Genomic DNA, 57347 nt, shown 5'->3' on the forward strand with positions numbered 1-57347 from the left:
GACTCGCAGCGCCGATGGTACTGCAAGGGAGACCTTGTGGGAGAGTAGGACACCGCCGGACTCCTTCTAGAAACACCAGGAAAGCCCAACAACCCCCACAAACGGTTGCTGGGCTTTCCTGCATTTAGGGGCCTGGGCTTCCCTCACCCGCGGCTTGAACCGGCCTTGCATCATTCGGGGGAGCTGCCCGACACCCTCTGTATCCCTCAGAAATGATGGGGTTTCACCACAAATGAAACCACCTCGGGGGTACAGCAGAATGAAAGAAAATGACACCTCGGCGGTCGAGAAAGACACGCTTGTCAATCGCCGCTCACTTGTCAAAGCAGCGGCATGGTCTGTTCCCGTTATCTCGCTGGCGATTGCATCACCGGCTATGGCTGCCTCGGGCAACACCGAAGTGGGCGCCTTCCACCTCGACGGCACTTGTGGCGTGTTGGGAGTGCTCGGCCCTGGTTTTACCTTGACCGCGGGCTCCGCGCCCCTGCCGATCGGCACTGTCGTCACGATCACCGGTTCAGGTATCGCCAATATCGGTGTCTTCACGCCTGCGCCGGTCATCGCCAGCGTCGCCGTCTTGAGCGGCACCAGTCGACAGATCACGCTGACCGCCGCCCTGCCGGCCGGTGCTACGCTTGCGCTTCGCACGACGCTCTCGATCTCGGTCGCGTTCGCTCTGAATGCCAGTGCCGCGCTTCCTTCGGGCTACATCGGAACCGGGTCGAAGACCGGCGCTTCTGTCAGTTCGACGCTGATCTTCTGCAGCGGTACCTGACGCGTTGCCACTGAGAAGAAGCCCAGTCCCGGGATGGGGCTGGGCTTCTTCTCAGTGCAGTGCGGTGCTGCGTAGCGCAGTTCTGAGCGGCTAGACGAGGCCGGTGTAGCTGTCCCAGGCGGCGGGCGCGGCAGGAAGCTCGTCGCGCAGCACGCTGACCTGGATGAGGCCGTACGGCCGGTCATCCGCGTTGAAGACCTCGTTGTTGTTCTCGACACCGAAGGGTTCGAGGTTGTAGACGAAGTGATGTTTGTTCGGTGCAACGAAGCGAATCTCGGCGAGGGAGTCGTAGGCTTCGAGCGCGGCCTTACCCATTTCGAACAGGGTCTGCTGCAGAGCGAGCGAGTGAAGTGTGGCGAACTTCTCGATGAGGATTGTCTTTATGCCTTCGTAGGCGGCGTTCCAGTCGACGTCGGTGCCGACGTAGCGCCACTGCGCCACCAGCGATGTGGCCATCACGCGGTCGTTGGTCGGCTCAAGCAGCGTGTAGCCGTCTTCGTAGAACCCGGCGAACTCCGAGCCGGTCGACTTCAAGATGGTGAGGTCTTTGAAGCCGGCGATGACGGTGGCGCTCTGATCGTCGCCGTGCCCCTCAATCGTGACGGCGGCTGTGCGAACCTCCTGGCCCGAGCGCACCCAGGTGTGGTCGTGTTCGATCCCGCCCGCGCTGACGCGCTGCCAGAGAAACTCTTCGACCTCGATGCGGGCAGAGTCGACGTACTCAACCGTGTCGGCGAAGTGGCGGCCGAGCTCGAGGGCGTATGCCTCGATGGTGACCAGCCCCTTCTCCTTGGCGAATGAGTATGCGGTCTGCTTCTGGCTGTCTGTCGGCAGCACCTGCGATTGATCGCCGAAAAGGTGAGCGCCGGCGAACGCTCCGCGAAGGGCCGTCGAAACATTGATGTCGCGAATCTCGTGGCGGGCCTGGTCGCGGTAGATGCGCACGACCCGGTTTTCTGCTTTGCCGTAACGGTTTGGACCAAGAACGATGGGCACGATCGGGTCTCCTTTCGGATGGGTGGATGTTCGGTGGTCTGTGTGGGGCGGCGAATCAGTGCGTCGCTGTCAGGAGTCGGCCTCGAAGGCGCACTTGATCGTTCGGCGCGCCGAGCACGAAGACGGGTTCGCCGCCGAGCCAGGTGGTGTGCACGACCCCGTGCAGCTCGGAGCCGTCGAATGCCGTGACCTTGTTCTTGTGCTGGAGGTGTTCCGCGATAACGGTGAACGTCTCATCGGGGGCGAAGGCGACGAAGTCGGCGTCGGTGCCTACGGCCAGCGACCCCTTGGCGGGGAGACCCGCGAGGCGGGAGGTGGAGCCGGTCATCCACTCGACCACCTGCTCGAGAGTGATACCGAACTCACGCGCAGCCGACCACACTGCGGGAAGGCTCACCTCGAGACCAGAGATGCCTCCCCAGGCCAGGCCGAAGTCACCGCCGTGCCCGAGCTTCAGCTCGCGGGTGCTGGGGGAGTGGTCGGAAGCGATGAGATCGATGTCGCCCGCGATGAGTGCCTGCCAGAGCTCTCGGCGATTGCTTTCATCGCGAATGGGAGGGCAGCACTTGTACTGGGTAGCGCCGTCGGGTATTCCCTCGGAGGCGAAGCTCAGATAGTGCGGGCACGTCTCGACGGTGAGGTGCAGCCCCTCGGCTTTGGCTGCCCGAATGGTGGGCAGGGCGCTGGCAGAGGAGAGGTGCAGAATATGGGCGCGTGCACCGGTGCGGCGCAGGCCCTCGATGACGTGCTCGATGGCCGTCTTCTCGGCGCTGTCGGGTCGACTCGCCACGAAGTCGTCATAACCCACGCCGCCGGTGTTCTCGTGGGCTTCGAGCACTCCGGGATCTTCGGCGTGCACGATGAGCAGCCCATCGAAGGCGGCGAGCTCGGCCAGGGCGGCGTGCAGTTGTTCGGAGCTGAGGTGCGGGAACTCGTCGACACCCGAAGGGGAGAGAAACGCTTTGAAGCCGAAGACACCAGCCCTGTGCAGCGGCTCGAGGTGGCCGAGACTCGACGGGATGGCTCCGCCCCAGAACCCGATGTCGATGGTGGCCTGGGCGGCGGCAGCTTCGCGTTTCTGCCGCAGGGCATCCACTGTCGTCGTCGGCGGAATGCTGTTGAGCGGCATGTCGATGATGGTCGTGACCCCGCCGGCAGCAGCCGCCCGGGTTGCGCTGGCGAAGCCCTCCCAGTCTGTGCGGCCGGGTTCGTTCACGTGCACATGGGTGTCGACGATTCCCGGGATCAGTACCTGGCCCGCGGGCAGGGCGACCTCCGTCGTCGCCGTGAACTCGGCATCGTGGTCGCCGATCGCGACAATCGTGCCGTTCGTTACGGCGAGGGTCGCCGGGCGGAAGGCTCCGTCGATGAGCGCAGAGTGTGCTCGTACGATGAGATCGTAGTGGTCGACCATTGGTGCCTCCGTGCGCGTGCGAGTGGTGCGAGTCGTGCGGTGGTTCGGGCTTCCAGCGTAACTTTTCTGAGGGGGCCGCACTCAGCGCTTCTGAAATGTGCCCGACACACGCTGCCACCTGATCGAAATATGGCCGGGCAACAGACCACAGCGAATGTGTGGTTTCATCGTTCAACGGAAGAACTGTCGACAGCCCTCGCCGCCAAAGGGAAGGAGTGACCGGATGCTCGAACTTGCCAGCGCACTGCTGCCCCTGCTCGACGCGGGGCATCACATCGCGGTGGCTACCGTGACCCGCATCGACGGCAGCGCCCCTCGCACGCTGGCGACCTCGATGGCACTGGTCGACAGCGGCGCCGTGATCGGCAGTATCTCGGGGGGCTGTGTCGAGGGTGCGGTGTACGAGGCCTGCGCCGAAGTGCTGGAGACGGGCCGGGCTTCGGTGCAGCAGTTCGGCTACTCCGACGACGATGCGTTTGCCGTGGGCCTGGCGTGCGGGGGGCGCATCGAGGTGATCGTTCAACGCATCGGGGGTGCGGTTGACGAACGCGATGACGCGCTGCAGCGTGAGTTCGCAGCCGCTGCTGAAGGGCGCCCGGCCGGCATTGCCATGATCGTGGAGGGCGACGCGCTCGGCGCCGTGCTGGTGGGCGGTCACGAACCGTCGGAGTTCGTCGGTGTGCCGGTCGACAGCGCGAACCGCCTGCGTGCCGAGCTGGCCGCTCGTATCTCGGCCGGGCAGAGCGGGTTGGCCGTGGTGGAGTGTGATGACGCGCCGATCAAAGCCCTGTTCGTCGTGGCGGCGACAGCCCCACGCATGATCATCTTCGGCGCGGTCGACTTCTCGGCGGCACTTGCGCAGGCGGCTGTGCTGCTGGGCTACCGCGTGACCATCTGCGATGCGAGGCCCGTTTTCGCGACCGCCGAGCGGTTTCCGGCGGCACACGACGTCGTTGTCGAATGGCCTTCCGACTATTTGGCACGTACAGAGGTGGATGCCCGAACTGTGGTGTGCGTTCTGACCCACGACGACAAGTTCGACATTCCGCTGCTCGAGGTGGCCCTCGGCCTTCCGATCGCCTACGTCGGAGCGATGGGGTCGAGGCGTACGCACGAGAGACGCCTCGAGGCGCTCTGCCAGACGGTCGACAGCGACGCACTCGAGCGACTGCACTCGCCCATCGGTCTCGACATCGGGGCCAGTACTCCCGAAGAGACGGCGCTCTCGATTCTGGCCGAGGTCGTGGCTACCCGCACGGCTGCATCAGGGGGGTCGCTGAGGTACCTCGCAGGCCCTATTCATGGCGCGGCCGCGAAACATTCCTGAATCGGAATATAGCGCAGCCCGTCGGCTGTGTCAGCTGGCGGTGTCAGCGTTCAGCAGACGCCAGAGACGGTCGCGAGAGAACGGCAGTTCGCGGGGGCGGCGACCGGTGGCGTTCCGTACGGCATTGGCGAGGGCAGGGGCGACGGGGTTGAACGGCGCCTCGCTCATCGATTTGGCGCCGAAGGGCCCGAGCCCGTCGGCGGTGTCGGCGAAATAGACCTCGGTGGTGGGAGTGTCGGCGAACTGGGCGAGGTGGTAGTTGCGCAGCACGCTCGTGGTCACGGTGCCCTCGGCATCGAGGATGAGTTCTTCGTAGAGCGAGGTGCTGATGCCTTGAGCGACTCCGCCCTCGATCTGGCCCCGGCACTGCTCGGGGTTGATGACGAAGCCCGCGTCGGCGGCCTGGATCGACTGAAGGATACGCAGTTCGCCGGTACGGCTGTTGACGGCGACCCGCATGGCGTGCACGTTGAACGCGAGCGAACGGCGGTGCCCGGCGTGGGTACCGAGGGCCGTGATCCCGCGCGCGGCGGGGGCTGCGTTCGCGACCCCGCCGTCGATGCGAACGGTGGTGACGGCGGGGGCCGCCTCGGTGCCGGCCGCTGCGAGTTCGGTGAGGGTGAGCATCCGGTCGCCCGAAGAGAGACCCTCGGAGTTCAGCTGCCAGGCCGTGGCCGGGATGCCCGTGAGAGCCTCCGCGACCTCGCCGAGTTTCACCGCGAGGGCGGTCGCTGCGGCGAGCACGGCTTTGCCGGCCACGACGGTTCCGGCCGAGCCGAAGGCCCCCGTGTCGTACGGCACCACGTCGGTGTCGGACTGCCGGATGCCGATGAGTGACGCACTCGTGTTGAGCGCTGTTGCGGCGAGCTGAGTGTGCACGGTGGTGGTTCCGTTGCCGAACTCTGCCGTGCCGGCGTTGATGGTGTACCGGCCGTCGAGGCCGAGGGTGATGGAAGCCTCGGCGAAGTGGCCGCGCGGCGGGATGGTGGCGATCATGGCGGCGGCCATTCCCTCACCCACCGACCACTCTGGCCCGTCGGGTGCTGGCAGGCTGCGACCCGATTCGGGTCCTGTGGCGAGAGCGTTCTGGGCGAGGTCGAGGCACTGGTCGAGGCCGTAGCTGCCTCCGAAGACAAGGTCGTCGCCTTCGACATGGGTGACGACGAGCGGGTCGGTGGGGCTGACGGCGTTGAGGCGCCGCAGCTCGAAGGGGTTCATGTCGAGGGCGATGGCGAGGTCATCCATCGCCGACTCGATGCCGAACACGACCTGGCCGAGACCGTAGCCGCGAAAGGCGCCAGAGGGCATGTTGTTCGTGTAGACGGCTTCGGCATCGACGCGCTTGTTGGGCGAGTTGTAGACGCTGATCGACTCTGAGCAGCTGTGGTACATGACGCCGGGGCCGTGGTTTCCGTAGGCGCCGGTGTCACTGAGCACGTCGACCTTCATGGCCGTGAGCAGGCCGGCCGCGGTGGCGCCGAGGCTGACGCTCACCCGCATGGGGTGGCGGCACGGCACGACGGTGAGTTCGTCGGTGCGGCTCATCTCGTACTGCACCGGGCGACCGGTTTTCAGAACGGCGAGGCTGACGATGTCTTCGGTCTGGATCTCCTGCTTGCTGCCGAAACCGCCGCCCACGCGGGCAGTGAAGACGCGGATGGTGTCGAGGCTCCGGTCGAAGAGCCGGGCCAGCTCCTTCTGAACGAGAAAAGGCACCTGCGAGCTGGTGCGCAGCACGAGCCGGCCGTCGTCGTCGAGCCAGCCGATGCTGGCGTGGGTCTCGAGGGCGGTGGCGGCGATGCGGTGCGACTGCCAGGTTCCGCTCACGGTCACGTCGGCGTCGGCGAAGCCCTGGGCGATGTCGCCGTATTCGCCGTGCAGGGCTGCGACGAGGTTCGTCTCGGGGTCGGCGATGCGCGAGTCGTTGGGGTTTTTGCCGCTGTGCAGCAGTGGGATGCCCGGCTGCCGCGCCTTCGCCGGGTCGAAGTTGGCCGGTAGAACGTCGTACTCGACCTCGATGAGCCGGCTCGCGGCCTCTGCTATGCCAACGGTTTCGGCGACGACGACGGCGACGCGCTGGCCCCTGAACCGGATGACCGGGTCGAGCACGAGCGTGTCGTCGGGGTCGTCGGTGCGGTTCTCGTGGCGGGCGGTGGAGAAGAGGGTGCTCGGGGAGTCGCGGTGGGTCAGCACGGCGGCGACGCCCTCGAGGGCCTCGGCGGCGGAGGTGTCGAGGCGGGTGATGCGGGCGTGGGCGTGCGGGCTCCGCAGTACGACGAGGTGCAGGAGGCCAGGGATGGCGACGTCGAGCGTGTACTCCTCGCGCCCGGTCACGATGCGGGCGCCGGCGGGGGCGCGCTCCGAGGTGCCGACGGAGCGCGGGGCGGGAGTGGTTGCGGCGGGCGGCGCGGTGGTGGGAGCCGCGGCATGCGAGCGGGCGGCGGTCGGGCATCCGGAGCCGGGGTTGGCAGAGGCGGCGTGGGCGGCGCACGCTGCAGGGTCGACCGGGCCGGAGGACGAGGCGGCGCAAGGGCGCGGGGTCACGTTGGTGATGCCGGCGAAGGCGTCTCTGATCGAGCGGTAGCCGGTGCAGCGGCAGAGGTTGCCTTTGAGCAGGCGCGGCAGATCGGCCGGGTCTGCCTCGGTGAGGGTGGAGGCCGTGACGACCATGCCCGCGGTGCAGAACCCGCACTGGAACCCGGCGGCGTCGACGAAGCTCTGCTGAACGGGGCTGAGAGCGTCAGGGGTGCCGAGGCCGGCCACGGTGGTGACGTCGTGGCCCTCGATGCGGTGAGCCGGGTAGACGCAGGAGTGCACGGGCTCGCCGTCGACGAGAACCGAGCACGCGCCGCAGTCGCCCGTGTCGCAACCCTTCTTGACCTCGAAGTGCTCGGTGTCGCGCAGCAGGGTGCGAAGGGCCTGGCCGGCGCGCGGGGTGGCCTCGGTGGGCTCGCCGTTGACGGTGAACTTCATGCCAGCTCCTCGCGGATCTCGTCGGCCAAGACGCAACTCACGGCGCGTCGCCAGTCGGCGGCGCCATGAGCATCAGTGAACCATTCGTCGAGGCGTTCGACGTCGGCGCGCAGAGTGTCGGCGTCGGGCAGGGCGTCGTAGCTCAGCTGAACAGGCTTTACGGTGGCGGCGGTGACGGTCAGAACGAAGGCGCCAGAGCGTTCGAGGCGGCCGAGCAGTACGGCCCCCGATCGTCCGAGCGGGGACAGGGCGATCTTGCGGTAGCCCACCCTCGCCTCGAGCGCTCGAAGCGGCAGGTGAATCGAACGCAGAACCTCGCCAGGGGTCAGGATGTTCGTGGTGTTTCCGGTGATGAACGAGGTCACGGGCATCCGGCGCTCGCTGCCGTCGGGGCTCCAGATGAGCACTTCACCGTCGAGCGCAGCCGTGAGGGAGGTCATGGGGCCGGCCGGAAGCGAGGCGCAGAGGTTGCCGCCGACGGTGGCGACGTTCCAGACCTTGAACGAGCCGAACAGGGCTGTGCAGCACTGGAAGAACGCGGGGTGCGCGAGCCAGCCGGGTTGGGCGGGGAAGCGCGAGAGCTCGGCGATGGTGCAGGTGGCGGCGATGTCGAGACCGTCGGGGGTGACGGTGAGGGCAGGCCACTCGAGGGTCATCAGGTCGACGAAGCCCTCGAGGTGGTTCTGGGGCTCGCCGAAGAGCGCGGAACCGCCGGCGAGGGGTACGACCGTGGTGCAGAGCGCCACCAGGTCGGCGCGGCTACGGGCCAGCCGAACATCGGTGATGGTGTTCAGATCCATGATGCAGGTGCCCTTTCTGTGGGCCCGACGGCGGCCCAGCCCGCGAGAAAGCGGGATCTGATCAGTGAACACCACAAAAATGTCGGGCATGTAACGGGGAGTGGGCGGTGCGGGCGGGGTGCGGTTTCGAGAGGGGGTGTCGGATGCCCGTGCCGCGTGCGGGGTGGTGTTCGTGTCAGGCGGCGCCGACCCACTCGGTGGTGCCGTCGGTGAAGACCTGCTCCTTCCAGATGGGAACACGTTCTTTTACCGCATCGATGAGTTCGGCGCAGGCGGCGAAAGCTGCGGCCCGGTGCGCTGACGCCACGGCGCAGGCGAGGGCGATGTCACCGACGACCAGGTCGCCGATGCGGTGCGCGACGGCGATGCGGGTGCCGGGGTGCCGGGCGGCGACGTCTTCGGCGACGCGGCGCATGACCTCGTCGGCCGACGGATGCGCGCTGTAGGTCAACCGTTCGACCGACTGCCCGTGGTCGTGGTTGCGCACGACTCCGCTGAACGTGACGACCGCGCCGGCCTCGTCGGAGCTGACGTTGTCGACGCACCACTCGACGGTGATGCCGGCGTCACTCACGAAGGCGAAGGCGATGCTGCCGGGGGCGCTGCGGTCGTCGCTGTCGTAGGTCAGGTTGTCAGCGCTCATGGTCGCCGCCTCTCAGCTGGTCGACCATGTGGTCGAGAACGTCGTCGAGCAGGCCGAGGCCGTCTTTCACGCCGCCGGTCGAGCCCGGAAGGTTCAGCACAATGGTCGACCCGGCGACGCCGGCCACGCCGCGAGAGAGCAGGGCGCTCGCGACCTTCAGCGAGCCGCGGCGGCGGAGCTCCTCTGCGAAGCCCGGAATCTCGTAGTCGAGTAGCGCGCGCGTCTGGTCGGGGGTGCGGTCGCCGGGATGGATGCCCGTTCCTCCGCTGGTCACGACGAGGGTGGGCGAACCGGCGATGATCTGGGCCAGCGCGGTGCCGACCCCGGGGCCGTCGGCGACGACGAGGGGGTCGCCCACCGACCATCCACGGCCCGTCAGCCACTCGGCGATCAGAGGGCCCGTTCGGTCGGTGTACACGCCCGTCGCGGCCCTCGTCGATGCGATGAGTACTACCGCGGTGTTCACGCGTCGCCCCGCACCCAGTCGCCGCTCTTGCCGCCGGTCTTCGAGACGACCTCGATACCGGTGATGCTGGCGTGCTTGTCGACGGCTTTGATCATGTCGTAGAGGGTGAGGGCGGCGATGGATGCGGCAGTGAGGGCTTCCATTTCGACGCCGGTGACGCCGGTGGTCTTCACCATGGTCTCGATGAGCACGCGGTCGTCTGACGCGGTGAAGTCGATGGTCGCGCCTGACAGTGGCAGTGGGTGGCAGAGCGGAATGAGGCTCGACGTCTGTTTGGCGCCCATGATGCCGGCAATGCGGGCCGTGGCGAGGGCTTCGCCTTTGGGGAGTTCGCCGGCCATGAGCATGGCGATCACGTCGGGCCGGGTGATGAGGGTGGCGCGGGCGTGCGCGACGCGCTTGGTGACGGGTTTGTCGGTGACGTCGACCATGAGAACGGCGCCGTCGGGGCGCACATGGGTGAGGGCGGGTGCGGTTGCGTGGTCGCCCGCCGCCGCTGCGCCCCTGTGGCGTCCTGCATGGTCACTCATCGATCCTCCACACCATCACGGGGTCGCCGGCGTCGAGGTGTTCGACGTCGGCCGGAATGTGCACGAGGGCGTTCGAGGAGGCATACGAGTGCAGCAGGTGCGAGCTCGGCCCTCCGACGAGTTCGACGGTGCCGTCGTCGTGCACGAACCCCCGCCGAACCTGATAGACCCCGGGCGGGGAGTCGGTGGCGCCGATGATCATCGCTACCTCGCGCATCCGGTCGGCCGGCTCGCTCTGGGCAAGTCGGCGAAGAGCTGGCCGCACGAACATCTCGAACGACACCAGCGCGCTCACCGGGTTGCCTGGCAGGCTGAGCACCGGCCGCACCACGTCGTCGAGGGTCGCTCGACCGAATCCCTGGGGGCCGCCGGGCTGCATGGCCACCGTGCCGAATTCGACGCCGAGCGGGCCGAGGGCGTCGCGCACCACTTCGCGGGCGCCCGCACTCACCCCGCCCACGGTGATGATGAGGTCGTGTGCGCTGGCGTGGGCGGCGAGGATGCCCAGCAGATCTACCGCGTCATCAGAGCGGCACGGAACCGCCGTCACCTCGCACCCGGCTTCGATCAGCGCCACGCTGAGCGACACGCTGTTCGCGTCGAAGATCTGCCCGGCGCCGAGCGTTGTGCCGGGCTCGCGGATCTCGTGCCCGGTCGACACCAGCAGCACCCGGATGCGCCGCACCACGTCGATGACGGTCAGGCCGGTGCCGGCGATGACGCCGAGCTGGGCCGGGCCGAGCGGGCTGCCGGCGGGCAGCAGCACGGCTCCGGCGCGCACGTCGCTGCCGGTGCGGCGGATGAACGTGCCAGGGGTGACGGGTTCGATGAAGCTGACCGTGGCGGGCGCGCTGGCCGCGACAGGGGTATCGCTGGTCGCGCCAGACGCTTCGGGCGTCTCCTCGGCGGTCTCACTCGACGCAATCGCAGCGAACCGCGGCGGAATCGCCTGCTCGATCGGCACGATCGCGTCGGCCCCGGGAGGCACCGGCGCCCCCGTCATGATGGGTGCCGCCGTGCCCGAAGCCAGGGGTTCCGCTCCGTCGCCGGCCGCGATCTGCGCCGCCACGAGCAGCTCGACCGGGTTCTCGGGCGACGCCGTCACGAGGTCGAACCACGAGACCGCGTAGCCGTCCATTTGTGAATTGTCGAAGTTCGGCAGATCGGTGGGCGAGAGCAGGTCGCTGGCCAGAACCCGCGCGCGAAACTCTCCCGAGTGCTCGGCGAGTCGCTGAGGAGACACCTCGAGCAGCTCGCTCACCCGGTTCTCGAAGAGCGGCGCGAGCAGCGCGTCGACGGCTGCCCGGTGTTCTTCAGTGCTGCGACGGTTCACACGACCATCCTGCCCCACACTGCCCTCACTGCGGCACCCTGTTGTCAATCTGTGCGCGAAGTCAGAAAGCGGGCCGCAAAACTCTTACTCTTGATGAATGACTGTGATGCTCGGTGTTCCCCAGGTGCGTCTCGGCTCGCCGGGCGGAGCGGGGGCGTCGCAGCTCGCGCAGTACGGCGCCCGCCCGAGTTCGGCGAGTGCGCCCGGGCTGGTCGACAGCTTCGGCCGCTCGGCCACCGACCTGCGCATCTCGCTCACAGACAAGTGCAACCTGCGCTGCACGTACTGCATGCCGGCCGAGGGTCTTCCGTTTTTGCCGACACCGAAGCTGATGCAGCGCGACGAGATCGTGCGTCTCGCCCGCCTGGCCACCGAGCGCCTGGGGGTTCGCCAGGTGCGCTTCACGGGTGGCGAGCCCCTGCTTCGCAAAGACCTGGTCGAGATCATCCGGGGCGTAGCAGCTCTGGATGCCCGCCCAGAGATCTCGCTGACGACCAACGCCATCGGGCTGGCCGGCCGCGCTGTCGCCCTCGCTGATGCAGGGCTTGACCGTGTGAACGTTTCGCTCGACTCGATCTGCGCCGAGACGTTCGCCATCATCACTCGTCGGCCGTTTCTCGACAAGGTGCTGAAAGGTATCGATTCGCTCGGCGCTGCGGGCATCGGGCATACCAAGATCAACGCCGTGCTCATTCCCGGCGTCAACGACACCGAGGGGCCCGACCTGCTCGCGTGGGCGCTGGCGGGCGGGCATCAGCTGCGCTTCATCGAGCAGATGCCGCTTGACGCCGACCACATCTGGGACCGCGACATCATGATCACCGCGGCCGAGATGCGTCGCCGCCTCTCCGAACGCTTTCAGCTGACGCCCGACAGCGAGCCTCGCGACGGTTCGCCCGCCGAGCTCTACCAGGTGCGCGCCCGCGGTGCGTCGCTCGACGACCCCTCGCTCGGAACGGTGGGCATCATCGCTTCGGTCACCGAAGCCTTCTGCGAAGACTGCCGCCGCACCCGCCTCACCGCTGAGGGCGGGGTGCGCAGCTGCCTCTTCTCGCACACTGAGACCGACCTGCTCGGCCCGATGCGTGCCGGGGCCGGCGACGACGAGGTGGCCGACCTCTGGCGGGCCGCCATGTGGGCGAAACCGTCGGGGCACGGAATGAACGCGGCCGGGTTCGTGCAGCCTGAGCGGCCGATGAGTGCCATCGGTGGTTGAGGTGGCGGGCGCTGGTCGCGGCGCGGCGGCAGGTGAGGGCGCGGCTGATCTTGATGGCGGCACTGCGGCGGGTGCCGGCTTGATTCGGGTGCGCGTGCGGGTGCGGTATTTCGCTGCGGCGAAGGCGGCGGCGGGTGTGGCAGAAGAGTTGCGTGACGTCGACTCCGGATGCACGGTCGATGACCTGCTCGTGACCGCGGGCCTCGCGTCGCTGCCGGTCTTCGGTCGCAGCACCTTCCTCGTCAACGGGGTCGCCGCCGCGCGAACCCAACCGTTGTACGACGGAGACACCCTCGACGTGCTGCCCCCCTTCGCCGGCGGCTGATCCCCGCCGCCCAGCCCCACCTCACCCGGTCATCCAGTCGGCGAAGTTTGTGGGTGTGGCGCGGTAGCACCCGCAAACTTCGCCGAGTCGATGGGATCCGGTGGCGGCCGGGGGTGGCGAGGCGGGGTGGTGAGGGTCAGTACCGCGGCAGGGTCGGGTCGATGAGGGCGGCCCAGGCATCGATGCCGCCCTCGACGAAGGTGACGTCGGAGTAGCCCGACTGGAGGAGCACGTCGCGTGCGTAGCGCGAGCGTCCGTCGTGGTGGCAGTGCACGAGCACCTCGGCGGTCTGCGGGATGAGCGCGCGTGCCGCATCCGAAAGCAGCGAGTCGAGGGGAACGAGTTCGGCACCCTCGATCGCGACGGCGTCGTGCTCCCACTCCTCGCGCACGTCGACGAGCACGAAGTCGTCGGTGCCCGCGGCCCGTGCGGCCAGGCGCTCGGCGAGCATGTCGACGGTGACAGAGGGCGAGCGACGCGGCACTGAGCTGGCGGCGGGTGCGGTTGCGGGTGCGGCGGTGGCGCGCGCGGTATCTGGGGTCATCGGACTGCTCCCATCGGAGGTGGCGGTGCTGTCGGTTGTCGGGCGGCTCTCAGCGGTGTCGGAGAGCGGGGGATTGCTTTCGGCGGCGGCCCTGAACGGCACGATCGTGAACGTCGAATCGAGGGCGTCGACCACCAGGATGCGCCCGAACAGCGGCTCGCCGAACCCGACGATGAGCTTCAGCGCCTCGGCCGCCATGGCTGATCCCACGACGCCGCAGAGCGGCCCGAGCACGCCGGCCACCGCGCACGATTCAGCTTCGTCGTCGGCGGGAGGGGTGGGGAAGAGGTGGCGGAGGTCTACTGCTCCGCCCGGCGCGAGCGGCCAGAACGTCGACACCTGCCCGTCGAACCTCAGCACCGAACCCCAGATGTAGGGCATCCGGAGCAGGGCTGCCGTGTCGTTTGCGAGGTAGCGGGCGGCGAAGTTGTCGGTTGCGTCGACGACGAGGTCGTAGCCCGAGAGAATGCGAGCGGCAGTGCGCCCGGTGAGGCGTTCGTCGTGCAGCTGAACCGTGACGTGCGGGTTCAGGCTCCGGATGCCCGCTTCTGCCGACCGCGTCTTCAACTCACCGACCGCCGCCACTGTGTGAATGGTCTGCCGCTGCAGGTTCGACACGTCGACCGTGTCGAAATCGACAATGCCGAGCGTGCCGACCCCGGCCGCCGCCAGGTAGGTCAGAACCGGCGACCCGAGCCCGCCCGCGCCGATCACCAGCACCCGCGCAGCCTTCAGCCGGCGCTGACCCTCGACGCCGATCTGCGGCAGCCTGATCTGGCGCGAATACCGCCGTCGTTCGGCGTCGTCGAGCTCTGAACCCGGTGCGACGAGGGGTGTGCGTGCCATGGCCCCCAGTTTACCGGCGCACGTGTCACGGCACCCCGTGATGCCCGGCCCCTGTACCGTAGACGCAAGCCTCACTCGAAAGGTCGCCCGGTGTACCTGAAAAGCCTGACCCTCAAGGGGTTCAAGTCTTTCGCGCAGCCCACGACGTTCGCGTTCGAGACCGGAGTGACCTGCGTGGTCGGCCCGAACGGCTCGGGCAAGAGCAATGTGGTCGACGCGCTGGCCTGGGTGATGGGCGAGCAGGGTGTGAAGACGCTTCGCGGCGGCAAGATGGAAGACGTCATCTTCGCGGGCACGGCCACTCGCGGCCCGCTCGGCCGGGCCGAGGTCATTCTGACCATCGACAACTCCGACGGCGCTCTGCCGATCGACTACTCCGAAGTGACCATCAGCCGCACGCTGTTCCGCAACGGCGGCAGCGAGTACGCCATCAACGGCGACGCGTGCCGGCTGCTCGATGTGCAGGAGCTGCTCAGCGACTCCGGCCTCGGGCGGGAGATGCACGTGATCGTGGGCCAGGGCCAGCTCGACGCGGTGCTGCACGCCACACCCGAGGGGCGGCGTGGATTCATTGAGGAGGCCGCGGGCATCCTGAAGCATCGCCGCCGCAAAGAGAAGACCGCTCGAAAGCTCGAAGCCATGCAGGCGAACCTCACGCGGCTGAGCGACTTGGCGGGCGAGATCCGGCGCCAGCTGAAACCTCTGGGTCGCCAGGCCGAGGTGGCGAAAGAGGCCCAGGGCATCGCCTCGATCGTGCGGGATGCCCGTGCCCGCCTGCTGGCCGACGAAGTGGTCACCTTGAGAGCTGCCCTGGACACCCACTCGAAGAGCGAGAACGAGCGGCGCACCGAGCGCATCGTGCTGCAGGAACAGCTCGAACAGAACCAGTTGCGTATCGAACGCATCGAGCGGGCCCAAGTGGGCGACGCCGTCGACCTCGCGCGCCGCACCGCTTTCGGCCTCGAATCGGTGCAGGAGCGCCTGCGCGGCCTCTATACGCTCGCCAATCAGCGCCTGGCGCTGCTCGGCTCTGAGCAGGAGAATTCGGCCGCCGCGCCGGGCGTCTCGCCCACGATGGTCGCCGATTCGAAGATCGAGGCGACGCGCCTCGCCGGGGGAGTCGTGGCTGCCGAGCAGGCGTGGCACGGCGCTCAGGCACTGACCCTCGCCGCGCGGCAGGCGCTCGACGCGGCCGACGAGCAGATCGCCGCGCAGAGTGCGCTGGTCTCGCGGCACGACCTCGAGATCTCGAAGCTCGCCGGCCAGCTCGAGTCGGCCAACTCGCGGCTCGCGGCCGTTCGCGGCGAAGACCTGCGGCAGCAGAACGCGCTCGACGCGGCCCACGACCGCCGCGAACGCCTGCAGATCGAGTTCGTCGCCCTCGAGGCCGAGGCGGCCACCTCCGACGCGGGCGAGACCGACCTCGATGAGGCCTACGAGTTCGCGCAGGCGGCCGTGTTCGAGGCCGAGGCCGAGATCGAGCAGCTTCGGGATGCCCTGCACGCGCACCAACGCGAACGAGATGCCCTGGCAGGCAAGGCCAGCGCGCTGTCGATGGCGCTCTCGCAGAAAGACGGATCGAGCGAACTCGCGGCCTCCGGCCTCGCCGGTGTGCGCGGGCTCGTCGCCGAGAACGTTCAGGTCACGCCGGGGTTCGAGGCAGCCATCGCGGCGGCGCTCGGGTCGCTCGCCGACGGGGTGCTGGCCGAGACGCGCGATGACGCCTTCGCGGCGCTCGAGCACGCGCGGGCGGGCGATATGGGTCGGGTCGAGGTGATTGTGGCGGCGGGGGGTTCTGCGGCTATGGCGGCTGCGAAGAGTGCAGGTGTTGGTGTTGGTGCGCGTTCTCCGAGCTGGAATGCTTCGGTTGCCGAAGCCGGCCTCACACCCGCCGCCGAAGTGGTCGTCGCGCCGGCGGGCGTGAAAGCGCTTCTCTTCGCGACCCTTATCGCGAACGACATCGCGGCGGCACGAGCCGCGTGGAAGGTGCTTGAGAGCGAGGATGGCGACGCCGGGCATCCGGAAACCCTCCCGGTGACGATCATCACGAAGGGCGGCGACGTGCTCACGGAGTACGTGCTGCGCGGCGGCTCGGGCGCGAAACGGTCGCGGCTCGAGCTGGTGGCGGAGCGGGATGCGGCGTCTGACCGGCTCGAGATCGTGACGGCCGACATCGATCGTGCCACGTTCGCTTTGGCCGAACAGCGCGGAATTCTGCAGAACGCGAAGCAGCAGTCGACGGCGGCGCTGCAGGCACTGCGTGAATTCGACTCGCGGCTCGCGGCGCAGACCGAGCGGCTCTCGCGGCTGCGCGCTCAGGTCGATGCGAGTCAGGGTGAGTTCGAACGGCTCGAGCGCTCGCGTGCGGCTGCCGGCGAAACCGTGGCGGGGGCACTGGCGGCGGCCGAGAAGGCGCGTGTCGAACTCGATGCGGCGCGCAGTCGGCCCCGCCCGATTCTCGATGTGAGTTCGCGCGACGATCTGCTCGGAGCCCTCGAGAAGGCGCGCGACGGCGAACTCGACGCGCGGCTGCAGCTCGAGACCGTGCGGGAGCGGGTGCGGGCCGAACAGGCTCGCGTGGTCGCGCTCGAACGGCAACTCGAAAGCGAGCGCCAGGCGGCGGAGGAGGCGGCCCGGCGCGCGGTGATTCGGCGCCGGCAGGTCGATGCGGCCACGGCCGTCGCCGAAAGCCTGCCAGAGGTGCTCGACTCGGTCGACCGTTCGGTGGCAGCTGCCCGGCTCGAACTCGCCCAGAGTGAGGCCGAACGGGCCGAACAGAATGCCGAACTGACCGATCTGCGCAAGCTCGAGGCGGGGCTCCGGCAACGCTTGCAGGGCATCACCGAGAACGTGCACGGGCTCGAACTGCAGATCTACGAGAAGAAGTTGCACCTGTCGAGCGTGCTCGAACGGGTGGGTTCTGAGCTCGGCATGGTGGAGGCCGATCTGGTCGAGGAGTACGGGCCCGATCAGCCGATTCCGATGGATGTTCGGGGCGCCGGCCCCGCTCTGATCAGCCGAACGGCCGGTGCGGCTCCTTCGGGGGCATCCGGAACCGAATCGCAGGGGGGCGACCACGCGGGCCCGGCCGACCCCGAAACCGTTCCGTTCGACCGCGACGAGCAGAAGCGCCGCCTGGCCCGCGCGGAGCGCATGCTCGCCGAACTAGGCCGCGTGAACCCGCTCGCACTCGAAGAGTTCGACGCACTCGAGCAGCGGCACAAATTTCTCACCGAACAGCTCACCGACCTCACGAACACGCGCAAAGACCTGCTCACGATCATCGACGAGATCGACGACAAGATGAAGTACATCTTCGAGGCCGCCTTCAACGACACGCGGGACGCCTTCGCCGAGGTGTTTCCCGTGCTGTTTCCCGGCGGAACCGGGAGTATCTCACTCACCGACCCTTCGGATCTGCTCACGACGGGGGTCGAGGTCAGTGTGAAGCCGGCGGGCAAGAAGATCGAGCGGCTGTCTCTGCTCTCGGGCGGCGAACGTTCGCTCGCCGCCGTGGCGCTGCTGATCGCCATCTTCAAGGCGCGCCCCAGCCCGTTCTACATCATGGACGAGGTCGAGGCCGCCCTCGACGACGCCAACCTGGGGCGTCTGCTCACGATCTTCCAAGACCTGCGACAGACCTCGCAGCTCATCGTCATCACCCACCAGAAGCGCACGATGGAGATCGCTGACGCGCTGTACGGCGTCTCGATGCGGCAAGACGGGGTGTCGGCCGTGATCGGCCAGCGGGTCGAGGTGGCGTCGTGAGGGGCGGAGTGCGACCGTGGTGAAGCTTCCGAAGCCGGGCCGGCTGATTCGCCGGGTGCGCGCTGGTTCGTACATGCTGGCCTGGGGCACGCTTGCGCCCGAGGCTCCCACCACGATTGTCATGAGCAGCCCCGACTTCGCCGAGGGGGCTGCGATTCCGGCACTGCACGCGGGCGACGGTGCAGGCGACAACGTCTCACCCGCGCTCGTCTGGAGCGGCCTGCCCGCGGGCACCAAGCAGTTACTGTTGGTGGTCGAAGACCCTGATGTGCCTCTGCCTCGCCCGGTCATCCACCTGCTCGCCCGCCTCGACCCGAGCCGCACCTCGGTCGCCCGGGGCGAACTCAACCTCGAGGCCGAGAACACCGGAATCGTGTTGCACCCCGGCTCGTTCAACCGGGTCGGGTACGCCGGCCCACACCCTATCGAGGCGCACGGGCCGCACCGGTACGTGTTCCAGCTGTTCGCGCTCTCGAAGCCTCTTCCGCTGCCCGCCACCGCCCGCCTCGAGTCTGTCGCCGCCGCCGCGTACGGGCTGATCCTCGCGCGCGGGCGCACCTGGGGCACCTTCGAGCGCCCGTGACCCCGGCCGACTACACGATTACTGCGCGGAGGCGCGGGCAGGGCGCCGCGGGCAAGCGGTGCCCGGGCATCCACGCGGCTCATTAGGCTGAGGGCATGGCTGAACGCAACTCCTGGTCGCTGTCGGGCGCCCTCCGCGGCATGTTCGCAAAGAAGACGATCGACGACGAGACGTGGGACGACCTCGAGACCGCACTCATCACCGGAGACTTCGGCATCGACGTCACCGATCAGATCGTCGGCGACCTGCGCACGAAGGTGTCGCGCTACAACACCACCGACCCGAAAGACCTGCAGCGCATGCTTCGGGAGACTCTCGAGGAGCGGTTCTCGAAGCTCGACCCCACGCTGAAGCTCACCGAGCGGCCGGCGGTCGTGCTCGTGGTGGGCGTGAACGGCGTGGGCAAGACCACGACCATCGGCAAGTTCGCCAAGTTCTTGGGCAACTACAACCGCACGGTCGTGGTCGGGGCGGCCGATACGTTCCGGGCCGCCGCCGTCGAGCAGGTTGCGACCTGGGCCGAACGCGCGGGCGCGCACATCGTGCGGCCGCAGCAAGAGGGCCAAGACCCCGCCTCGGTGGCTTTCCAGACCGTCGAGTACGCCAAGCGCAACAATATCGAGATCGCCATCATCGACACCGCCGGCCGCCTGCAGACCAAGGGCGGGCTGATGGATGAACTCACCAAGATCAGGCGCGTCATAGAGAAGCAGGCACCCGTCGCCGAGGTGCTGCTCGTACTCGATGCCACGACGGGCCAGAACGGTCTGCTCCAGGCGGAAGCGTTCATCGAGCATGCCGGGGTCACCGGCCTCGTGCTCACCAAGCTCGACGGTTCGGCGAAGGCCGGGTTCGTTCTGGCCGTGCAGGAGCGCACGGGCATCCCGATCAAACTGATCGGCCAGGGCGAGGGCATCAACGACCTCACCGGTTTCACGCCGCATGTCTTCGTGCAGAACCTGATCGGTTAAGACAGAGCTCTGGGCTAGTTCGTTGAGGCGACAATCCACGCGGTAAGGCCCCAACAGAGTAATGCCACGCATCCGCAAACGATGTACCTCATCTTTCGTGCGGCGGGGCTGCCACCACGGATTGCGACGATAAGAACTATGGGCAACAACAGAAGGATTCCAGCTAAGGCGTCTTGCCCGCAGTTCGTCGTTGAACAATCGACACTCGTCGCGAGTAACATCGCGGCTCCTACCGTCATGGACGGCTTGAGATCATCGGTGGAAAGTAGAGCACGTCTCCTATCGTAGCTGATAAAAAATCGACTATCTGGATTGGTTGGGCTCGTCACGTCGACAGAACCGATCGGCGCGGTCGCCCGTGCGAACAAGACGACCTCACCGGTTTCACGCCGCACGTCTTCGTACAGAACCTGATCGGTTAAGATTGTGTCACCATGGCAACTTTTGGAAACCTCTCTGACCGCTTAGCCGATACCTTTCGAAATCTTCGCACGAAGGGCAAGCTCAGCCCTGCAGACGTCGACGGTACGGTCCGCGAGATTCGTCGTGCCCTGCTCGACGCCGACGTGGCGCTGGATGTCGTCAAAGACTTCACCGGCAAGGTGCGTGAGCGCGCGCTCGGCGACGAGGTCAACAAGGCCTTGAACCCCGCCCAGCAGGTGGTTCAGATCGTCAACGAAGAACTGATCGCCATTCTCGGTGGCGAGGCCCGGCGCATCAACTTCGCCAAGAAGGCTCCGACGGTCATCATGCTCGCGGGCCTGCAGGGCGCCGGTAAGACGACGCTCGCCGGCAAGCTGGCGAAGTGGCTCGCGAAAGACAACCACACCCCGCTTCTGGTCGCCGCCGACCTGCAGCGCCCGAACGCCGTGCAGCAGCTGCAGGTGGTGGGTGGACAGGCCGGCGTCGCGGTGTACGCACCCGAGCCCGGCAACGGCGTCGGCAACCCCGTGAAGGTCGCCAAAGACTCCATCAAGTGGGCCATCGACAAGCAGTACGACGTGGTCATCGTCGACACCGCCGGCCGTCTCGGCGTGGATGCCGACATGATGAAGCAGGCCGCAGACATTCGTAAGGCCGTCGACCCCGACGAGGTGCTCTTCGTCATCGACGCGATGATCGGGCAAGACGCGGTGGCTACGGCCAAGGCGTTCCAGGCCGGTGTCGACTTCACCGGTGTCGTGCTGACGAAGCTCGATGGCGATGCCCGGGGTGGTGCTGCGCTGTCGGTGGCCTCTGTCACGGGCCGACCCATCATCTTCGCCTCGACCGGTGAGTCACTCGACGACTTCGAACCGTTCTACCCGGATCGCATGGCGTCGCGCATCCTCGACCTCGGTGACATTCTCACCCTGATCGAGCAGGCGCAGGGCGCGTTCGACGAAGAAGAGGCGAAGAAGGTCGCGGAGAAGTTCCGCACCGACAGTTTCACGCTCGAAGACTTTCTTGGCCAGATGCAGCAGCTGCGCGGTGCGGGGTCGCTGAAGAAGATGATCGGCATGCTCCCGGGCGCCGGCGCGATGCGCGAGCAGCTCGACAACTTCGATGAGCGTGAAATCGTTCGCACCGAGGCCATCATCCAGTCGATGACGAAGGCCGAGCGCCAGAATCCGAAGCTGTTGAACGGTTCGCGACGCGTGCGCATCGCCCGCGGTTCGGGCATGACGGTGACCGACGTGAACCAGCTCGTGCAGCGTTTCGAGCAGGCCGCCAAGATGATGAAGACGGTTGCGCGCGGCGGTGTACCCCAGATTCCGGGCATGGGGCCGATTCCCGGCGCCGGGTTCGCAGGGCGCGGCAAGGTTCAGCCGAAGAAGAAGGGCTCGAAGTCGGGCAACCCGGCGAAGCGCGCCGTCGAGAACGCGGCGCTGGCGTCGGGGGAGAAGCTTCCGGGGGCGGCGGGTGCAGGCTCGGGCGGCGGGTCTGGGTTCGGGCTAGGTTCTGGTTCTGGCGCTGGCGCGGATGCTGGCGCTGCCGGCGGCCCGAGCGAGAAGGAGCTCGAGTCGCTGCAGAAGTTCCTGCGGCGCTGAGTTCGCCTAGTTCGCATCACGCTCACAACTGAGTTAGGTTAGCTTTACCTTACTTGGAGGTTTCGTGGAGCACACCAGAACCCGATCGCGGCAGAGCTCGTTCCTGATGTTCGAGGTCGAGTTGCTGCGCATCCGGCCGCTGAGCCCCACGCTTTCGCGCTTCACCTTCACCGGCCCTGACCTCGACCAGTTCGCCGACAATGGCTACGACCAGCGCATCAAACTGGTCTTCCCGCTGCCCGGCATCGGGCTCGAGAGTGTTCCGACCGGTGACGATTGGTATTCCGAGTGGCGTTCGCTGCCGGTGGGGCGGCAGAATCCGATTCGTACGTACACCGTTCGTCAGGTGAGGGCCGACGAGCGGGAGATCGACGTCGATATCGTGCTGCACGGCGATGCCGGGCCGGCTTCGGCGTGGGCATCCCGAGCCCAGCCGGGAGACCCGCTGGTCATCCTGGGGCCGAACCGTGGGTTCGATGGCGTGTGTGGCGGGGTCGACTTCGTGCCCCCGGCTCACACCGAGACGATTCTGCTCGTGGGCGACGAGACCGCGCTGCCGGCCATCGCATCGATTCTCGAGCGACTGGCACCGGATGCCCGGGGCCTCGCCCTCGTTGAGGTTCCGCACCTCGGCGACGCCGCCGCGCTGGTCGCCCACGTGGGCGTCGAGGTGCGAGTGGTGGCGCGGGGGGCGGGGGATCCCGGTTCGGCGTTGCTGCCGGCGGTACGGGCGGCGACGGGGATGCTGCTCGGGCCGGGCGGGCGCGGTGGGGTTGGTGATCTCGAAAAGCTCGACGATGTCGATGTCGATTCCGTGCTGCTGTGGGAGGTTCCGGTGAGCGATGCTGGCGTGCCTCTCTGCGAGAGCACGGAGCTGTACGCATGGGTCGCGGGCGAGGCCGGAGTGGTCAAGGAGGTGCGCCGACACTTGGTGCGGGAGTGCGGGCTCGACCGGGCATCCGTTGCGTTCATGGGGTACTGGCGGCTGGGTCGCGCCGACATCTGACGCGAAGTAGGCTTTTGGTATGACTTCAGAGACGAATCGGCCGGTACGCATCGGCGTTCAAATTGCACCGCAGCACTCGACCTACAGCGAGATCCGCGACACCCTCACGCAGCTCGAAGAGCTCGGCGTCGACATCGCTTTCAACTGGGATCACTTCTACCCGCTCTCGGGCGACCCTGAAGGTCTGCACTTCGAGGGTTGGAGCATGTTGGCGGCCTGGGCCGAGCAGACCTCGACCATCGAGTTCGGCCCGCTCGTGACCTGCAACACGTACCGCAACCCTGACCTGCTCGCCGACATGGCCCGCACCGTCGACCACATCAGCGCGAAGAACCCGGGCGCCGAGGGGCGTCTCATCTTCGGCATCGGCTCGGGCTGGTTCGAGCGCGACTACGACGAGTATGGCTACGAGTTCGGCACCGTCGGGCAGCGACTGGATGCCCTGGCCGAAGCCATGCCGCGCATCGAGTCGCGCTGGTCCAAGCTGACCCCGCCGCCCACGCGAAAGATCCCCGTGCTCATCGGCGGCGGCGGCGAGAAGAAGACTCTTCGCATCGTGGCCAAGCATGCCGACATCTGGCACAGCTTCGCCGACACCGAAACCCTCGAGCGCAAGCTCGTCATCCTGCGAGCGCACTGTGACGAGATCGGCCGCGACTTCAACGAGATCGAAATCTCAACCGGAACACGCCCGCACACCGAAGACGGATTCGACGAGACTGACCTCGACGCCCAGCTCGCCCTCGGCGCCACCCTGTTCACGCTCGGCATCACCGGCCCCGGCCTCGACGTGTCGCCCGTGAAAGACCTGCTCGCCTGGCGCGACGCGAAGAACGCGTAACGCCGACGCGGTCTGCACGCCGCGCGCATCTTCATGCGACGTGCAGACCGGCACTGGCTTCAGCCCCCGAGCCCGTGCCGCAGTTCGTGCGTGAGCGACGAAACCACGGCATGCAGGCTGCCGCCGTTCTCGGCCGCCACCCGCAGTTGGCGCTGGTAACTGGCACCCTGCTCGAGAATGAGGGTGACCTGGGCGAGTTCTGCCGAGCATCCGAGTTTCAGAGCGGTCGGTGCCAGCGTCACCAGCAGGTCACGAATCTCATCGGTGACGAGGCGCTCGTCTCCCGCCGGGTTGAGAATGATCTCGGCATCGAGCCCGTAGCGGGCGGCGCGCCACTTGTTCTCGCGCGTGAACCACGGTTGCAGCGTCACCAGCTCCTCGCCCGCGTCGAGCCGATCAGACATGTGATCGACCAGGCACTGGATGAGCGCCGCCACAGCCCCGATCTCCTCGGGGCTCGACAGGCCGTCGCACGCGCGCATCTCGACTGTGCCCCACTGAGGTGAGGGCCTGATGTCCCAGCGCACCTCGGTGTGGTCGTCGATGATTCCGGTGACGGTCATGTCGGCCACATACTGCTCGTAGTCGGCCCATGTTGTGAACTGGTACGGCAGCCCGGCGGTCGGCAGCTGCTGGAACATCAACGCCCGGTTCGACGCGTACCCGGTGTTCACGCCGCCCCAGAACGGGCTCGACGCGCTCAGCGCCTGCAGGTGCGGGTAGTACGTCAGCAGCCCGTTCAGCAGCGGCAGAACCTTGTCGCGAGACTCGACACCGACGTGAACGTGAATGCCCCAGATCAGCATGTTGCGCCCCCACCACTGGGTGCGGTCGACGAGCTTGTGGTACCGCTCTTTGTCGGTGACCTTCTGATCGAACCACTGGGCGAACGGGTGGGTGCCGGCGCACATCAGCTCGACGCCCAGCGGGTCGGTGATGGCGCGCACCTCGGCGAGCTGGCCCTGCAGGTCGGCGACGGCATCCGAAACCGTCGTGTGCACCCGGGTCACGAGCTCGACGGTGTTCAACAACAGTTCGCCCGTGATCTGCGGATGCTCCGACCCGTCAGCTCCCCGCAATGCCTCCAGCACCTCGGCGGCCACCGACACGAGGTCGCCAGATGTCTGGTCGACGAGCGCGATCTCCCACTCGATTCCGAGGGTTGAGCGGGCCGATTCGGCGAAACTGATCTGCATGGAGCCGCCCCTGTGTGGTTCGAAGTGCCGAATGTCTGTGTTAATTACTCTACGGGGCAAATATCTGACAGAATGGTCAGTCGAGTCTGCCCTTGCCCGACCCTCTACTCAGGCACTGCGCAGAACCTTAGAACTTTTTCTTGGCCGAGTGTGCCCCCACGCTCACGGCCGGCAGTTCGCCCCATAAAAATACTCAGGAGAATTGTGGCTGTAAAGATCCGTTTGAAGCGCATGGGCAAGATCCGCGCTCCTTACTACCGTATTGTCGTCGCCGACGCACGCACCAAGCGCGACGGCCGTGTCATCGAAGAAATCGGCAAGTACCACCCGACCGAAGAGCCTTCGTTCATCGAGGTCAAGAGCGACCGTGCGCAGTACTGGCTCGGCGTTGGCGCCCAGCCCACCGAGCAGGTTGAGGTTCTCCTCAAGCTGACCGGCGACTGGGGCATCTTCAAGGGTGACAAGAACGCGGTTTCGACCGTTCGCGTCAAGGCTCCGAAAGCGGCTTTCGTCGCCGACGAGAAGAAGAAGCCCGTTCTTCGCCCCAAGGCCGAGGCCCCCGCGGCTCCGGTTGCTGCAGCTCCCGTTGCCGACGAGGCTGCTGACGCAGCTGCTGTCTCAGACGAGGCGTAAGTCTTGCTCGCACCGGCTCTCGAGCACCTGGTGAAGGGGATCGTCGATCACCCCACCGACGTGCACGTTGTCGCCAAGAGCTCACCGCGCGGCGAGGTTCTCGAGGTTCGGGTGAACCCCGACGACCTCGGTCGCGTGATCGGTCGCTCCGGTCGCACGGCGAAAGCCCTGCGCACCCTCGTTGCTGCTCTTGCCGATGGCAAGCGCATCCGTGTCGACGTGGTTGATACCGATTTCTAAGAACGAGACCCAACTGCGAGTAGGTCGCCTCACCAAAGCCCACGGGCTGAAGGGTGCGATCAAGCTCGAGCTGTTCACCGACGACCCGGGGCGACGCTTCGTTCCGGGCGCGGTGTTCACGCTGCAAGTGCCCACCACCTCGCCGTGGCACGGTAAGACCCTCGAACTGGCCGAACTGCGCTGGTACAACGGTCACGCCGTCGGCTTCTTCGTCGGTGTTCCCGACCGTGATGCGGCCGAGTCCCTGGCGAAGGCGATCCTCTGGATCGACCACGACCTCACCGAGACCACCGACGAGGAAGACGCCTGGTTCGACCACCAGCTGGTCGGCCTCGCCGTCATGCGTGACGGTGTGCGCATCGGAACCATGACGCAGATCGACCACCTTCCGGCCCAAGACCTGCTGCACGTCTCCACGATCACGGGCGAGGTTCTCGTTCCGTTCGTGAAGGCCATCGTGCCGTCGGTCGACGTGGCCGGTGGGTTTCTCACCATCACGCCGCCTCCGGGCCTCTTCGAGGAACTGCCGGCGGCTGACGACGCTGAGCCGGGCGATGCTGAGTCTGAGGCCGCTGAGTCGGAGGCCGCTACGTCTGAGGCCGCTACGTCTGAGGCCGCTACGTCTGAGGCCGCTACGGCTGACGACACGGTTCCGGATGCGTCGGCTGGCGTTCCGTCGGCACCCGCCGTCACCGAAGCACCCGCCGCCTCGTAGTTCACCAATCGTCGGCCCTCGTTCACACCTCTGCCGCCCTGGGCGTCGGGTTGAATGAGGGCCGACGATTGCGTTGTCCACCGGTTGTCCACAGATTGTGCTGGCACCGCCCGCGCGGTGTTCCGGGCTACAACACTGGTCTGTATGCACCTCGACCAGCTGTTTGCCGCGCGCGGCGGAATCGTCTCGACGGCAGAGTGCGCCGCCGAGGGCATGACCGCGCACCTCGTTCGGCAGGCTGTTCTCACGGGCCGGGCCGAACGCATTCGGCAGGGCTCGATCAGAGCCCTGACCGCACCCGCTGAAGCCGTGCAGGCCGTTCGGGTGGGCGGGTTTCTCACGTGCATCTCTGCTCTTCGCGCTCAGGGGGTGTGGTGCGTCGACGATGGCCGGCTGCACGTCAGGGTCGACCGGCACGCGAACCACCTCGCATTGCCGACGGATCGGTCGTCACCATTCGGCGACCCGGCCGCTGCAGGGGTGGTCATCCACCGCTCGTATGCGGGTGATCGGATTCGACCAGACCAGCCTGTCGACCTGGTCATTGGCGATCGGCTCGTTCTCGAGCTCGACGGGCGGCAATGGCACTCGACAGAGGCCGCCTTCGCCGAGGATCGGCGCCGCGACCTGCTGCTGCACGAGCGGGGGTGCCTCGTCATTCGGCTGACGTACGCGCAGGTGATGTTCGAGTGGCCGCGCGTCGAGGCGCTGATCAGGGCGCTCGTCGGCCGGCAGGAACACAGCTGGAGCGCTGGGCATCGGCAGGCCGGGCCGCGGCAGACCGGCCTGCGGCAGGCCGGGCTGCGGCAGGTTGATCTCGGGGCGCAGCCCGCGCAATCGGCGGCCCTCGTTCAAACCGACGCCCCATTTCGGCCGGGTTGAACGAGGGCCGACGATTGCGTTGTGACGAGGGCGCCGCCCCGGCAGAGATAGGGTTTTGGCATGCGCATCGACATTGTGACGATCTTCCCGGAGTACTTCGGCGTGCTCGACGTGTCGCTGCTCGGCCGCGCCCGCGAAGACGGCATTCTCGAGGTGGCGGTGCATGACCTGCGTGACTTCACGCACGACCGGCATCGCACGGTCGACGACAAGCCGTACGGCGGCGGCGCCGGCATGGTGATGAAACCCGAGCCGTGGGGCGAGGCGCTCGACGCGATCCTCGACGCTGCCGCCGCGCCAAAGTCCGCCGCGCCAGAATCCACTACCGAGGCAGACGCGCCTGCCGCAGACACCGGCCCGATCGTCATCTTCCCGTCACCAGCTGGGGAGGTGTTCACGCAGGCGATGGCGCGTGAGCTGAGCCACGCTGACCACATCGTGTTCGGCTGCGGCCGCTACGAAGGCATCGATCAGCGGGTGTTCGAGTATGCCGGCAGCCGGGCATCCGTGCGCCTGGTGAGTCTGGGCGACTACGTACTGAACGGCGGGGAGGTCGCCGTGATGGCGATGATCGAGGCCATTGGGCGACTGATTCCGGGCGTCATCGGCAACCCAGAGAGCCTCGTCGAAGAGTCGCACGAAGACGGCCTGCTCGAGTACCCGAGCTACACCAAGCCCGCGCTGTGGCGCGACTACGAGGTTCCGCCGGTGCTCACAAACGGCAACCACGGTGCCATCGCCACCTGGCGCCGCGCCCAGCAACTCGAGCGCACCCGACGCGTTCGCCCCGATCTGCTGCCCCCGGCGTAGCCGGTTCCGGATGCTCGGCGGCGCCGTTTCGCCCCAGCCGCTGCACAGCTGACCTCGCGGCCGACCCGCTCGCGCCGAACTCTGCGCCAGGTTCGCTTCAGGCGCGGGCGCTCAACACGAGCGGCCCGTCGGCCGTGATCGCAATCGTGTGCTCGGCGTGCGCCCCGCGTGACCCGTCGGCGCTTCGCAGAGTCCAGCCGTCGCGGTCGGTGACGATCTTGTCGGTGCTCTCGAGAAACCACGGCTCGATGGCGATGACCAAGCCCGGTTCGAGGTGGATGCCGCGGCCCGGGCGCCCGTTGTTCGGAATGTGGGGGTCGCCGTGCATGGTGCGGCCCACGCCGTGGCCGCCGAAATCCGTGTTGATGGAGTAGCCGTCTGCGAGGGCGACGCCGGCGATGGCCGCCGAGATGTCGCCGAGACGACCGCCGGGCTGGGCGGCAGCGATACCCGCGGTGAGAGCTCTCGTTGTGGTGTCGATGAGTCGGGCATCCTCGGGCCGGGGAGTGCCGACGATGACCGTGATGGCCGAGTCGGCGACCCAGCCGCCGACCGACGCGGCGAAGTCGAGCGAGACCATGTCGCCGTCGCGCAGGCGGTAGTCATGGGGGAGCCCGTGCAGCACGGCGTCATTGACCGAGGTGCAGAGAACCTTGCCGAATGGCATGGCGCCGAACGAGGGGTGGTAGTCGATATAGCACGACTCTGCCCCACGGGCGCGAATCATGTCGTGCGCGATCTTGTCGAGCTTCAACAGGTTGACACCCACCCCAGCTGCCGCAGCGACGGCGGTGAGAACTTCGCCCACGAACGCGCCGGCGGGCCGCATCTGCTCGATCTCGGCGGCGGTTTTGAGCTCTATCATCTGTCTTCCCTTGGATTTGCCTGTGTGAACAGGCGCGATACGACCCAACCCACGTTACCCGCCGTACCCTTGGATCATGTTCGTTCGACGGGCCTTCTACTACTGGCAGGTTGCTGCGGTCGTCGTGCTGCCACTGTGGATTCTCATCGGGTGGTCGGTTTTCGGCGGTTCGGGCTGGCAGTTTCTTCTGGTCATGCTCTCGTGCGGCGCACTCGCGCTGGCCCTCGCCGGTGTCGGCGTTCTCATCTACGCCCGCAAGGGTGTCCGACAGGCGCGCGCCGTCTCATGGGCCGATGTCGCGGTTCTGGCGCTCTGGCACGCCGCCATCGTGGCCGTCGGCTTTCTCACTCCTGCAGGCACCCTTCTTGCCACCGCCGTGGTCATCGTCGGTCTGGCTGCGTTCTGGCTCGTACTCTCCGAGCTGTTCAGAGAGACGCGGCGGCGGGTACAGGGGGCGTTCGACTCGTTCCAGGCGGCTGCCCAGATGGGTGCCGGTGCGCCCAGGCCTCCGGTGGTGGCCAACGGCGAGTACATCGTTATCGACACGGCTCGCAGTCACGAGAAGTAGGTCACGGGCATCCTGAGCCCGTAGGTCACCGGATGCCCGGGGTTGGCCTCTTTGCTTAAAGCCCTCGTGGCATGACACAATTGTCGATTGTGCCACCGCCAGACTCTGCCACAGGGGAGTTCTGCAGTTTCGCGTGCACACCATTTCATCAGAAGCCAGACACTGGCTACCAGCACGTAGTCGACCTGTGGCGGTTACAGAGAGCGATATTCCATGCATATTCTCGACAGCGTAGACGCAGCATCACTGCGTAGCGATGTTCCCGACTTCCGCGCCGGCGACACCGTTCGCGTACACGTCAACATCATCGAAGGTACCCGCTCGCGCGTTCAGGTCTTTCAGGGCATCGTCATCGGCCGTTCGGGCGAAGGCGTGCGCGAGACGTTCTGCGTTCGCAAGGTCAGCTTCCAGGTCGGTGTCGAGCGCACGTTCCCCGTGCACTCGCCGATCATCGACCACATCGAGATCGTGACGCGCGGCGACGTGCGCCGCGCGAAGCTGTACTACCTTCGTGCCCTTCGTGGCAAGAAGGCGAAAATCAAAGAGAAGCGCGCCTAGTCTTCTTCTCTCGTTTCATTTTCTCTGTCAGTTTGCGCCGAACGGCCTAACGTTTGAGTAACTTGACTGTGAAGTTGCCGGTGCAGACCGGCGAAGTGACCGAATACCTGAGCTCCTGCCCCATAAAATGGGTCGGGAGCTCAGGCGGTTAAATGACAGAAACATCGGTACCCACGCGGCCACGTCGCGCGGGTAGACGTTCGGGGCGTCGCTCGAAGAGCACAGCCTTGTTCATTCGCGACATCATCATCATCTTCTTGGTGGCGCTGCTCGCCTCAGTACTCATCAAGACGTTCTTGGTGCGGTCGTTCTACATTCCTTCCGGGTCGATGCAGAACACTTTGCAGATCAATGACCGCATCCTGGTGAATGAGCTCGAGCCGAACCTGATGCCCATCCAACGCGGCGATGTCGTGGTGTTCAAAGACCCGGGCGGCTGGTTGCCTGCCGCGACGCCCACGGCTGTGTCCCCCATCAAGGGTGCCATCAACTGGGCGCTCGACGCGGTGGGTCTCGCGGCCTCTGACAGCAACGACCATCTCATCAAACGGGTCATCGGCCTGCCGGGTGACCACATCGCCTGCTGCAACGCGCTCGGTCAGATGATGGTGAACGACGTGCCGTTGAACGAGCCGTACCTGAAGCTGCCGGCTGGGGTGACGAAGGTCTCCGACATCGCGTTCGATGTCACCGTGCCCGCCGGGTCGCTCTGGGTGATGGGCGACAACCGCTACAACTCGGCTGACTCGCGGTACAACCAGACCAAGCCGGGGGGCGGCTTCGTTCCCGTGGCCGACGTGGTGGGTCGCGCTCTCTGGATCACCTGGCCCATCGGGCGGTGGAGCTACCTCGACGACTACCCGGCTGTGTTCCAGGCCGCCAAAGATGCGGCTCCCGGGCCGCCGGGCGGTTCTGGGTGAGCCCCGTGGCTGAACCGACTCTGAAGCACGAGCGATCGATGGGGCGCGCAGGGGCGACGATGGTCATCGGGGTCGATGAAGTCGGGCGTGGCGCGCTGGCTGGGCCCGTCGCCGTGGGTATGTGTGTCATCGATCCGGTTCGCCCGGGCCGCTTTCCTGTGGGGCTTCGCGATTCGAAGATGCTGTCGGAGGCCAAGCGCGAGCTGCTGGCTCCGCTGGCCGCCGCGTGGGCGGGGGCATCCGCCGTGGGCCTGGCAAGTGCCGATGAGGTCGACCGGCTGGGCATCATCGCGTGCCTCGGGCTGGCCGCGAAACGAGCGCTCGGCATCCTGCACGCCAGTGGTGTGGAGATCATGACGGCGACAGTGCTGCTCGACGGCTCGCACGACTGGCTGTCGCCCGCCCTCGGTACCCCGCTGCAGGTGACCACGAAGGTCAAGGCCGACCGCGACTGCGCGTCGGTCGCCGCGGCGTCGGTAGTGGCAAAGGTGCATCGCGACCGGCTGATGATCGATCTCGACGGCGTACTGCCCGGCTACGGCTGGGCGAGCAACAAGGGCTACGGCAGCGCCGCGCACTTCGAGGCCATCGAGCTTCTGGGTGCAACCGAGCACCACCGGCACACGTGGCTGAAGAGCGCGCCGAGCGTCGCACCGATAGACTTGGCAAACCATGGAAGAAGATGAGTTCGAGGACTACGACCGCGAGGTCGAGCTGGCCCTCTACCGCGAATACCGTGACGTCGTGTCGCAGTTCAAGTACGTCATAGAGACAGAGCGTCGGTTCTATCTCGCGAACGATGTCGATCTGGTTCGCCGCGACACCGAGCACGATTTTTACTTCGAGCTCACGATGAACGATGTGTGGGTGTGGGATGTGTACCGCTCCGACCGATTCGTGAAGTCGGTTCGGGTTCTCACGTTCAAAGACGTGAACATCGAAGAGTTGTCGTCGAAAGACTTCGAGCTGCCGAAAGAGCTCGCGCTCGACGAGTAGGGCTTGGCACGAAAACGCGCCCGCTCGACGAGTAACCTCCGGGCTGACCCTGTGCTGAGTTCGGCCCTCCCGCAGCCTGTTGCATGGCTCGTCGCTCACAACCGACGGGTCTTGTCGGTTCTGCACCGACCCCTCGGGTAGCGGCTCGTTCTGCGTTTCACCCCGCCAGTGTTGCTGGCGGAGGTCGAAATGAAAGCAAAAGATGTGCTCGGGCGGCGGGGCGAACAGCTCGCCGCTGACTACTTGGTTGAGCGTGGGTACACAATCCTGGGCCGCAACTGGCGGTGCGCGCAGGGCGAGATAGACGTGATCGCCGAGCACGGTGGCGTGACGGTGTTCGTCGAGGTGAAGACCCGGTCGGGGCTTCGGTACGGGCATCCGTTCGAGGCCATCACGGTTGCCAAGCTCGCCCGGTTGCGGCGGCTCAGCTCGGCATGGTGTGAGGCGGCCGGGGGCGGCCGACGGCAGATTCGCGTCGATGCCATCGGTGTGGTTGCGCCCGCGGGGTCGGTGCCGGTCGTCGAACACCTCGAGGGAATCTTCTGATGGTGGCGCGCACCCATTCGGTCGCCTTACTCGGCATGACCGGCTCGATGGTCGAGGTCGAGGCTGACATCGGCAATGGCCTACCGACCCTCATGATCATCGGCCTTCCCGATACGGCACTGTCGGATGCCCGAGACCGCGTTCGAGCGGCGGCCACCAATTGCGGCTGCGCTCTGCCGCACAGCAAGATCACCGTCAACCTGTCGCCCGCGGCTCTGCCGAAACACGGTTCGACCTTCGACCTTGCGATTGCGATGGCCATCCTGGCCGCTGAAGGCACCATTTCGGCTGAATCGGTTGCCGGGGTGGTGCATCTGGGCGAACTGAGCCTCGACGGGCGGCTTCGGCCGATGAACGGGGTGCTGCCGGCCATTGCTGCCGCCGCGCGCGCGGGCTATCGGTCGTTCATGGTGCCCGAGGGCAATCGGCACGAGGCTGAGCTGGTGCCGGGTGTGGTCATCGTGCCCGTAGTGTCGTTGCGCGACGCGGCGATCTACCACGCCGGAGCCTTCGAGCCCGTCGTGTACGAGGCCATTCAAGGGCACGATGCGCACGACACCCGGGAGCCGCACCACGAGCTGGCCGACGTGGTCGGCAATCCCGACGCGGTACTCGCCCTGGTCGCGGCGGCGGCGGGCGGGCACCACATGTTTCTGCTCGGCCCGCCGGGGGCAGGCAAGACCATGCTCGCGTCGAGGCTGCCCGGTCTTCTGCCCGATCTCGACACCGAGTCGGCGCTCGAGGTGAGTTCGGTGCGGTCGTTGGCGGGGGCGGGGGTTCCGCGCACGCTCGCGGTGCGGCCGCCATTCGAGTCGCCGCACCACACGGCCACGGCGGCGGCGTTGATCGGCGGTGGGTCGAGGCTCATTCGGCCGGGGGCCGCGGCCCGGGCATCCCACGGAGTGCTGTTTCTCGACGAGGCACCCGAGTTCGCCGTGAGTGTGCTCGACGCGCTTCGGCAGCCCCTCGAGTCGGGGGTGATCAGCATTCATCGAGCGAACGCAGTCGCACGGTTCCCCGGTAGCTTTCAGCTTGTGCTGGCGGCGAACCCGTGCCCCTGCGGCCAATACGGTGCCGCAGAATCGAAGTGCACCTGCTCGCCGAACACTCGACGGCGCTATCTCGCGAGGTTGTCGGGCCCGCTGCTCGACCGCATCGACATTCAGGTTCAGGTTCGGCGCGTCACCGCAGTCGAGCTGCGGCTCGGCGATACCGAGCCCCGACTGACGACCGTCGAGGCGAGGCGAACCGTGGAGTTGGCACGCGAGCGCATGGCGCGGCGTCTCGAGGGCACGGGGTGGAGGCTGAACAGCCAGGTTCCCGGCGAGTGGTTGCGCAGCGGGCCCGAGCGCCTGCCGCACTCGTTCACCGCAGTGCTCGATCGTGCTCTCGAGCGCGGCGGCATCACCATGCGCGGCTACGACCGCATTCTGCGCGTCGCATGGACCCTCGCCGATCTCGACGGCGCCGACCAGCCCAGCCCGGAGCACGTGGGGCGGGCCCTCTACCTCAGAAAGTCGATGTCAGCATGAGCATTTTTTCGTTGGACGAGAAGTTGGTGATCGAGGCGGTGCTCGGCGTGAGCGGCGTCGGGGCGCCGAGGGGAGCGGGTGCCGCGGCCGGGGCTGCAAACGCGGGTTCGGATGTGGGTGCGGGTACGGATGCAGCTGCGAGTGCTGCCGAGGTCGAAGCCGAGGCCGAAGCGCGGCCCGAGATCGACACGCTGGCGATTGCGGAGCGGTTCGCCCGCGCCACGTGGAGCGGGCTCGCCGAACCCGGTGATGTGACGGCGGGAGCCCTTGTCCGGGCCCTCGGGGCAAGCGTCGGCCTCACTTTGCTGGTCGAGCGGGCCTCACCCAGGGCCGTTCTCGAACGGGTGATCGCGGGCGGTGACGAGACAACTGGTGGTGGAGGAATCGGTGGTGGGGCCGACGAGTTGACAGAGAAGTCCCTCACTCAGGCAATAGAACGATGGATGCCCCGCCTGGCGGCGAACTCGGCCCTCACCTCGCTTCGTCTCGCCCACCACTCTGGCGCGCGACTGCTCACCCCCGACGACGACCTGTGGCCGTCGTCGCTGGCCGACCTCGGTGGGCACGAGCCGCTCGCACTCTGGGTGCGCGGCCCTGCCTCAGCCATCGCTGGCATCGAACACTCCGTCGCGCTGGTGGGCGCCCGCGCGGCCACCGGATACGGGGAGCACATGGCCATGGAACTGTCTGCCGGGCTCAGCGATCGCGGCTGGGGCATTGTGTCGGGTGCCGCCTACGGAATCGACGGAATGGCCCATCGCGCGGCGCTCGCCAGTTCGGGGTTGACCGTGGCTTTTCTGGCGGGAGGGGTAGACCGGTTCTACCCGAGTGGGCACGATTCGTTGCTCAAACGCATCAGTGAGGTGGGGCTTGTCGTCTCCGAGTTGTCGTGCGGGTCGCCTCCGACAAAATGGCGGTTTCTGCAGCGCAACCGGCTCATCGCTGCCGTTTCGCAGGCAACAGTGGTGGTCGAGGCGGGCAGGCGCAGCGGTTCGCTGAACACCGCCGCCCATGCCAACGAACTCAACCGTCCACTCGGCGCTGTACCGGGGCCGGTGACGTCGATGTCGTCGGCGGGCTGCCATCGTCTGCTTCGTGACTATGCAGCGGTCTGTGTCACATCTGCTGACGACGTGGTGGGCATGGTGGGCATGTTCCAGGGCGCTGAACCCGATGACACGGCCGACAGCGATCGCCCGAGCGCCGAGCAACTGCGGGTTCTGGATGCCCTCAGTAAGAAGTTGGCGCGCCCTACCGACGATGTGGCTCGCCGCGCCGGTCTCAGTGTCTCGCGGGTGCAGTCGGTTCTCGGAGGGCTGCAACTCGAAGGCAGCGTGCTCGAAGACGTCGGGGGTTGGCGCGCCGCTGGGGGCAGGCGGATGCCGGTCTGAAAGCCACGGTCTGAAAGCCACGGTCTGAGACCTGATGTCGGCGCCTGCTGCGAAGATGAAGGCATGCCAGAGAACGACACTCCCACTCACGTCATTGCGCACCTCAGCGACACCCACTTCGTGGCGGCCAGCGCGAAGCTGTACGGCCGGGTCGACACCGACGCCACGCTCAAGCGAGCACTTTCGCAGCTCGAGGGGTCGGGCATCCGGTTCGACGCTCTGGTTTTCACGGGAGACATCACCGATCTCGGGGAGACTGACGCGTACGTGCGTATTCGAGGGATCGTCGAGCCTGCCGCTGAACGGATGGGAGCAGAGCTGGTCTGGGTGATGGGCAACCATGACAGCCGGGCCCGCATGCGCACCGACCTGCTCGGCGAAGCGGTGAGCAGCGAACCGGCAAGCAGCGCACCGGTCGACCGGGTGTTCTGGTTCGGTGGGTTGCGATTGATCGCGCTCGACACGTCGGTTCCGGGGTTCCACCACGGCGAACTGACCCTGCAGCAGCTCGACTGGCTGGCAGAGACGCTCGCGGTCGCGGCACCAGAGGGAACGCTGATCGCTCTGCATCATCCACCGATCCCCACGTCGCTGCCGCTGATGCCGATTCTCGAGCTTCAAGACCAGCCGCGGTTCGCCGACGTCATCCGTGGCACCGATGTGCGCGGAATTCTCGGCGGTCACCTGCACTACGCGACCACCTCGCTTTTCGCCGGCATACCGGTCTCGGTGGGGGCGGCCACGTGTTACACCATGGACATCACGGCCCACCCCGGCAGCCTCACCGGGGTGGGAGGCGGGCAGTCGATGAACCTGGTGCATGTGTACGAGAACCAGGTTGTGCACTCGGTGGTGCCCATCGGCGACTTCGAGACGGTGAACAACTTTCCCGACGAGCTCGTGGCCGAGATCCAAGCGCTCGGCCCCGCGGAGCAGCGGGAGGCATTCTCTCGCCACACCTCGCCGACAGCCTGACGAAACGGATGCTGAGCGGCATGCTTGACGGGTGAACCTCGAACGCGTGATGAGCGACTACTTGTCGCACCTCGAGTTCGAGCGTGCCTACTCGGCCAACACCATCCGTTCGTACCGGTCTGACCTGGCCAATCTGCGAGCCTTCGCCGAGCAGCGTGCAGCAGCCGAGGCGCGCTCGGAAGCCAAACCGCAACCGGAACCCGAGATCACGCTCGAACTGTTGCGTGACTGGCTATGGGCGGCGTCGAACCAGGGGCTCTCGAAAGCGACCTTGGCCAGGCGCTCTGCAACGGTCAAAAGTTTCTCTGCGTGGCTGTCGCGAACCCATCAGCAGGCGATCGACCCGGCTGCACGCCTGCGTGCGCCCCGACCAGACCGTTCGCTGCCCCGTGTGCTGAGCCGTGCATCGATGCAGTCGATCTTCGACCGGCTCGAAGATCGTGCGTCAGAGGGCGAAGAACTCGCCCAGCGTGACCTGGTCATCGTCGAGCTGCTCTATGCGTCGGCGCTGCGCGTCTCCGAACTCGTGGGAATCGATGTCGACGATCTCGATCTCGACCGACGCACGGTACTCGTGACAGGAAAGGGTTCGAAGCAGCGGGTCGTTCCGTTCGGGGGGCCGGCGGGGGAGGCGCTCGTGCAGTACCTGCACCGCGGTCGCCCGGCCCTTCTCGAGCGATCCGCCGTTCCGGCTGCGAAGGGGGCGCTGTTGCTGAACCAGCGCGGTGCCCGGCTCGGCACTCGTGCGGTCTACACCCTTGTGTCGGGGTTGCTGCGTGAGCTTCCGGGGTCTGGCCCGGAAGGCCCGCACGCGTTCCGCCACACGGCAGCGACGCACCTGCTCGACGGCGGAGCAGACTTGCGTGCGGTACAGGAGATGCTCGGCCACGCGAGCCTCGGCACAACGCAGATCTACACCCACGTGACGACGGAACGCCTGCGGCAGAGCTACCTCGCGGCCCACCCGCGCGCCTGACCCGCGCGCCCAAGCCCCGCGCCTGACCCACTGCGCTCAAGCCCCGCGCGCCTACCATTCGTACCCGACCCCCAGGGCCCGTCGCGGCCCGGCCGTCACCCACCGCCGATCGGCAGCAGTACTGCCCGCGGAACCGACGCGAGAACGAGCATCGGCGACACGTACTGCCCGTCGAGTCGCACGCCGTAGTGGATGCAGCTCACGGCGCAGTGCGACCAGACCGCGACCGATCCGATGGGCTGGCCGGCGACGACGGTCTGCCCCAGCGAGACGACGGCGGTGACCGGCTCGAGGCTGGAGACGAACCCGTTGCCGTGGTCGATCGAGACGACGGGCCGGTCGACCACGACCGCCGCATACGTGACGACTCCGGCCGCGGGTGCGACGACCTGTTCGTCGGGATCGGCTGCGATGTCGATTCCGCGGTGCCCTGCCGCAAATGCCGTCGGCGGCGCGGCGAACGCGCGCAGCAGCACGTGCGGCTCTGCCACCGGCCATTCTGCCCGGAAGGCAGACGCGGCTTCGCCCGGAGGGCCGATCGCGCTCACCAGCCCCACGCCAACACCCCCATCACCCGAAACCCCCGCAACACCCCCGACCCCGGGCACCAGAACACCGCCAGCCCCGCCGAGCGACCCCGCCGCGCCCGCCACCAACATCACCACAACCAGCAACCCGAGCCCATGTATTTTCATGCGCCCACTCTCGCTGCGAACACGCAACCCCCACCGCCGAAAGTCATCAACTGTGAGAACCCGTGCCAAGATCGAGTATGTGAGGGAGACAACCTGCACACAGGTTCTCCTCGTGAATAGCGAAGATCGCGTGGCATCTCACGCGAACGACACACATATTACACGTCCTAAAAGGGGTACGACATGTCTGACACAGCTGGTACAACGAGGTCTGGCGAAACAGACCAATCCCTGCAGCGCAAGCTGAACCGCAAGGTCATCGCGCTCTCGATCTCAGCGGCACTCGGCGGCTTTCTGTTCGGCTTCGACTCCTCGGTCATCAACGGTGCCGTCGATGCCATCAAGAGTGACTTCGGCCTCGACCAACTGCCGTTCCTCGCCGGGTTCGCCGTTGCCTCGGCCCTGCTCGGCTGCGCCATCGGCGCCTACTTCGCCGGCCGCATCGCCGACCGCCTCGGCCGCATCCCCGTGATGCTCATCGGTGCCGCGCTCTTCTTGATCAGCTCCATCGGCTCGGCTTTCGCCTTCTCGGTCACCGACCTGATTCTCTGGCGGGTGCTCGGCGGTCTCGGGATCGGCATCGCCTCGGTCATCGCCCCCGCGTACATTGCCGAAATCGCGCCGAAGCGCGTGCGCGGCAGCCTCGGCTCGCTGCAGCAGTTGGCCATCACCCTCGGCATCTTCGCCGCCCTCCTGAGCGACGCCATTCTCGCCAACGCCGCAGGCGACGCCAACAGCCCGCTTTTCTTCGGTGCCGACGCCTGGCGATGGATGTTCGTGGTCTGCGCCGTTCCCGCCATTGTGTACGGCCTGCTGGCCTGGCGCCTGCCTGAGTCGCCTCGGTTTCTCGCCGGCAAGGGTCGTCACGACGATGCGCGAGCGGTGCTCGCCAGCGTGATGCCGAGGGCCGAAGTCGACGGAGCCCTCGACGAGATCGAGACCTCGCTTCGTGAAGACAAGGAGAACGCGCGAACCGCCAGCCTTCGCGGCAAGCTGTTCGGCCTGCTGCCGGTGGTGTGGGTGGGCATCCTGCTGTCGATGTTCCAGCAGTTGGTGGGCATCAATGTGATCTTCTACTACTCGACCTCTCTCTGGTCGAGCGTCGGTTTCGACACCGGCAACGCGGGCACCTCCCTCACGATCTCGGTGGTGACGGCCGTGGTGAACGTGCTGGTGACCTTCGTGGCCATCTTCACGGTCGACAAGGCCGGCCGACGCCCACTGCTGCTGATCGGCTCGATCGGCATGGTGGTGTCGTTGGGCGTCATGGCCATCTCGTTTGCGCAGTCGGTTCAGGTGAACGGCAACCCGTCGCTTCCCGGTGCGTGGGGCCCGATCGCGCTTGTCGCCGCCAACCTGTTCGTGATCTCATTCGGAGCCACGTGGGGCCCGCTCGTGTGGGTGCTGCTCGGTGAGATCTTCCCGAACCGCATCCGTGGCAAGGCGCTCGGCATCGCCGCCGCCGCGCAGTGGCTCACGAACTTCGCCGTCACCGAGACGTTCCCGGCGCTTTCGGCATTCTCGCTGCCCTTCACCTACGGCATGTACGCGTTCTTCGCCCTGCTGTCATTCGTCTTCGTGTTCTTTGCGGTTCCTGAGACGAAGGGTCGTTCTCTTGAGAGCATGGATGATCTGAAGGTCGATCGCGGAGGCCGAGCCGCCAAGGCCGCCGCCGCCCTCAAGGCCTCTGCGTAGAAGGCTGCACCGCAGCGCCCGAACGGTGGTATCCTTTTTGTAGCACCGCTCTCGTAGCGGTGACTACGCGTGCCCATCGGCCGCCAAACCCTTCGGTCTCGAGCGAGTCATTTCGCGCGGGCGGGTCTGTGCCGGGCACCAGGTGAGACGGTCATCCGGCCGTCACTGAGAAACCGATTTGGCTCCTGCCGTGCATCCGTGCCCGGGGGCCATAGAACAGGAGTACGGCCATGGCCGTCGTAACCATTCGCCAGCTGCTCGACAGCGGCGTGCACTTCGGGCACCAGACCCGCCGTTGGAACCCGAAGATGAAGCGCTTCATCTTCACCGAGCGTTCTGGCATCTACATCATCGACCTTCAGCAGTCGCTCGGCTTCATCGACAAGGCCTACGACTTCGTCAAAGAGACCGTCGCCCACGGCGGCACGATTCTCTTCGTCGGCACCAAGAAGCAGGCCCAGGAAGCAATCGCCGAGCAGGCGACCCGCGTCGGCCAGCCCTACGTCAACCAGCGTTGGCTCGGTGGCCTCCTCACCAACTTCCAGACGGTGTCGAAGCGTCTTGCCCGCATGAAAGAGCTCGAAGAGCTCGACTTCGAAGACACCGCCAAGAGCGGTTTCACGAAGAAAGAGCTGCTCATCAAGAAGCGCGAGCTCGACAAGCTGCACAAGAGCCTCGGCGGTATCCGCAACCTCACGAAGACCCCGTCGGCCCTCTGGGTCGTCGACACCAAGAAGGAGCACCTCGCCATTGACGAGGCGCGCAAGCTCGGTATCCCCGTCATCGGTATTCTCGACACCAACTGCGACCCCGACGAAGTTCAGTACCCGATTCCGGGCAACGACGACGCCATCCGCTCGGTGGGGCTGCTGACCCGCATCATTGCTGACGCTGCCGCTGAGGGCCTCATCCAGCGTCACCAGAAGCCCGAGGAGACCGGCAACGTGTCTGCCGTCGAGCCGCTCGCCGAGTGGGAGCGCGAGCTTCTCGAGGCGTCGACCGTCGAACTCGAGCAGACCGAGACCGCCGTTGCTGAGACGCTCGCTACCGAAGGTGCCGATGCAGCTGTCGTCGAGGCCGCCCAGGCCGACGCTGCTGTCATCGAGGCTGACGTAGCCGAGCTGGCCGAAGAGCCCAACACCGAGGAGAACGACGCAGACGCGCAACTCATCGGCAAGGCCATCGGTGAGCCCGTCGCCCACCCGGTCGCCGAGGCTCGCACCGTCGACCCCGAGCAGACCGTCTGACCTTATGGCGGCGATGCCTGAGAGGCATCGCCCGCGAATAAATCCTCGGCGGCAGTGATTCGCTGGGGTTTGAACATTGATCAGCTGTGCCCGGGGTGACTCGGGCACAGCCATTTAGCAAGGAGTGAGTAGCACTATGGCAAATTTCAACGTTGCCGACGTGAAGATTCTGCGCGACCGTCTCGGCGCCGGAATGGTAGACAGCAAGAACGCACTGGTCGAAGCCGATGGTGACATCGAGAAGGCGATCGAGATTCTGCGCCTCAAGGGTCAGAAGGGCGTCGCCAAGCGCGAAGGCCGTGCCACCAGCGAGGGCCTCGTCGCCGCGAAGGAGGAGGCTGGTACTGCCACCCTCATCGAGCTCGCGAGCGAGACCGACTTCGTTGCGAAGAACCAGAAGTTCATCGACCTGAGCGAGAAGGTTCTGGATGCTGCCGCTGCAGCCCAGGCCACCGACGCCGCCTCTGCGCTTGCCGCTCCGGCCGGCTCGCAGACCGTCGGTGAGGTCATCGCCGACGAGGCCGCCATTCTCGGCGAGAAGATCGAACTGCGCCGCGTGGCACAGGTGAAGGGCGAGAAGTTCGCCATCTACCTGCACCGCACCAGCAAAGACCTGCCCCCGCAGGTCGGCGTTGTGGTCGGCTACACGGGTGACGACGCCGAGACCGCTCGCAGCATTGCGCAGCACATCTCGTTCGCCAACCCCGAGTACCTGACCCGCGAAGATGTTCCTGCTGACGCCGTTGAGGCCGAGCGGAAGATCGTCACCGAGATTGCTGAGAACGAGGGCAAGCCCGCCGCGGCCCTGCCCAAGATCATCGAGGGTCGTCTCACCGGGTACTTCAAGCAGGTCGCCCTGCTCGACCAGGACTACGCGAAAGACAACAAGCTGTCGGTCGCCAAGGTGCTGGCCGAGGCCGGCCTGACCGTGACCGGGTTCGCCCGTTTCAAGGTCGGCGCCTGACCTCCTGTCACTGAAAGCCCCGACACCCGAAACGGTGTCGGGGCTTTTTGTTTACCGGTAGCCTGAACACCGGGAAGCGACGGAAGGACAACCATTCGATGTCAGAAGCGACCGGTAGACGACGAGTTCTGCTGAAACTTTCGGGTGAAGCCTTCGGGGCCGGCTCACTGGGTGTGAATCCCGATGTAGTCAGCGAGCTTGCGCGCGAGATCGCCGCAGCAGCGAAGACCGTCGAGATCGCCATTGTGGTTGGCGGCGGCAACTTCTTTCGCGGAGCGGAGCTCTCACAGCGCGGAATGGATAGAGGGCGTGCCGACTACATGGGCATGCTCGGCACCGTGATGAACGCCCTCGCACTGCAAGACTTTCTCGAGCAGGCCGGGGCGGCGACGCGGGTGCAGTCGGCCATCTCGATGACGCAGGTGGCTGAGCCGTACATCCCGCGCCGTGCCGAACGCCACCTCGAGAAGGGCCGCGTGGTCATCTTCGGTGCCGGGGCAGGTCTGCCCTACTTCTCGACCGACACGGTGGCTGCGCAGCGTGCCCTCGAGATCGGCGCAGACGTGGTTCTCGTGGCGAAGAACGGTGTAGACGGCGTCTACGACTCCGACCCGCGCACGAACCCGAACGCGAAGAAGATCGACAGGCTGACCTACATCGACGCGCTGCAGCGGGAACTGAAGGTGGTCGACTCGACCGCGTTCAGCCTCTGCATGGACAACCGCATGCCGATGATGGTGTTCGGTATGGAGCCGCAGGGCAATGTGACCCGCGCGATTCTGGGCGAGCAGATCGGCACGCTGGTTCACACCTCGCACGAGTGATCAGGCTTTCGAACTAAACTGTTGCCGATATAAGGAGTTGTCACTGTGATTGCCGATGTACTGACCGATGCCGCTGAGCGAATGAAGAAGGCGCTCGAAGCAACGAAAGAAGATTTCTCGACGGTGCGAACCGGCCGGGCGAACCCGGCCCTGTTCCAGAAGGTTCTGGTCAACTACTACGGGTCACCGACGCCGCTCTCACAGCTTGCCTCGTTGCAGAACCCCGAGGCACGCACCATCATCGTCACCCCGTACGACAAGGGTGCCCTGCGCGACATCGAGCAGGCCCTGCGTGACATGCCGAACCTCGGTGCGAACCCCACAAACGATGGCAACATCATTCGGGTCACCCTGCCCGACCTCACCGAAGAACGTCGTCGGGAGTTCGTGAAGGTGGTCAAGGTCAAGGCCGAAGATGGCAAGATCTCGGTGCGCAACATCAGGCGCAAGGCCAAAGACGATCTCGATGCCCTGAAGAGCGAGGTCGGAGACGATGAGGTTGCCCGCGCGGAGAAAGAACTCGAAGCATCGACGAAGTCAGTGGTCGATGCAATCGACGACGCCTTGAAGCGCAAAGAGACCGAGTTGCTGGAAATCTAGGTCTCAGAAACTGTGACTATCGATTCGGGTGCGGGCGGCCCTGCGAAACCGAAACGCTCTTCGCAGGGAATCACGCGCGCCGAACTCGAAGAGCGTGTTCGCGCGAGGCGCGAACAGTTCGAAGAGGCCAACGAGAAGATCACGGCGCGCACCGGCCGCAATCTGGTCAGTGCGATCGCGATCGGCCTCGGCCTTGGTCTGATCATGCTCTTCAGCCTGATCTTTCTCAAAGTTCTCTTCTTCATCTTCGTGGGCATTCTGGTGTGCATCACCTCGGCAGAGCTCGTCGGTGCGCTGAAAAGGTCGGGCCGGCACGTACCGCTGATTCCCACCGTTGTCTCTGGTGCTGCGGTCGCGGTCGCCGCGTTCTACTTCGGCGAGGCGGGCCAGTGGCTGACGCTGCTGGGTGGCGCGCTGTTCGTGTGCGTCTGGCGGCTCGCTCAGCTGGTGAGCCCGTCGCATCGCGGTGGTGTGGTCGCCGTATTGAGAGACCTCTCATCGGGCATCTTCGTGCAGGTGTACGTCGTGTTCCTTGGGAGCATCGCCATACTTCTGGCCGCAAAACCGAGTGGTCAGTTCTGGGTGCTCGCGTTCATGCTTGTGGTCATCTGCGTCGACACGGGTGCGTACGTGACGGGGCTGAACTTCGGCAAACATCCGATGGCACCCCGCATCAGTCCGAAGAAGACGTGGGAGGGCTTCGCCGGGGCCGCGGGGCTGGCTCTCATAGCGGGGGTCGTGCTCGGGGTCTTCATGCTAGACCGGCCCTGGTGGTTCGGGCTCATTCTGGGTGCCGTCATCACGGCCACCGCCACATTCGGCGACCTCGCCGAATCGCTGCTGAAACGCGACATGGGCATCAAAGACATGAGCACCTGGCTCCCCGGGCACGGCGGTTTTCTCGACCGACTCGACTCGATGCTGCCTTCTGCCGCCGCCGCATATGTTCTGTTCATCGTCTTCCGTTAGCGTGGTCTCGTGAGTCAAACCTTTCCGCATGCCCGTCGCCCACAGCTCGGCTACAACGTCTACGAGGTGGAGAAGTTCCTGGCGGATGCCCGCGCTGCATACGAGGCCAAGGGCATGTTCACCGAGCCGGGCGACACGGGCGACATCGGTGCGGGCGCGAATGCAGGTGCAGCAGGTGCAGGTGCAGCGGGTGCTGCCGGCGTCATCGACTCGCAGACCATCCGTCAGGCATCCTTCGGCCTGCAGAAGAGCGGGTATTCGACGGTGCACGTCGATGCCGCACTCGAGCGACTCGAAGAGGCATTCTCGGCGCGTGAGCGCGCCCGTGCCCAGCGTGCTGTTGGCGAAGAACAGTGGTACGCGCAGAGCCGCGAGCGTGCGCGAGAACTTCTCGCCCGCCTCGAACGGCCGAAGGGCAGGCGGTTCACGCGTGCCGGGCTGCTGAGCGGTGGCTACAACCGCAGTGACGTCGACACCTTCTGCGATGCGATCGTCGCGTACTTTCGGTCGGGTGCTGCTGTGACGGTGGGAGACGTGCGCTCCGCTGTCTTCCGGCCGAAGCTCGGTGGGTACAGCGAGGGTCAGGTCGATGCCGTTCTCGACGCCGTCGTCGACGTGATGTTGTCGGTGCGCTGAGCCCACTGCTACAGTCGACTCATCGTGGGTAGACATCAGATCGAACGTCGGGTGCCGAGACCTCGTCAGCACCGCGCGCCGCTCGATAAAAGCCGCCTCGCGCTTCAGGGGTTCGGATTTCTGGCCGCTGTCGCCTTCGTGGCGATCACCGCGGTCGACCCGTACACGGGTGCCACGGCGTCGGCCTACTTCACTGTCACGATCAAAGACACGTCGAATCTCCCGACTCAGGCTCTCTCGTCGGGCCGATACGAGAACGCCGTCAGCCGAGATGGCTACTCGACCAAGGCAGCGCCCCCGCCCCCGGTCGTGGTCGCCGTGAAGACCGCCTCGTCGGCGCCGTCAGCTGCTACGCCCGACCCCGGCTCAGCCAAAGCGATCGCCCACGACATGATCGTGGCCAAGGGCTGGGGCGAAGACGAGTACTCGTGCCTCGTCTCCCTGTTCAACCGCGAATCGGGCTGGAATGTGTCGGCATACAATGCCGGCAGCGGCGCCTACGGTATTCCACAGGCTCTGCCGGGCGGCAAGATGGCCTCGGTCGGTGCCGACTGGCAGACCAGCGCCGCCACGCAGATCACCTGGGGTCTCGGCTACATCACCAGCCGCTACGGCACCCCCTGCGGCGCCTGGGGCCACTCCGAAGACCAGGGCTGGTATTAGAGCCGCTGCCGCCTTCGTCTGATGTCGCCCGTTCGCTGATCGTAGACTGGAGGGTATGCCTCGCAGCAATCGCCCCCGCCGACCCGTTCGCGGCCAGGGGCAGGGGCAGAGCGACGCCGACGAGAGCGAGAGCTTCGAACGCGCGATGACAGGCTGGCGCACGGTGGAGCACCGTCGGGGCGGCGACTGGAACGTTCAGCCCATCTCAGCGCTGCAGGCCACCAAAGAATACGTCTGCCCCGGATGCTCGAAGACCATCGTGCCGGGTACTGCCCACCTCGTGACGTGGCGGGCTGACGGTGTCATGGGTGACGCCAGCGACCTGGCGGCCCGGCGGCACTGGCACACTCACTGCTGGAAGATCGGTTTCTGACATGACCCCCGCCATCGAGATTCGAAGCTCGACATTACTTCCTGCCCTGCGGGAAGACATCGAGTTGCACACCTCCGACGGTCTGACGCTGGTCGGCGAGCTGGCCCTGCCCGAGTCGGGCGCCCCGGTGGCGACACTCGTCATGTTGCACCCCCTGCCGACCGCTGGCGGGTTCATGGACTCGCATATCCTTCGAAAGGCCTCCGCCCGGCTGCCGGCCCTCGCCGACCTGGCCGTGCTGCGCTTCAACACCCGCGGCACCTCGTCACCGCGCGGCACGAGTGACGGCAGCTTCGATGGGGCCGTGGATGAACGGTTCGACGTCGCCGCTGCAATGGCCTTCGTCGCCGAACGCCAGCTGCCGCACCCGTGGCTGGTGGGCTGGTCGTTCGGTACAGAGCTTGCCCTGAAATACGGGCTCGACCACCCCATCGATGGAGCGATTCTGCTCTCACCGCCGCTTCACCGCACCACGGAGGCTGAGCTTGCGCGGTGGGCCGACGCCGGGGTGCCGCTGGTGGCGCTCATTCCTGAGTTCGACGACTTTCTGCGGCCGGCGGAGGCGGTCGACCGCTTCGCCGTAGTACCCGAGGCCGAGCTGGTGGTGGTCGAGGGTGGCAAACATCTCTGGGTGGGCGAGACGCAGACCAAGAGGGTTCTGAACGAGATCGTCGCCCGCGTGAACCCGGCTGCATGGCCGTTGCCCGAGACCGTCGAGGGACCTTAGCGCTCGTTCTGCGCCGGAATGACGACCTGCTTGACGATCAGCATGATCGACGCGGCGATGGGGATGGCAACGAGTGCTCCGAGCACTCCGAGCAGTGAGCCGCCCGCCAGCGCTGCGATGACGACAACCGCCCCCGGCACTGACACCGCGCGTCGCATGATGTTCGGGCTGAGAAGGTATGCCTCAACCTGCATGTAGACGAGATAGTAGATGCCCGCCGCCAGCGCGGTCGCCGGTGAGCCCACCCCGGGAATCAGGCAGATCAGCACAATGATGACCGACCCGGAGATGGTTCCGACGAGCGGAATGAGCGACAGGATGCCGGCGATGAAGGCGAGCACGGCCGCGTAGGGTGCCTGGATGATCGACAGGTAGATGAAACTCAGCACTCCGTTGCACGCGGCCAGCGTGACCTGGCCGATCACATAGCGCCCCACCGCATCGGTGACCTGCTCGCCGAGGTCGGCGAACCGCTCCCGGCTCGACGCAGGAACAAGCAGGTACACCGTGCGTTTCATCGCTGACAGATTCGCGGTGAAGAACAGGGTGAGGATGAATACGATCACCACGCCGAACACGCCGTTTGCGATGCCGACGCCGATGGCGAGCGCACCACCGGCAATGGTGGTGATGTTGCCGGGGTCTTGCAGATACTTGGTCACGGCATCGACGACGGCCTGAACGTCGACGTAGCCGCCGAGCCTCGTGGTGAGGTCGGAGGCCCAGCTCGACGACTGCAGCTGTGCGAGCAGCGGGGGAATCTGGCCGAAGAGCTGCGTCAGCTGGTCGACGATGATGGGCAGCACGGCGAAGACAAGACCGGTGATGATGCCGGCAACTCCGACGATGACGATGAGAATGGCCAGGCTCCGCGGGAACCGCTTACGTTCGAGCCACGACACCAGCGGGTCGAGGCCGAGGGCGAGAAAGACGGCGATACCGACGTAGGTGAGAACCGTGGCGAGGTTGCTGATGGCGAACAGAATGAGAATACCGAGGCCCACACCCAGCGTGCCCACGAGCCCCAGGGTGAATGCGTTCCTGATCTTCACTGCCACTCCCTTGCAGGCCCCCAGACCTGTCGGGGAGTAGCCTAATTGTAGGGGCCAGCGAAGTCTGGGAGCCTTCACAAGCGCGATGGGCTATCTTTTAATGTCTTGTCTGGAGTTCTCACGTGCGATTTATTCTTGCCATCTTCGCCTTCGTCATAGCGACGGCGCTCATCGGTATCGGCATCGCTGAGCGTACGGTGCTTCTGCCCCCTTCGTCGCTCAGCGTTCAGACGACCCAGTCGTCGCCTCTGCCGTACCTCTTCATCGACAGCGATGTGCTGCAGTCCCACTCGGGCGCGCAGACCATTTCGCTCTCCGGCAGCAAAACGGTCTTCGCCGCCTACGGCCGCACGGCCGATGTGAAGGCGTGGCTGAACGGGTCGGCCTACGACACCGTCGCGGTCGACTCGACCACGAAGTCGCTCTCATCGAGCGTTGTCGCCGCCGCCACCACGGGGGCCGCAAACGTCGCGAGCGGGTCGGCCAACCCCGCCGGCTCCGACCTGTGGCTCGAAGAGTACACAAGTGACAGCTCACTCAATCGCACGTTCAGCCTGCCGGCCGGGTACTCGATGATCGTCGCCGACGATGGCACAGCCGAGGCGCCGTCATCGATCCGCATTTCGTGGCCGCTCGACAACAGCACGCCGTTCGCAGTGCCACTGCTGCTCGCCGGGGCGTTCTTCGTGCTCGTCGGGCTGGTGCTGCTGCTGTTGGGGCTCGCCCACATGAAGAAGTCGAGGGGCCCGAGGCGTAAGCCCCCGGCGCTTCCCCGTGGCAAGCGGTTCTCGTCGTCGCGGCACAACGCCATCGAATCGGGCGTGAAACGCGGCCGTCGGTCGATCTCCCGGTCGATCGCCATCGCAGTGCCGACCGTGCTTCTCGGTTCGCTGGCGCTTGCCGGATGCTCGATCCAGTCACTGCCGTCAGCGATCGCTGACACGGCCACGCCTACTCCCGGTTCAACTGCGGCTGTCTCCTCGACCCCGGCGGCCACGGCGACCCCGACGCCAACCGGCACCGCCACCATTACGCCCACGCCGGTGCCCACCCCCGACTCCGGCCCGCCGCCCGCTGTCTCCGAGGAGCAGCTCAACACAATTCTCACGAAGATCTCGCAGACCGCCACCGCGTCCGATGCGGCCGCGGACGCGGGTGCCCTCGCCGCGAGGTTCACCGGGCCCGCGCTCGATCTCCGCACCGAGACGTACAAGATTCGTGCCACTGATGCGAGCTACCCCGCCCCGCAGGCCGTGCCCACCGGGCCGTCGTCTGTCGTGCTGCCGCAGGCAACCGACACGTGGCCGCGAACGGTCTTCACCATTGTGGAGAACAAGGCTGACACCACTGTTGCCCCGCTGTCGTTGATGCTCATCCAAGAGACTCCGCGAAGCGCCTACAAGGTCTACTACGCCATCGCGCTCGAGCCCGACACCACCCTGCCGCCCGTCGCTCCGGCCTCGGTCGGCACGTCGCGCCTCGGCACCGACTCGAAGCTCCTCTCCATCACGCCGGCACAGGCGGCCAGCGGCTACGCCGACCTCCTGGCGGTGGGTTCGGCAAGCCCCACGTTCGCCGAGTTCGATGCGACCGGCGATACGCTCCGCACCAGCGTGGGGGTCGACTACAAGAATGCGAAGAAGGCGGGGCTCGCCAACACGGCGAGTATCGACTTCGCAAAGGTTGCGGGCCTCGGCCAGAGCATCGCTCTCGCCACAAACCAGTCGGGCGCCATCGTGGCCCTGAACATCCGGGAATCCGAAGTGGTGAAGGTCGTCGAGGCCGGTGCCACGGTGACCACGCAGGGCGCTGTCACGGCGGCGTCGGGCGTGACGTCGACCACCAAGGGCACCGAAGCGATCTACGATTACCAGTTGTTGTTCTACATTCCGCCGTCGGGCGACACCTCGAAGGTGAAACTTCTGGGATTCGCCCAAGGACTGCTGTCAGCCAAGGAGTTGCCGTGAGCCAGATTCCCCCCTCTGCCGCAAGCCTGAGGGGTGCCGTCGACCTCTCGTCGCTCGTGAACCGCCCGGCTCCCGGTGCCCAGGCAGCCGGGGCCGCGGCATCCGGCGTCGCCAGCGGCCCCGCCGGTGAGCCCGGCGCTGGCGTCAGCGTGCCGAGCCTGCTGCTCGACGGCACCGACGCCACCTTCTCGCAGATTCTCGAGCTGTCGAACGCGGTGCCGGTCGTCGTCGAACTGTGGGCTTCGTGGTCTGACGGGTCGCGTATCCTCGCGCCGCTGATGCAGAAACTCATCCTCGAATACGGCGGCCAGTTCATGCTCGTTCGGGTCGAAACCGATACGAACCCGCAGCTCGCTGCGGCGTTTCAGGCCCAGACGGTTCCGACCGTCGCTGCCATCATCGGTGGGCGGCCGGTGTCACTATTCGAAGGCGCGCAGCCCGAGCAGAGCATTCGGGAGGTTCTCGAACAGGTCGCCCAGCTCGGCGTGCAGAACGGCGTGACCGGCGTGGCTGTACCGGCCGATGGGCGCGGGCTGCCGGGTGCTGGCCCTGATGGTGACGGCGAGGCCGCAGAGCCCGTCGAGGAGCCGCTGCCGCCCCACCACGCCGAAGCCTTCGACGCGATCTCCCGTGGCGACTACAAGGGCGCCATCGCCGAGTACGAGAAGGCCATCGCGCAGAGCCCCCGCGACGCCCTCGCCATGGCGGGTCTTGCCCAAGTCAAGCTGCTCGACCGTCTCGACGGCCAGTCGCTCGATGAGATCCGTAGTGCCGGCGCCGCCAACCCCACCGATATGGATGCCCAGCTGCTGGTCGCCGATCTCGATGTCTCTGGTGGGCACGTCGACGACGCGTTCGATCGTATTCTCACGCTCTTCGCGAAAGCCGACCAGGCAACGAAAGACGTGCTGCGGGCCCGGCTGCTCGAACTGTTCGAGGTGGTCGGTACCGACGACGCACGGGTCACCGCAGCGCGCCGCAGGCTGACCATGCTTCTGTACTGAGGCCCGGTCTAGACCCACCGGCGGCGCTTGTCAATCGTCGGCACGGATGTGCGTGCGATACACAGCCGGGGCAATAGGGTCATCTCATGAGCATTCTGAAGAAACGTGCTGAGGTGCCTTCGCCGGCGAAGGTGTCACCCGAGGTGCAGGTCGTGTCGCAGGGGTCTGAGGCGTTCGCGCAGGTGAATGCCTTCAAGATCGGCCTGCTCGGCGCACTCGGCGTACTGGTTGCGCTGGTCATCGGCGGCCTGATCACGCAGCTCGGCACGGTGCTCATCTATGTGGGCGTGGCGCTCTTCATCGCGCTCGGCCTCGACCCGCTCGTGTCACGGCTCTCCCGGCGCATGCCCCGGCCGCTCGCCATCGGCATCGTGTTCGGCATCGTGGTGGTGATTCTCGCAGCGTTGCTGCTGACGATCATCCCCATCATCGTGTCGCAGACGACGAACCTCGTGAACAACTTTCCGTCGTACATCACCACCCTGCAGGGTGAGCAGTGGGTCAAAGACCTCGAACAGCAGCTCAGCGGCGTGGTGAGTGTCGACGACGTCATCAAGAACGTGCAGAGCTTTCTGAGCCCCGACAAGATCCTCTCGGTGGGCGGCGGCCTGCTCGCAGTGGGTGCTGGGGTCGCGAGCGGGGTCACAGGGTCGGTCATCGTGCTGATTCTGACGCTGTACTTTCTGGCCTCGATCCGCTCGATGAAGCGCGTGGTGTACCGGTTCGTTCCGGCCACGAAGCGCAGCGGCTTCGCCGAGATCACCGAACAGATCACCCAGGCGGTGGGGCGGTATGTAGTAGGCCAGATTGCGCTCGCGTTGGTCAACGGCATCCTGAGCTTCGTCTTCTTGACCGTCATCGGGGCACCGCTGCCCGTGCTGCTGGCGTTCATCGCATTTCTGCTGTCGCTCGTGCCGCTGGTGGGAACCGTCACCGGTTCGGTGATCATCGTACTGATCAGCCTGTTCGCCTCTCCGGCCACGGCCATTGCCGCCGCGATCTACTACCTCGTCTACATGCAGGTTGAGGCATACGTGCTCAGCCCGCGCATCATGAACCGCGCGGTCTCTGTGCCGGGTGCTGTCGTGGTGATCGGCGCCGTCGCCGGCGGAACCATCGGTGGCGTGCTGGGAGCGCTCGTCGCCATCCCCATCGCCGCCTCAGCCATCATCGTCATCGAGAAGGTCGTCTTCCCGAAGCAAGACGCCAAATAGCCTCACACCCGCATCGTGGAGTCGAAAAAGGCCCTAAAACCGAGGTTTCAGGGCCTTTTTCGACTCCACAACGGGGTCAGCGGGGGCGCGGCTTGAGGTAGAGGGCCGCGAGGGGCGGGAGGGTGAGCTCGACCGAGGCGGGGCGACCCGACCAGGGGATCGACTCGGCCGTCACGGCGCCGAAGTTGCCGACACCGGAACCGCCGAACTCTACGGCGTCGGTGTTGATGATCTCGTCCCAGATGCCGCCGAACGGCAGCGAGACACGGTAGGGGCCTACAGGCGCCCCACCGAAGTTCATCAGCACGGCGATGGGGTTGCCCTCGGCATCCCACCGCAGGAACGACACGAGGTTCTTCTCACTCGAACCGCCGTCGATGAACTCGAACCCGCCCGACTCGTTGTCGCGGAGCCAGAGCGCGGGGTTCTCGCGGTAGACCCGGTTCAGCGACGACACGAGGTGCAGCAGCGAACGGTGCACGGGCTGGTCGAGAATCCACCAGTCGAGCCCGCGCTCTTCGCTCCACTCCGACGGCTGGCCGAACTCCTGGCCCATGAACAGCAGCTGTTTGCCGGGGTGCGCCCACATGAAGCCGAGGTAGGCGCGCAGGTTGGCGAGCTTCTGCCAGTGGTCGCCCGGCATCTTCGACAACAGCGAGCCTTTGCCGTGCACGACCTCGTCGTGCGAGATGGGCAGCATGAAGTTCTCGCTGAACGCGTAGACGAACGAAAAGGTGATTTCGCCGTGGTGATACGAACGGTACAGCGGGTCGGTCTCGATGTAGGCGAGGCTGTCGTGCATCCAGCCCATGTTCCACTTGATGCCGAAGCCGAGCCCGCCCTGCGAGGTGGGCTTGGTGACACCCGGCCAGCTTGTCGACTCTTCGGCGATCATCACGATGCCTGGGTAGCGCTTGTAGGCCGTAGCGTTGACCTCCTGCAGCAGGCTGATGGCTTCGAGGTTCTCGCGCCCGCCGTACTGGTTCGGCAGCCACTCGCCGTCTTTGCGTGAGTAGTCGAGGTAGAGCATCGAGGCCACGGCGTCGACTCGCAGGCCGTCGATGTGAAACTCCTCGAGCCAGTACAGGGCATTGGCAACGAGAAAGTTGCGCACCTTCGAGTCGCCGAAGTTGAAGACGAGAGTGCCCCAGTCGGGCTGCTCTCCGCGCCGGGGGTCTGGATGCTCGTACAGCGCCTGCCCGTCGAAGTTCGCCAGCGCGAACTCATCTTTCGGGAAGTGCCCCGGAACCCAGTCGAGCAGCACGCCGATGCCCGCCTGGTGCAGGCGGTCGATGAGGTACCGCAGGTCATCCGGGGTTCCGAAACGGGCCGTGGGGGCGTAGTAACCCGTGATCTGGTAGCCCCACGAGCCGCCGAACGGGTGCTCGGCGAGCGGCATGAACTCCACGTGCGTGAAGCCGAGCTCGTTCATGTAGCCGATGAGTTCGTCGGCGAGCGAGCGATAGTCGAGCCCGGGGCGCCACGAACCGAGGTGAACCTCGTAGACGCTCATGGGCGAGTTGTGCGGATCTTTCGCGGCGCGCTCGGTCATCCAGCCGCCGTCGGCCCACTCGTACGACGAGTCGGTGATCACCGAGCCGGTGAGCGGCGGCACCTCGGTGCGGCGGGCCATCGGGTCGGCCTTCTGAACCCAGCCGCCGTGCTGCGTGAGCAACTCGAACTTGTAGGTGCTGCCGGGCCCGAGATCGGGAACGAAGATCTCCCAGACCCCGGTGGCGCCGAGGCTGCGCATCGAGTGCCGCGTGCCCTCCCACCCGTTGAAGTCGCCGATGACACGAACGGCGCGGGCGTGCGGGGCCCAGACGCTGAAGGCAGTGCCGGAGGACGAGGCGTGGGCGCCGGAGTGCGTGCGATAGTGTGCCCCGAGCACATCCCACAGCTGCTCGTGTCGGCCTTCGCCGATGAGGTGCAGGTCGAGTTCGCCGAGAGTGGGGGAGAAGCGGTAGGGGTCGTCGGCGGTCCACACCGACCCGTCTTCGTACGTCGCGTCGATCACGTAGTCATCGAGCCCGGTGAGCGTGTAGCCCTGCCAGATGCCGGCGTACAGGTGCGTGAGCGAGGCCCGGGCCCCGTTCGAGAGCACCGCCGAGACCGCGCTGGCGAGCGGCCGGAGGGTGCGGATGACCGTGATCGGGTCGCCCTCGCCGGCCGGGTTCACGAGGTGCTGCCCGAGCACGGCGTGCGGGTCGAAGTACGAGCCGGTCGCGATCTGCTGCAGAACGTTCTCGGCCACGTCGGGCGCGCTGAGGGTGGTGAGGCCATCGATCTGTGACATCAGTGTGTGTCCGTTCCGTCGGAAGTGGGCGGCGTTTCGGGGTCGGTTGGCTGGGCATCCGGAGCCTCGTCGGGCTCGTAGTGCACCGAGAGGATGTGAACGGGCTCGCCGAAGGCGTTCAGGCGTACGTAGTTGTCGGCGCCCCAGAGCCAGGTCGCACCGGTGATCTCGTCGGTGACGCGGTAGGTTGCGCCGGGTTCGAGTCCGAACTTCGTGACGTCGAGGTGCACGGTGCTCTCGCGTACCGACCACGGGTCGACGTTGGCGACGATGATGAGCCCGTCGGCTCTACCGCTCGCCGTGAACTCGCCCGCGATGAACTTGCTGTAGACGAGAATCGCTTCGTCGTCGCTGGCGTGGATGTCGAGGTTACGCAATTGCGCGAGCGCCGGATGTGCGCGGCGGATCGTGTTCAGCCGCGTGAGGTACGGGGCAAGCGATGTTCCCGCTGCCTCGGCTGCGGTGAAGTCTCTCGGCCGGTACTCGTACTTCTCGTTGTCGAGGTTCTCTTCGGAGCCGGGCCGTGCGACGTTCTCGACCAGCTCGTAGCCCGAGTAGACACCCCACGTCGGCGAGCCCGTCGCGGCGATGGCGGCACGGATCTTGTACGCCGGCCGGCCGCCGAACTGCAGGTAGGCGTGCAGAATGTCGGGCGTGTTCACGAACAGGTTCGGCCGGAAGAACGCGGCCGTCTCATGCGCCAACCCGTCGAGAAACTCTTCGAGTTCTTCTTTCGAGTTGCGCCACGTGAAGTACGTGTACGACTGCGTGAAGCCCACCTTGGCGAGCGTCTGCATGAGGGCGGGGCGGGTGAACGCCTCGGCCAGCCAGATGACGTCGGGTGTCTCGGCGTTCACAGTGGCGATCAGCCACTCCCAGAAGTCGAGCGGCTTGGTGTGCGGGTTGTCGACGCGAAAGATGCGTACGCCGGCCGAGATCCAGAACCGGATGATTCGCAGCGCCTCGGCGCGGATGCCCTCGGGGTCGTTGTCGAAGTTGATCGGGTAGATGTCCTGGTACTTCTTCGGCGGGTTCTCGGCGTACGCGATCGAGCCGTCGGGCAGCGTCGTGAACCATTCCGGGTGCTCTTTCACCCACGGATGATCGGGCGATGCCTGCAGCGCGAAGTCGAGCGCCACCTCGAGGCCGGCTTTCTGCGCGGCCGTCACGAAGATCTTGAACTGCGCGAGAGTACCGAGGTCGGGGTGGATCGCGTCGTGGCCGCCTGCGGCCCCGCCGATGGCCCACGGCGAACCGGGGTCGCCCGCCTCGGTGGTGAGCGAATTGTTCGGGCCCTTGCGGAAGGCCTCACCGATGGGGTGGATCGGCGGCAGATACAAGACGTCGAAGCCCATCGCGGCCACCTCGGGCAGGCGGCGCGCGGCGGTACGGAACGTTCCGCTGGTGAACGTGCCATCGGCCTTCTCCACGGCCCCCACCGAGCGCGGGAAGAACTCATACCAGCTGCCGAACCCGGCGCGCTGGCGTTCGACCACGACGCTCTGCCACTCGCTGTACGTGTCGAGGCTGGCGATCGGGGTGTGCTCGACGGCCGCGTGCACTTCGGGCGCGGTGGCCGCAGCCAGGCGCTCGAGCGGGGCCACCTCGGTGTCGGCCATGAGCAGCGAGACGTCGTCGAACAACGAACGATCGGCTTCGGGGCGCAGCTGGTTGGCTGCGGCGGCGACGAAGAGCTCGCTGGCGATCTGGAACATGAGCTCGACGTCGATGCCGGCCGGCACCTTGATCGAGGCGTTGTGCTGCCAGGTCTCGTAGTCGTCGCTGAAGGCGTGGATGCGGAACTGCCACGTACCCTGGCTCGGAAGGTGCGCGAGGCGCTGGTATTTGTCAATGCCCACCCCGATCATCCGGAGACCGTAGCTCGACACCTCGCCCGACGGGCTCTTCAGTTCGACGCGTGCCCCCACGGCGTCGTGGCCCTCGCGAAAGATGGTGGCGCCGAACGGGACCACCTCGCCCGCGTACGCTTTGGCGGGCCATCGACCGCCTGAAACCTGCGGAAACACATCGACGATGGGGATGCGGCCGATGCGAGGCGTGAACGCCACCGCGGCCGCAACGGGCGTCTTCGCCGCCCGGATCGTTGTGCCTTTTACTGTTGTTTTCGCCACTGTCTTAGCCACTGTTCGACCGTACCAATAAAGCTCCCAGCCGACCGTCAAAAAGTTGGGCCTTGTGCGTTTAACGTCTTCTGCTTTACCTGTTCTAGGCTGGCGATCTGAGGGGCGCGTCGGCATGGGTCGTACGCGAACTGCGAAGGCAGGCGGTGTCTGTCGAAGAAGGAGCTGCGCGTGAAGGCCATCCGTAAATTCACTGTTCGATCTGTTCTGCCTCCCGAGCTGAGCGCGGTGGGCGAACTGGCAGCCAACCTGCGCTGGTCGTGGCACGAACCGACCAGGCGCCTGTTCGCGCACATCTCACCCGATGAATGGGAGTCGACGATGTGCGACCCCATCGCCCTTCTCGGCGCCGTGAGCCCTGCCCGGCTCGACCAGCTCGCGGCCGATGAGGGCTTCGTCTCGTGGGCGAACGGCCTACGCGACGATCTGCACCGGTACCTGAACGAACCGCGCTGGTACCAGCACCTCGAGGGCCCGAAGCCCGCGAGCATCGGCTACTTCTCGCCGGAGTTCGGTATTGCGGCCGCGCTTCCGCAGTACTCGGGGGGCCTCGGCATCCTCGCCGGCGACCACCTCAAGGCGGCGTCAGACCTCGGCGTGCCGATCATCGGCGTGGGTCTGTTCTACCGGGCAGGCTACTTTCGCCAGGCCATTTCGCGCGACGGCTGGCAGCAGGAGAGCTACCCCGTGCTCGACCCCGACGGGCTGCCGCTGAACGTGCTGCGGCTCTCCGACGGCTCGCCGGCCCAGGTGGTGCTCGCGCTGCCCGACGACCGGGCGCTGTACGCCCGTATCTGGCAGGCGCAGGTGGGGCGCATCCGGTTGCTGCTGCTCGACACCGACATTCCCGACAACGACGAAGACCTGCGGGGTGTCACCGACCGGCTCTACGGTGGCGGCGGCGAACACAGGCTGTTGCAAGAACTGTTGCTCGGCATCGGCGGCGTGCGCGCACTCAAGATTCTGAGTGAGCTGACGGATGCTCCTGAACCCGAGGTGTTTCACACCAACGAAGGCCACGCCGGTTTTCTGGGGCTCGAGCGCATCTGCGATCTGATTGGCGAAGGTCTGTCGTTCGACGCGGCGCTGC

The 57347-nt window shown here is 66.3% G+C and carries 54 protein-coding genes (1 of these 54 running past the window's edge); 39 read left to right on the forward strand and 15 right to left on the reverse strand.

Going from position 1 to position 57347, the window contains the following annotated elements:
• Positions 1 to 259: 259 nt before the first annotated feature.
• Positions 260 to 775: a hypothetical protein gene (locus tag D4765_RS06470; RefSeq protein WP_145971562.1), complete on the forward strand. Its 516-nt coding sequence runs from the start codon at positions 260 to 262 to the stop codon at positions 773 to 775.
• 90 nt (positions 776 to 865) lie between these two features.
• Here the strand turns inward: D4765_RS06470 and pucL are convergent, their stop codons facing one another.
• Both pucL and allB read right to left on the reverse strand, forming a co-directional pair.
• Complete coding sequence (pucL, locus tag D4765_RS06475) at positions 866 to 1771, reverse strand: factor-independent urate hydroxylase (protein ID WP_136641477.1); 906 nt, start codon at positions 1769 to 1771, stop codon at positions 866 to 868.
• Between the two features lie 55 nt (positions 1772 to 1826).
• On the reverse strand, positions 1827 to 3185 hold the full coding sequence (allB, locus tag D4765_RS06480) for an allantoinase AllB (protein ID WP_136641478.1): 1359 nt from the start codon (positions 3183 to 3185) through the stop codon (positions 1827 to 1829).
• A 223-nt stretch (positions 3186 to 3408) separates the two neighbouring features.
• Here allB and D4765_RS06485 point away from each other — a divergent pair, with 223 nt between their 5' ends.
• Complete coding sequence (locus tag D4765_RS06485) at positions 3409 to 4512, forward strand: XdhC family protein (protein ID WP_136641479.1); 1104 nt, start codon at positions 3409 to 3411, stop codon at positions 4510 to 4512.
• A 30-nt stretch (positions 4513 to 4542) separates the two neighbouring features.
• Here D4765_RS06485 and D4765_RS06490 read toward each other — a convergent pair whose 3' ends face one another.
• From D4765_RS06490 to D4765_RS06515, 6 genes are all read right to left on the reverse strand, one after another.
• Positions 4543 to 7485: a molybdopterin-dependent oxidoreductase gene (locus tag D4765_RS06490; RefSeq protein WP_136641480.1), complete on the reverse strand. Its 2943-nt coding sequence runs from the start codon at positions 7483 to 7485 to the stop codon at positions 4543 to 4545.
• Entirely contained in the window at positions 7482 to 8285 is an 804-nt protein-coding gene (locus D4765_RS06495; RefSeq protein WP_136641481.1) for an FAD binding domain-containing protein, read from the reverse strand. Before D4765_RS06495 ends, D4765_RS06490 begins: the two co-directional genes overlap by 4 nt.
• A gap of 175 nt (positions 8286 to 8460) precedes the next feature.
• Entirely contained in the window at positions 8461 to 8928 is a 468-nt protein-coding gene (locus D4765_RS06500; protein WP_136641482.1) for a molybdenum cofactor biosynthesis protein MoaE, read from the reverse strand.
• Positions 8918 to 9394, reverse strand: coding sequence for a MogA/MoaB family molybdenum cofactor biosynthesis protein (locus D4765_RS06505; RefSeq protein ID WP_136641483.1), 477 nt, complete (start codon positions 9392 to 9394; stop codon positions 8918 to 8920). The genes D4765_RS06500 and D4765_RS06505 overlap by 11 nt, the downstream gene beginning before the upstream one ends.
• A complete protein-coding gene (moaC, locus tag D4765_RS06510; RefSeq protein WP_136641484.1) occupies positions 9391 to 9924 on the reverse strand; it encodes a cyclic pyranopterin monophosphate synthase MoaC in 534 nt (177 codons plus the stop codon). Before moaC ends, D4765_RS06505 begins: the two co-directional genes overlap by 4 nt.
• Positions 9917 to 11257 (reverse strand): molybdopterin molybdotransferase MoeA, encoded by a 1341-nt coding sequence (locus tag D4765_RS06515; protein WP_237280292.1) that lies wholly within the window; start codon positions 11255 to 11257, stop codon positions 9917 to 9919. The genes moaC and D4765_RS06515 overlap by 8 nt, the downstream gene beginning before the upstream one ends.
• A 97-nt stretch (positions 11258 to 11354) precedes the next feature.
• Here D4765_RS06515 and moaA point away from each other — a divergent pair, with 97 nt between their 5' ends.
• Complete coding sequence (moaA, locus tag D4765_RS06520; protein WP_136641486.1) at positions 11355 to 12473, forward strand: GTP 3',8-cyclase MoaA; 1119 nt, start codon at positions 11355 to 11357, stop codon at positions 12471 to 12473.
• A complete protein-coding gene (locus D4765_RS06525) occupies positions 12466 to 12798 on the forward strand; it encodes a MoaD/ThiS family protein (RefSeq protein ID WP_338054627.1) in 333 nt (110 codons plus the stop codon). Before moaA ends, D4765_RS06525 begins: the two co-directional genes overlap by 8 nt.
• A 136-nt stretch (positions 12799 to 12934) precedes the next feature.
• Here the strand turns inward: D4765_RS06525 and moeB are convergent, their stop codons facing one another.
• Positions 12935 to 14188 (reverse strand): molybdopterin-synthase adenylyltransferase MoeB, encoded by a 1254-nt coding sequence (gene moeB, locus D4765_RS06530; protein WP_136641487.1) that lies wholly within the window; start codon positions 14186 to 14188, stop codon positions 12935 to 12937.
• 90 nt (positions 14189 to 14278) lie between these two features.
• On the opposite strand from moeB, the gene smc reads away from it, so the two are divergent.
• From smc to D4765_RS06560, 6 genes are all read left to right on the forward strand, one after another.
• Complete coding sequence (gene smc / locus D4765_RS06535; protein WP_136641488.1) at positions 14279 to 17956, forward strand: chromosome segregation protein SMC; 3678 nt, start codon at positions 14279 to 14281, stop codon at positions 17954 to 17956.
• Positions 17957 to 17972: 16 nt separating this feature from the next.
• Complete coding sequence (locus D4765_RS06540) at positions 17973 to 18539, forward strand: YbhB/YbcL family Raf kinase inhibitor-like protein (RefSeq protein ID WP_136641489.1); 567 nt, start codon at positions 17973 to 17975, stop codon at positions 18537 to 18539.
• A 95-nt stretch (positions 18540 to 18634) separates the two neighbouring features.
• Positions 18635 to 19510 carry a signal recognition particle-docking protein FtsY gene (gene ftsY, locus D4765_RS06545; RefSeq protein WP_136641490.1) on the forward strand — a complete coding sequence of 292 codons (876 nt, stop codon included), beginning with the start codon at positions 18635 to 18637 and terminating at the stop codon, positions 19508 to 19510.
• Between the two features lie 434 nt (positions 19511 to 19944).
• Entirely contained in the window at positions 19945 to 21540 is a 1596-nt protein-coding gene (ffh, locus tag D4765_RS06550) for a signal recognition particle protein (protein WP_136641491.1), read from the forward strand.
• A gap of 64 nt (positions 21541 to 21604) precedes the next feature.
• Positions 21605 to 22546: a siderophore-interacting protein gene (locus D4765_RS06555; RefSeq protein ID WP_237280293.1), complete on the forward strand. Its 942-nt coding sequence runs from the start codon at positions 21605 to 21607 to the stop codon at positions 22544 to 22546.
• A gap of 19 nt (positions 22547 to 22565) precedes the next feature.
• Complete coding sequence (locus D4765_RS06560; protein WP_136641492.1) at positions 22566 to 23387, forward strand: LLM class F420-dependent oxidoreductase; 822 nt, start codon at positions 22566 to 22568, stop codon at positions 23385 to 23387.
• Between the two features lie 59 nt (positions 23388 to 23446).
• Here D4765_RS06560 and D4765_RS06565 read toward each other — a convergent pair whose 3' ends face one another.
• Positions 23447 to 24583 (reverse strand): glutamate--cysteine ligase, encoded by a 1137-nt coding sequence (locus tag D4765_RS06565; protein WP_136641493.1) that lies wholly within the window; start codon positions 24581 to 24583, stop codon positions 23447 to 23449.
• 204 nt (positions 24584 to 24787) lie between these two features.
• Between D4765_RS06565 and rpsP the strand changes: the two genes are divergently transcribed.
• The 5 genes from rpsP (at position 24788) to trmD (ending at position 27863) form a co-directional block, all read left to right on the forward strand.
• Positions 24788 to 25216, forward strand: coding sequence for a 30S ribosomal protein S16 (rpsP, locus tag D4765_RS06570; RefSeq protein WP_136641494.1), 429 nt, complete (start codon positions 24788 to 24790; stop codon positions 25214 to 25216).
• Positions 25217 to 25219: 3 nt separating this feature from the next.
• Positions 25220 to 25456: an RNA-binding protein gene (locus tag D4765_RS06575; protein ID WP_136641495.1), complete on the forward strand. Its 237-nt coding sequence runs from the start codon at positions 25220 to 25222 to the stop codon at positions 25454 to 25456.
• On the forward strand, positions 25413 to 26171 hold the full coding sequence (rimM, locus tag D4765_RS06580; RefSeq protein ID WP_136641496.1) for a ribosome maturation factor RimM: 759 nt from the start codon (positions 25413 to 25415) through the stop codon (positions 26169 to 26171). The genes D4765_RS06575 and rimM overlap by 44 nt, the downstream gene beginning before the upstream one ends.
• A gap of 144 nt (positions 26172 to 26315) precedes the next feature.
• Positions 26316 to 27053, forward strand: a complete 738-nt coding sequence (locus D4765_RS06585) for a type IV toxin-antitoxin system AbiEi family antitoxin domain-containing protein (RefSeq protein WP_136641497.1) — start codon at positions 26316 to 26318, stop codon at positions 27051 to 27053.
• A 60-nt stretch (positions 27054 to 27113) separates the two neighbouring features.
• Positions 27114 to 27863 carry a tRNA (guanosine(37)-N1)-methyltransferase TrmD gene (gene trmD / locus D4765_RS06590; protein ID WP_136641498.1) on the forward strand — a complete coding sequence of 250 codons (750 nt, stop codon included), beginning with the start codon at positions 27114 to 27116 and terminating at the stop codon, positions 27861 to 27863.
• A gap of 97 nt (positions 27864 to 27960) precedes the next feature.
• Here trmD and map read toward each other — a convergent pair whose 3' ends face one another.
• Positions 27961 to 28728 (reverse strand): type I methionyl aminopeptidase, encoded by a 768-nt coding sequence (gene map, locus D4765_RS06595; RefSeq protein WP_136641499.1) that lies wholly within the window; start codon positions 28726 to 28728, stop codon positions 27961 to 27963.
• Between the two features lie 76 nt (positions 28729 to 28804).
• Here map and D4765_RS06600 point away from each other — a divergent pair, with 76 nt between their 5' ends.
• The 10 genes from D4765_RS06600 (at position 28805) to D4765_RS06645 (ending at position 37190) form a co-directional block, all read left to right on the forward strand.
• Complete coding sequence (locus D4765_RS06600; protein WP_136641500.1) at positions 28805 to 29296, forward strand: MFS transporter; 492 nt, start codon at positions 28805 to 28807, stop codon at positions 29294 to 29296.
• Positions 29297 to 29509: 213 nt separating this feature from the next.
• Complete coding sequence (gene rplS, locus D4765_RS06605) at positions 29510 to 29854, forward strand: 50S ribosomal protein L19 (protein WP_136641501.1); 345 nt, start codon at positions 29510 to 29512, stop codon at positions 29852 to 29854.
• Between the two features lie 152 nt (positions 29855 to 30006).
• Complete coding sequence (lepB, locus tag D4765_RS06610) at positions 30007 to 30774, forward strand: signal peptidase I (protein ID WP_136641502.1); 768 nt, start codon at positions 30007 to 30009, stop codon at positions 30772 to 30774.
• 38 nt (positions 30775 to 30812) lie between these two features.
• Positions 30813 to 31460 (forward strand): ribonuclease HII, encoded by a 648-nt coding sequence (locus D4765_RS06615; protein ID WP_136641585.1) that lies wholly within the window; start codon positions 30813 to 30815, stop codon positions 31458 to 31460.
• Positions 31447 to 31770, forward strand: coding sequence for a DUF2469 domain-containing protein (locus D4765_RS06620; protein WP_136641503.1), 324 nt, complete (start codon positions 31447 to 31449; stop codon positions 31768 to 31770). The genes D4765_RS06615 and D4765_RS06620 overlap by 14 nt, the downstream gene beginning before the upstream one ends.
• 189 nt (positions 31771 to 31959) lie before the next feature.
• Positions 31960 to 32316: a YraN family protein gene (locus tag D4765_RS06625; protein ID WP_136641504.1), complete on the forward strand. Its 357-nt coding sequence runs from the start codon at positions 31960 to 31962 to the stop codon at positions 32314 to 32316.
• Positions 32313 to 33848 (forward strand): YifB family Mg chelatase-like AAA ATPase, encoded by a 1536-nt coding sequence (locus D4765_RS06630; protein WP_136641505.1) that lies wholly within the window; start codon positions 32313 to 32315, stop codon positions 33846 to 33848. Before D4765_RS06625 ends, D4765_RS06630 begins: the two co-directional genes overlap by 4 nt.
• Entirely contained in the window at positions 33845 to 35239 is a 1395-nt protein-coding gene (gene dprA / locus D4765_RS06635) for a DNA-processing protein DprA (protein ID WP_136641506.1), read from the forward strand. The genes D4765_RS06630 and dprA overlap by 4 nt, the downstream gene beginning before the upstream one ends.
• 63 nt (positions 35240 to 35302) lie before the next feature.
• On the forward strand, positions 35303 to 36214 hold the full coding sequence (locus D4765_RS06640; protein ID WP_136641507.1) for a phosphodiesterase: 912 nt from the start codon (positions 35303 to 35305) through the stop codon (positions 36212 to 36214).
• Between the two features lie 31 nt (positions 36215 to 36245).
• Entirely contained in the window at positions 36246 to 37190 is a 945-nt protein-coding gene (locus D4765_RS06645) for a tyrosine-type recombinase/integrase (protein ID WP_338054628.1), read from the forward strand.
• Between the two features lie 95 nt (positions 37191 to 37285).
• Here the strand turns inward: D4765_RS06645 and D4765_RS06650 are convergent, their stop codons facing one another.
• The gene (locus D4765_RS06650; protein WP_237280294.1) at positions 37286 to 37885 is read right to left on the reverse strand and encodes a murein hydrolase activator EnvC family protein; all 600 of its coding nucleotides are present in this window, start codon (positions 37883 to 37885) and stop codon (positions 37286 to 37288) included.
• Positions 37886 to 38068: 183 nt separating this feature from the next.
• Here D4765_RS06650 and D4765_RS06655 point away from each other — a divergent pair, with 183 nt between their 5' ends.
• The 10 genes from D4765_RS06655 to D4765_RS06700 all read left to right on the forward strand — a co-directional run bounded on the left by D4765_RS06655 (position 38069) and on the right by D4765_RS06700 (position 46583).
• Entirely contained in the window at positions 38069 to 39580 is a 1512-nt protein-coding gene (locus D4765_RS06655; RefSeq protein ID WP_136641508.1) for a sugar porter family MFS transporter, read from the forward strand.
• A 230-nt stretch (positions 39581 to 39810) separates the two neighbouring features.
• On the forward strand, positions 39811 to 40827 hold the full coding sequence (gene rpsB, locus D4765_RS06660; RefSeq protein WP_136641509.1) for a 30S ribosomal protein S2: 1017 nt from the start codon (positions 39811 to 39813) through the stop codon (positions 40825 to 40827).
• Between the two features lie 136 nt (positions 40828 to 40963).
• The gene (tsf, locus tag D4765_RS06665) at positions 40964 to 41791 is read left to right on the forward strand and encodes a translation elongation factor Ts (RefSeq protein WP_136641510.1); all 828 of its coding nucleotides are present in this window, start codon (positions 40964 to 40966) and stop codon (positions 41789 to 41791) included.
• Between the two features lie 98 nt (positions 41792 to 41889).
• Positions 41890 to 42615 carry a UMP kinase gene (gene pyrH / locus D4765_RS06670; protein ID WP_136641511.1) on the forward strand — a complete coding sequence of 242 codons (726 nt, stop codon included), beginning with the start codon at positions 41890 to 41892 and terminating at the stop codon, positions 42613 to 42615.
• 45 nt (positions 42616 to 42660) lie between these two features.
• Positions 42661 to 43215 (forward strand): ribosome recycling factor, encoded by a 555-nt coding sequence (gene frr / locus D4765_RS06675; RefSeq protein WP_136641512.1) that lies wholly within the window; start codon positions 42661 to 42663, stop codon positions 43213 to 43215.
• A gap of 12 nt (positions 43216 to 43227) precedes the next feature.
• Complete coding sequence (locus D4765_RS06680) at positions 43228 to 44184, forward strand: phosphatidate cytidylyltransferase (protein WP_237280295.1); 957 nt, start codon at positions 43228 to 43230, stop codon at positions 44182 to 44184.
• 9 nt (positions 44185 to 44193) lie between these two features.
• The gene (locus D4765_RS06685) at positions 44194 to 44820 is read left to right on the forward strand and encodes a DivIVA domain-containing protein (RefSeq protein WP_136641513.1); all 627 of its coding nucleotides are present in this window, start codon (positions 44194 to 44196) and stop codon (positions 44818 to 44820) included.
• Positions 44821 to 44871: 51 nt separating this feature from the next.
• Positions 44872 to 45483 (forward strand): aggregation-promoting factor C-terminal-like domain-containing protein, encoded by a 612-nt coding sequence (locus tag D4765_RS06690; RefSeq protein ID WP_136641514.1) that lies wholly within the window; start codon positions 44872 to 44874, stop codon positions 45481 to 45483.
• 55 nt (positions 45484 to 45538) lie between these two features.
• A complete protein-coding gene (locus tag D4765_RS06695; RefSeq protein ID WP_136641515.1) occupies positions 45539 to 45856 on the forward strand; it encodes a hypothetical protein in 318 nt (105 codons plus the stop codon).
• A gap of 1 nt (position 45857) precedes the next feature.
• Positions 45858 to 46583, forward strand: a complete 726-nt coding sequence (locus D4765_RS06700) for an alpha/beta hydrolase (protein ID WP_136641516.1) — start codon at positions 45858 to 45860, stop codon at positions 46581 to 46583.
• Here D4765_RS06700 and D4765_RS06705 read toward each other — a convergent pair.
• Positions 46580 to 47635, reverse strand: coding sequence for an AI-2E family transporter (locus D4765_RS06705; protein WP_136641517.1), 1056 nt, complete (start codon positions 47633 to 47635; stop codon positions 46580 to 46582). The two genes, D4765_RS06700 and D4765_RS06705, sit on opposite strands and share 4 nt — an antisense overlap.
• A 122-nt stretch (positions 47636 to 47757) precedes the next feature.
• On the opposite strand from D4765_RS06705, the gene D4765_RS06710 reads away from it, so the two are divergent.
• The 3 genes from D4765_RS06710 to D4765_RS06720 all read left to right on the forward strand — a co-directional run bounded on the left by D4765_RS06710 (position 47758) and on the right by D4765_RS06720 (position 51820).
• On the forward strand, positions 47758 to 49602 hold the full coding sequence (locus D4765_RS06710) for a hypothetical protein (RefSeq protein ID WP_136641518.1): 1845 nt from the start codon (positions 47758 to 47760) through the stop codon (positions 49600 to 49602).
• Complete coding sequence (locus D4765_RS06715; RefSeq protein WP_136641519.1) at positions 49599 to 50606, forward strand: tetratricopeptide repeat protein; 1008 nt, start codon at positions 49599 to 49601, stop codon at positions 50604 to 50606. Before D4765_RS06710 ends, D4765_RS06715 begins: the two co-directional genes overlap by 4 nt.
• Before the next feature lie 86 nt (positions 50607 to 50692).
• Complete coding sequence (locus D4765_RS06720) at positions 50693 to 51820, forward strand: AI-2E family transporter (protein ID WP_136641520.1); 1128 nt, start codon at positions 50693 to 50695, stop codon at positions 51818 to 51820.
• Positions 51821 to 51896: 76 nt separating this feature from the next.
• Here D4765_RS06720 and glgB read toward each other — a convergent pair whose 3' ends face one another.
• Together glgB and D4765_RS06730 are read right to left on the reverse strand one after the other, a co-directional pair.
• The gene (gene glgB, locus D4765_RS06725; RefSeq protein ID WP_136641521.1) at positions 51897 to 54116 is read right to left on the reverse strand and encodes a 1,4-alpha-glucan branching protein GlgB; all 2220 of its coding nucleotides are present in this window, start codon (positions 54114 to 54116) and stop codon (positions 51897 to 51899) included.
• On the reverse strand, positions 54116 to 56260 hold the full coding sequence (locus D4765_RS06730; protein ID WP_416352027.1) for an alpha-1,4-glucan--maltose-1-phosphate maltosyltransferase: 2145 nt from the start codon (positions 56258 to 56260) through the stop codon (positions 54116 to 54118). Before D4765_RS06730 ends, glgB begins: the two co-directional genes overlap by 1 nt.
• A 168-nt stretch (positions 56261 to 56428) precedes the next feature.
• Between D4765_RS06730 and glgP the strand changes: the two genes are divergently transcribed.
• Positions 56429 to 57347 carry the start of an alpha-glucan family phosphorylase gene (gene glgP, locus D4765_RS06735; protein ID WP_136641523.1) on the forward strand. Its footprint extends 1691 nt past the window's final position, so only the first 919 of its 2610 coding nucleotides appear in the window; its start codon is at positions 56429 to 56431; its stop codon lies beyond the right edge, outside the window.

The sequence above is a fragment of the Subtercola vilae genome, from assembly GCF_004923255.1.
Taxonomy (GTDB): domain Bacteria; phylum Actinomycetota; class Actinomycetes; order Actinomycetales; family Microbacteriaceae; genus Subtercola; species Subtercola vilae.

What these genes read in the sequence shown, in the direction of transcription:
- D4765_RS06470 (WP_145971562.1), top strand. Translation starts at nt 260, where the DNA reads ATGAAAGAAAATGACACCTCGGCGGTCGAGAAAGACACGCTTGTCAAT.
- allB (WP_136641478.1), bottom strand. Translation starts at nt 3,185, where the DNA reads ATGGTCGACCACTACGATCTCATCGTACGAGCACACTCTGCGCTCATC.
- D4765_RS06485 (WP_136641479.1), top strand. Translation starts at nt 3,409, where the DNA reads ATGCTCGAACTTGCCAGCGCACTGCTGCCCCTGCTCGACGCGGGGCAT.
- D4765_RS06490 (WP_136641480.1), bottom strand. Translation starts at nt 7,485, where the DNA reads ATGAAGTTCACCGTCAACGGCGAGCCCACCGAGGCCACCCCGCGCGCC.
- D4765_RS06495 (WP_136641481.1), bottom strand. Translation starts at nt 8,285, where the DNA reads ATGGATCTGAACACCATCACCGATGTTCGGCTGGCCCGTAGCCGCGCC.
- D4765_RS06500 (WP_136641482.1), bottom strand. Translation starts at nt 8,928, where the DNA reads ATGAGCGCTGACAACCTGACCTACGACAGCGACGACCGCAGCGCCCCC.
- moaC (WP_136641484.1), bottom strand. Translation starts at nt 9,924, where the DNA reads ATGAGTGACCATGCAGGACGCCACAGGGGCGCAGCGGCGGCGGGCGAC.
- moaA (WP_136641486.1), top strand. Translation starts at nt 11,355, where the DNA reads ATGACTGTGATGCTCGGTGTTCCCCAGGTGCGTCTCGGCTCGCCGGGC.
- moeB (WP_136641487.1), bottom strand. Translation starts at nt 14,188, where the DNA reads ATGGCACGCACACCCCTCGTCGCACCGGGTTCAGAGCTCGACGACGCC.
- ftsY (WP_136641490.1), top strand. Translation starts at nt 18,635, where the DNA reads ATGGCTGAACGCAACTCCTGGTCGCTGTCGGGCGCCCTCCGCGGCATG.
- ffh (WP_136641491.1), top strand. Translation starts at nt 19,945, where the DNA reads ATGGCAACTTTTGGAAACCTCTCTGACCGCTTAGCCGATACCTTTCGA.
- D4765_RS06560 (WP_136641492.1), top strand. Translation starts at nt 22,566, where the DNA reads ATGACTTCAGAGACGAATCGGCCGGTACGCATCGGCGTTCAAATTGCA.
- D4765_RS06565 (WP_136641493.1), bottom strand. Translation starts at nt 24,583, where the DNA reads ATGCAGATCAGTTTCGCCGAATCGGCCCGCTCAACCCTCGGAATCGAG.
- rimM (WP_136641496.1), top strand. Translation starts at nt 25,413, where the DNA reads ATGGCAAGCGCATCCGTGTCGACGTGGTTGATACCGATTTCTAAGAAC.
- D4765_RS06585 (WP_136641497.1), top strand. Translation starts at nt 26,316, where the DNA reads ATGCACCTCGACCAGCTGTTTGCCGCGCGCGGCGGAATCGTCTCGACG.
- trmD (WP_136641498.1), top strand. Translation starts at nt 27,114, where the DNA reads ATGCGCATCGACATTGTGACGATCTTCCCGGAGTACTTCGGCGTGCTC.
- map (WP_136641499.1), bottom strand. Translation starts at nt 28,728, where the DNA reads ATGATAGAGCTCAAAACCGCCGCCGAGATCGAGCAGATGCGGCCCGCC.
- D4765_RS06600 (WP_136641500.1), top strand. Translation starts at nt 28,805, where the DNA reads ATGTTCGTTCGACGGGCCTTCTACTACTGGCAGGTTGCTGCGGTCGTC.
- rplS (WP_136641501.1), top strand. Translation starts at nt 29,510, where the DNA reads ATGCATATTCTCGACAGCGTAGACGCAGCATCACTGCGTAGCGATGTT.
- lepB (WP_136641502.1), top strand. Translation starts at nt 30,007, where the DNA reads ATGACAGAAACATCGGTACCCACGCGGCCACGTCGCGCGGGTAGACGT.
- D4765_RS06615 (WP_136641585.1), top strand. Translation starts at nt 30,813, where the DNA reads ATGGGGCGCGCAGGGGCGACGATGGTCATCGGGGTCGATGAAGTCGGG.
- D4765_RS06620 (WP_136641503.1), top strand. Translation starts at nt 31,447, where the DNA reads ATGGAAGAAGATGAGTTCGAGGACTACGACCGCGAGGTCGAGCTGGCC.
- D4765_RS06625 (WP_136641504.1), top strand. Translation starts at nt 31,960, where the DNA reads ATGAAAGCAAAAGATGTGCTCGGGCGGCGGGGCGAACAGCTCGCCGCT.
- dprA (WP_136641506.1), top strand. Translation starts at nt 33,845, where the DNA reads ATGAGCATTTTTTCGTTGGACGAGAAGTTGGTGATCGAGGCGGTGCTC.
- D4765_RS06640 (WP_136641507.1), top strand. Translation starts at nt 35,303, where the DNA reads ATGCCAGAGAACGACACTCCCACTCACGTCATTGCGCACCTCAGCGAC.
- D4765_RS06650 (WP_237280294.1), bottom strand. Translation starts at nt 37,885, where the DNA reads ATGAAAATACATGGGCTCGGGTTGCTGGTTGTGGTGATGTTGGTGGCG.
- D4765_RS06655 (WP_136641508.1), top strand. Translation starts at nt 38,069, where the DNA reads ATGTCTGACACAGCTGGTACAACGAGGTCTGGCGAAACAGACCAATCC.
- rpsB (WP_136641509.1), top strand. Translation starts at nt 39,811, where the DNA reads ATGGCCGTCGTAACCATTCGCCAGCTGCTCGACAGCGGCGTGCACTTC.
- tsf (WP_136641510.1), top strand. Translation starts at nt 40,964, where the DNA reads ATGGCAAATTTCAACGTTGCCGACGTGAAGATTCTGCGCGACCGTCTC.
- pyrH (WP_136641511.1), top strand. Translation starts at nt 41,890, where the DNA reads ATGTCAGAAGCGACCGGTAGACGACGAGTTCTGCTGAAACTTTCGGGT.
- D4765_RS06695 (WP_136641515.1), top strand. Translation starts at nt 45,539, where the DNA reads ATGCCTCGCAGCAATCGCCCCCGCCGACCCGTTCGCGGCCAGGGGCAG.
- D4765_RS06700 (WP_136641516.1), top strand. Translation starts at nt 45,858, where the DNA reads ATGACCCCCGCCATCGAGATTCGAAGCTCGACATTACTTCCTGCCCTG.
- D4765_RS06720 (WP_136641520.1), top strand. Translation starts at nt 50,693, where the DNA reads ATGAGCATTCTGAAGAAACGTGCTGAGGTGCCTTCGCCGGCGAAGGTG.
- glgB (WP_136641521.1), bottom strand. Translation starts at nt 54,116, where the DNA reads ATGTCACAGATCGATGGCCTCACCACCCTCAGCGCGCCCGACGTGGCC.